This is a genomic window from Variovorax sp. P1_G12 (assembly GCF_056405555.1).
The window spans coordinates 110306-164722 of sequence record NZ_JBFUBW010000004.1; the positions used below are offsets into that span (position 1 = coordinate 110306).

Genomic DNA, 54417 nt, shown 5'->3' on the forward strand with positions numbered 1-54417 from the left:
CCTCGACCGGCTTGCCTTGCCTCATCGGACCGCAGCGCCGAGCCCGACGCCCGCCACCTGGTCGCTTGTCGCGGGCGCCGGCGCTTGTGTCGCCCGGCAGCCCCAAGGGTCACCAGAAGCGCCAGAACGGACGGCGGCGCGCCGGGGCCGGGTCGAGTGGTGCGTTCAGGGTCGTGGCCACTCCGAAACGACGCCGTACCTCGACTTCGTGAGCGCGGGCAGAGCCCCGCGCCTCGGAGTGGCCGCGCAGTGCCAGCAAGCGCAGTTGATGGGCCCGGTTGAGCAGTTCCTCATCCTCGAGGTTTCCTGGTTCCGTCATGCTTCATCGTGTCGTGGGTTGGAGGAAGCGAAGCTTGAATGGCCTCAATGCACTCTCTATGTAGGAAATCGCCGCGTGTACCTGCACTCAATCCCGCATCGCCAGCGGATTCGGCGACGGCTCGCCGACCTTCGTGAGCGTGTTGCGGTCGGTGTGGTGGAAGGGTTCGGCCAGCCCCTGTATCTGCATCACGGTGTCCTGGTCGTAGGACCAGGTTCCGTCGGCATTGAAGGCGACCTCGATACGCCACTCCAGCGTGGTTAAGGCATGCTCGATGAAGGGGTTGGACACGATGCCGTTCACCAGACTTCCGCGCGTGGCCGTGAGTTCGAAGCGGTCCGCCTCTGCGCTCGCCTTGCCGCTGGCCATCGCGATCTGGCCTCGGGGAATGGCCAGCGTGTGCATGACGGTAAGGGTGGCAGGCTCCCACAACCAGTAGCCGACCTGGTCGTGGTACATCTTGGTCTGGCCGGGCTTGTGGATGGAGGTGTGATAGCGAAGGCCATAGAGCACTTGCGGGCCGTTGGTCTGCGGGTCGATCGGCTGCAGCTCATAGTGCTCCACGTAGACCTGCGTCTTCGGGCCTTGCGCCTTGGGTTTGACATCCACGCCTTTCTCGCCCCGCCACAGGCCGGCCATTCTGCGCAATGGACCGAGATTGGCGAGCGTTGCGCCATCCAGGTCGGAAGGCTCGGTGTAGATGTCGTGGGGGAAGTTGGGCATGGAGGGTCCGGAAGAGCGATGTCGAGTTGAGGTAGCCGGTCGTTTGGCCGATCCTGGGCCGACGCCGGCCCGTCGTCGAGCCCAAGTCTACGTCCCGCCCCCACCCGGCGCGCGGGGCACAGGCCATCCCGGGGAGCGGCCGATGTAAAATGCTCGGTTTTCCCAGTATGGTGCAAGTGTCACGGCGCACAGGTCTCACCGGCTCGGCGCTCATTCGCTTGCTCGCTCGACTGGCCGACACCGACGTTCCGGAATCCAAACAGGCTTTCGCGGATCGATTGAGTCATTGGCTCAGTTGGACCGACGCCATCTCGCTGTCCGCGGCGCTGGACGGCAGTCCGGCAACTCCGACCTCCGGCGCACGGGCTTTCGGAAGTGCCGACGAAGCCGAATGCACGCGCGTGCGAACCGCGTTGGTGAAGGCCATCGCCACCCCCATGGACACGTCCACCGACTTCGCGCAATACCGTCGGCGCTATGTCGCCAGGCAACAGGCGATGGAAGCGGGCATCGGCCCCTTGCGCGGCCGTCTGCGTTCGAGGCTGGCGGCCGGATCGCCTGCCATGGCCCGGCTTGCAGCCGTCGATGCGGTCATGGAGCAGGTGCTGGGTGGGCACGAGCAGCGCCTGCTGTCGACCGTGCCCGCGCTGCTCGAAAAGCGCTTCGCGCGCCTGCGCCGGGCCGATCAGGCGACGTCCCCGGACGAGCCCGAGGGTGAGGTCCAGCCCGGCAAGTGGCTGGACGTCTTCGCCAAGGACATGCAAGGCGTGCTGCTCGCCGAACTGGATATTCGATTTCAACCGGTCGAAGGGCTGCTCGAAGCCCTTCGAACGAGCCAACCAAAGTCCCCATGACCAGATTTCTTCATCACGCCGCATTCTTCGTGGGCCTGGCCGCCGTGTGCTGGGTCGGCGTCGGGTACATCGGCACGAACCCGCTGGCACTGGCGATCACGGTGCTGATCGGCGCCTTCTACCTGATGGGCGCGCTGGAACTGCACCGTTTCCACCAGGCCACCTCCACCTTGGCACGCGCCGTGGCGGACATGCCGAATCCCCCCCCGAGCCTGGGCCACTGGCTCGATCAACTGCACCCTTCCCTGCAGAACGCGGTGCGCCTGCGCATCGAGGGCGAGCGCGTCGGCTTGCCCGGCCCGGCCCTGACGCCGTACCTGACAGGGCTGCTGGTGCTGCTGGGGATGCTGGGCACCTTCCTCGGCATGGTGGTGACCCTGAACGGCACCGGCACTGCGCTGGACAGTGCGTCGGACCTGCAGGCCATCCGCTCCTCCCTGGCCGCCCCGGTCAAGGGACTGGGGCTGGCCTTCGGCACCTCGCTCGCGGGCGTGGCCGCATCCGCCATGCTCGGCCTCGTCTCCGCCTTGTGCCGGCGCGACAGACTGCAGACGGCGCAACTGCTCGACACGCGGATCGCGACCACCCTGCGCGTCTTCTCGCTGGCCCATCAGCGCGAGGAGTCCTTCAAGCTGCTACAGCGGCAGGGCCAGGCGTTGCCCGAACTGGTCGATCGGCTGCAGGCCATGATGGCGACGATGGAACGGCAGGGCCAGGCGTTGAACGAGCGCCTGATCTCCGGCCAGGACAGCTTCCACAGCAAGGCCGAGGCCGTGTATGCAGGCCTGGCCTCCTCCGTCGGCCGATCCTTGCAGGACAGCCTGACCGAGAGTGCCCGCGCTGCCGGCGCGACGATCCAACCGGTCGTCGAAGCCACGATGGCCGGGATCGCGCGCGAAGCGGCCTCGCTGCACGACACCGTCGAGCACAGCGTGCAGCGGCAGCTGGACGGACTGTCGACCCGCTTCGAGGCGACCACGACCACCGTGGCGGACCTCTGGAAGACCGCGCTCGTCGGGCACCAGCGCGCGAGCGAGGCGCAGTCCCAGGACTTGCGCACCTCGCTCGACCACTTCGCCGAAACCTTCGAGCAACGCTCGGCATCGCTGATCGGGGACGTCTCCGCCCGGCTGGAAGCCACGGTCGGCAACGTGTCGGACACCTGGCGCAGCGCCCTGGCGCAGCAGGAGCGCGTCAGCGAGAACCTGTCGCGGGACACACAGGGCGCGCTGGCGGCGGCGGCGGCGACCTTCGAGCAGCACTCGGCTTCGCTGCTGCGCACGGTGGACCAGGCGCATGCAGACCTGCAGATCGAGATGGCGTCGCAAGACCAGCAGCGGCTGGCGGCCTGGACCCAGGCACTCGAGACGATGGCCGTGTCGCTCCAGCAGGAATGGCAGCAGGCGGGCGCGCGCACCGAGCGCCAGCAGCAGCAGATCTGCCACACGCTGGCGGAGACCGCCACCGGCATTTCCGCCCAGGCGGCAGCGCACGCCAAGAATACGATCGCCGAGATCGCTCAGCTCATGCAAACCGCCTCGGAAGCCCCCCGCGCCGCAGCCGAAGTGATCGCCGAATTGCGCCAGAAGCTGTCTGACAGCATGGCCCGCGACAACGCGATGCTGGAGGAACGCAGCCGCATCCTGGAAACCCTCGAAACCCTGCTCGGCGCCGTGAACCATGCCTCCACCGAACAGCGCGCCGCGATCGATGCGCTGGTCGCCGCGTCGGCGGATCTGCTGGACCGTGTCGGCACGCGGTTCACGCAGAAGGTCGACGCGGAATCCGGGAAGATGGCCGAGGTCGCCGCACAGATCACCGGCAGCGCCGTCGAAGTGGCGAGCCTGGGCGAAGCGTTCGGCTTCGGCGTGCAGCTGTTCAGTCAGTCGAACGACAAGCTGGTGACCCATCTGCAGCGCATCGAGGGCGCGCTCAGCAAGTCCATCGCACGCAGCGACGAGCAACTGGACTACTACGTGACGCAGGCGAGAGAAGTCATCGACCTGAGCATCATGTCGCAAAAGCAGATCGTCGAGGATCTGCAGCAGCTCGCCAGCAGCCGGGCAGCCGTGGGCAGCGAAGCGTGATGACCGAGGACATGGACGCCGGCCTGGAGCCGACAGTGCCGGTCTGGGCCGTCTTCGGCGACCTGATGTCGGGGCTGCTGGGGGCCTTCGTGCTGATCCTGGTGTGCGTGATCGGCATGCAACTGGAACTCGCGACCCGGTTGGAAGCCGAAGTCAAGCAGCGGCAGGTGGAGGCGCAACGGCTGCAGGCGCTCGAGCAAGCCCTGGCCGGGCCCCTGGCGGCGGGCCGGGTGACGCTGAACAACGGGCGCATCGGCATCAGCGGCAGCGTGCTGTTTTCCGTCAACTCCGCCGAATTGCAGCCCGATGGCCGGCAACTGCTGAAGAGCCTGACCGCACCGCTGGCCGCCTACCTCCAGGCCCGCAACGAGATCCTGATGGTGAGCGGCTTCACCGACGATCGGCAGGTGCGCGACGGCAACCGTCGATTCGCCGACAACTGGGAGCTGTCGGCCCAGCGGGCCTTGACGGTGACCCGGACTTTGATCGAGGAAGGCGTCCCATCGGCCTCGGTCTTTGCCGCAGCCTTCGGTTCCGAGCAGGCGGTGGCGTCGAATGCCGATGCCGACGGACGTTCGAAGAACCGGCGCGTGGAAATGGCGCCGACGCCGCGACCGTCGAACAAGCTTGTCGCCCCGTGAGCAGCGGCGAGGCAGGTGGAAGCGGCGCGGCGCCGACGGTCCTGAACATGGATCCGGGCGCGATGATCGACGCCTGGCGCCAGCGCGGCGATCATCGCTTCGATCCCGTCCGCCTTCGCTTCATCGAGGCGCTGGCCCAACGGGCGGCCACCCACCATGGCGCCGCGCGACGCATCCTGGACGACAAGCTGGCCAGGCTGCTGGCGGCGTATGGCGAGGATCTCGAAAGGGCGAGGTGCACGGAAGACGAGACCACCACGGTGCAAGGCCCGTCGCGTCGCGGGCCGCTCGCGGAGCTCGTCGACCACGTCGGCCGGCATCCGTCGTCCCACGGGGACGGCGCGGCGGCACGCGACGCTGCGCCCGGTCTCTCCTCCCCTGCCGAGCTGAAGACGCTCAGGTACTTCAGAAGCACCTGGTCGAAGCTCAGTGCCGATCGACGGCTGACGCAGTCACTCGCGAAGATGCCGCAGAATGCCGGGCCTCTCAACTCGCACCACCTCGTGCATCGCTCACTCACGTTGATGCGCGACCTGTCGCCGGAGTACCTCAACCGGTTCATGTCCTATGTCGACGCCCTGTTGTGGCTCGACCAGGCGAATGGCGGCAGCGCCCTGGCGGGGACTGACACGGCGCGTGCCGAGAGCCACAGGAAGACCGCTCGCGGCAAATCCCGCTGATAGATCCGGCTGATGCCGGGGCGAGCTTTCAGGCGCGGAGTTCTCCCCTGCCGCTGTGGAAAATGTTGTGGAAAACCGTGCTGGCTTCGAGCGGAATCGTTGCCTGGCGTGGCCTGCAACAGGGTGCCTCCGAAAGCAGCACGGTCTGACTCGCGCCAGCGGCGAAGCGCCCTCCCGCTCGGGCGTCACGGTCCCGTCTTCGCGTGTTGGCTCCGGTACTTCGCGATTTCCGTTTTCAGGTCGGTGTACTGCTCGCACGGAAAAAAGCAGAGCGAATCGAGTACCTTCAACTCCTGCTCGGCCCGCCCGAGATCGCCCATCTGCAGGTAGGCCTCGCCGAGATACTCGTGCGCGCCCTTGTGCTTCGGGTTGATCCTCAGCGCCCTGTCATAGTCGCTCAGCGCGGCCTGCATGTCGCCCAGTTTGCGGTGCGCGTGGCCGAGTTCGTTCCAGGCGTCAGCGTCGCCGGGACTGCGCAGGGTGTAGACGGTCATGTGCGCCAGGACTTGCGGCCAGTCCTCCTTGCTGACTGCTGCCATTCCCGCCCTGAAGTCGGGATCCGGATTGGCCGTTTCGCCCATTCCGGTTCCACCGCCACCGCCACCACCACCGCCACCACCACCACCACCACCACCACCGCCACCGCCACCGGCTGCCAGGGTGGAAAGACTGACGGCCAGTGACATGGCGGAAATGAATACAGCAACTGCGCGCTTCATGGTGATTTTCTCCTTCACGGACAAGGTGTCAGCGGTTATCGATGCGGCCGTAGACACCGTGATTTCCTCCGCCGGGCCCCGCGGCAAAGAACAGCGTGTTTGCAGGTTGGTTGTTGATCCCGTTTCCGAACGCGATGCCGCGCAAGCCATCGATCGCGATCGGATTGCCGTCCATCATCGAGAGCGTACCCATCAGTGCGCCGGTCTCCGGGTTGAACGCGTTGATCTTCCCGTCCCCGGCATTGGCCACCAGCAATGCGTTGCTGAAGGGACCGAAGTTGGCCGGCGCCATGGCCATGCCCCACGGCGCGTTGAGCGCACTGCCGACCGGAACGAGCCGTTTGACGAGGTGCCCGGCGCTGTCGAAGGCGTCGACGGCGCCCAGGCCGGCGCCTGCGACCTCATTGCGCGCCGACGCGTCCTGCCTGGCGTAACTGACGTAGACCAGGCCGCCGATCGCCTGGAGCCCGAATGGCGCGTAGCCGGGTGGCAATGCCGAATCGACGAAGCCTCCTGCGACGCCGACCTTCGCGAAGTTCGAGTCGAACACGTCGACCGCCGCGTGGTGAAAATCCGCCGCGTACAGCACGTCCGATGCGCCTGCGCTGGCGAGCGCCAGGCCCTTGTAAACCGTCCCCGCGCCCCCGCCGTCGAAGACCTTGACGGCATGGGTCATGTCGACCGTGGGCGACCAGCCCGACAACGTGCCTGCTTCGCCAGCGAAGATGAAGGCACTTGCACCGGACTTGCCGTTTTGCGTGACCATGAAGTCCTGATGACCATTGAAGACAATGCCGGTCGGCATCGCGCTGCCGGCGGCGCCGGGCGGAATCGCCACCACCAGCGATTGCGGCGTGCCGTTGCCGTCGTAGAGCGTCGAGGTCGAGGTCCCGTTGCTCGTCACCCAGACGAACCCCGTCGGGTTGAAGGCCACGCCCCATCCCTTGAGCAAATGCGGGTCCGTGCTGGCACTGCCGTACGGATTGTTCGCACCGGAGAGATCGGACACGAGGTTGGTTGCGACATAGCTCATGCCGGTGGCCGCGGCCATACCGGTGCTCATACCGGTGTTCATGCCGGTGCCGGCGCCCGGCACCACCATGCTGCCGTTGGAGTTTCCGCCGCCGCCGCAGGCGGCCAACACAAGCGCACTCGCACAAGCGAGCCCGTACAACTTCAGGCGATAGGTACTCATTTGCGATTCCTTTCGGGCTGGGCTCGGTGTATTCCACGCCGAGGCCAAAAGGTTCATTCGCCGGCGATTCAGAAGGCCAGCGACGCGCTCAGTACCAGCGCGCTACCGGCCGCGCGCCCATAGGCGGTCGGGTAGACCGCGCTGCGGCCGCCGGCGATCCAGTCGAGTCGCACTTCCCACGCGTCGCGCGCGACGGCCAGCCCAAGGCTCCCATCGAGGGTCAGGCGTCCGCCTTCGGTGGAAATCCCGCCGACCCGCATCAGGGCGCCCACGTGGGCCGTCGCGCGCGTCATTGGCGAGAGCGGCAGACCGGCGTTGAATTCGCCATAGGCAGTGCGTGCGCCGCTGCCGAAATAGTCCGGTGCGTAGTGCAGCCGCATGTTCCACCGCTCGCCGCTCAGGCCCGTGAACGCCTCGACGTAGTCGTACCGCGAGTCAGCGCCGAAGTGAACGGCGGTGGCACCCGCTTCCCAGCCGAGGCGATCCGAAAGCCGGCCCGCATACCCGGCGTAGCCGAGCACCTGCAGCTGCCGCCGGAGGTCCGGACCCAGCGTCACGCCCGTGAGCGATGCGCCGCCGAACCAGCCGTTCGGATCGTCGTGGGTGACGCTCAGGCTGAGCGTGGGCCGTTCGTCGCTGAGGGAAACGCCGCGGTAGAGATAGTTCGAAAAGAACGCGACGCTCCCGCCGGTCTGTGCGGACGCGACGCCGCAGGCAAGGAATAGCGAGGTGCAGAGCGCGGCACGCAGACCGGCGGTCAGCATGTCACTGACGAACGTTGAGGGGTGTCGTGGAGCGCGTCACGGTGCGGACGCAGGCACCAGAGCCTGCGACGCGGGTCAGTGTGGCACAAGCGTCGATTCTTCCGCCGGGAAAAGATACGACGCTGGCGATGGAGGGCGGCACCGCGTGCGCAGGCGACCGCTCGCGCATCAAGGCGAACAGCCCCGCCACGTGGGCTGCGGCAAAGGACGAGCCCGATACGAGGTCCCAGCGGGCACCGGGCAGCGTGGTCGGCACATCTCGCCCCGGCGCGACCAGGACACCCAGGAAGGCCGGACCGCCGGAGTCGTCGGCGACGGCCACGACTCCGGCATGTGAGGCCGGAAACCCGCCGTCCGGCAGGCTTCGATCGACGGCGCCGATGACGCTGATGCGGCGCGACAGCGCCACGTCCAGCAGCCGGCCCAGCAGGCGATCGGGCGGGCCGCCGAGGCTCAGGTTGATGATGTCCGCCTCATGCGTGATGGCGAAGTGCAGCGCCATGGCAAGGCTCAGGCTCGTGCACAGGGTCGCTTGGCTGCTCTCTTGCCAGCAGGCGCGCAGCGCCAGCAGGCGGGCGTTCGGAGCCACACCCACGATGCCGATGCCGTTGTCGGCGCGCGCGGCGATGATGCCAGCGACCGCAGTGCCGTGGTGCTCCGGAAGGTCGGGATGGCCGAGGACAAAGTTCTCCTTCAACGCCACCTGACCGACAAGGTCAGGTTGGTCCGCGTCGACGCCGCTGTCGACGACGGCGACGCGCACGTCACGGCCGGTGGAGGTCTCATGCAGATCCGACAGGTGCCAGGCCTGCGCCGCCGGCTGCAGCGCGTACAGCGGGTCGTCGTGGCCGCGCGTCCGGTAGACGTTCATTGTCTGGGCCCAGGCGACGCGCGGGTCGCGCGACAACGCCTGCGCCACGCGTTCGGGCAGTTGGTCATCAGGCACCGCCAACACGAAGCAGTCCACCCCCAGCAGCGGCATCGCCCAGTCGGTGAGCAGCGTCAACCCGTGTTCGCGTGCCAGCGCCGCAGCCACGCGGCGCCGCGCGCCGTGCGCCGGGCCGTCGCCATAGCCGCCCGAATAGGCGCTCTCGGGTCGAAAGTGCTCCGGCGGAAGTCGCAACAACAGCAGCACCTGTTGGCCGGCGGCAGTCGATGCCGCCGTCTGATCGGCCGGCGCGGCGCGGGCGAGCGGCTGGACCGCGGCGAGAGCGAGCAGCCACGCGACCAGAAGGAACTTCATGGCGCAGCCCGACCGTCGAGCGGTTCGACGAGCAACACCGAGCTTTCCTGGCGCAGCCGCTTTGCCGCCGCCGTTTCGAGGCCAGCCGGCACGGCCAGCAGATAGGCATCGGTGGCGGTCGGGCCGTAGACCAGCCGGGCCTCGCTGTCACGCAGCGCACGTCGCATTTCCTGTTCGGTGGCGTCGGGCCGGAACCTCACGATCAGGTTGCCGCTGTCGCCAGGTGTTGCCGCGGAGCCGCCGAGTGCCCGGAAGCCCCGTTCGGGAGCGAGCGGCAGGAGCAGCAAGCCACTCAACGCCCCGACCACAGCGAACTGCGCCGCCAATGCCCAGCGCGTCCACCCCGGGCTTTCGCGCCAGCGATCCTTCAGCCGCGCCAGGAAGCCAACGCGTCGCCGCTGCACCACGGCGCCGGCGATGCGCTCCTGCAAGCGCGCGAATCCCTGGTCGACATCACCGCCCGGGGCGTCGATGTCCGCATAGGCGGCCTGAAACCTTCGTTCCCAAGCCAGCTCGTCCTGGCAGCGCGGGCACTCTGCGATGTGGGCTTCGACGCTGAGGCGGTCTTCGGCGCCGAGACTCTCACCGACATACCACGGCAACAGCGCCTGCACCTTCTGATGCAAGTCCGTGCCGAGGTGCACCACCCGCCCGCTCACAGCCAATCCTCCAGCCGGCCGGACAGCAATGTCTTCAGCCTGCGCCGTGCGTGGAACATGCGCGTCTTCACCGTGTCGACCGGGCAGCCGATGATTTCGCCGATCTCGCGGCAGCCGATGCCGTGGAAGTAGGTGAGATGGACCACCGCACGCTGCTCGAGCGAGAGGCGGTCCAGGGCTTGCGCGAGCACCGCGCGCATTTGCGACTGCGCGGCATGGTACTCGGGACCGGCCTCCAGAGGCGCGGGATGATCGTCGTCGCGCTCGTCCTGCACGGGCTCGTCCAGGCGGCTCAGTGCCTGGATGGCCTTGCGGTAGGCGATGGCGAAGATCCAGGTCGATACCTTGCAGTGGCCGTTGTAGGTTCCGGCCCGGTTCCAGACGACCAGCATCGTGTCGTTCAGCAGTTCTCCGACGAGACCGGGCCGCCTCGTCACGCGGCCCAGGAAACGCGTGAGTCGCGGGTGGTAGGCGCGGTACAGCTGCTCGAACGCTTGCGACTCGCCGTTCGCGGTTCGGCCGACCAGACGGGCCTCGGCGCGTTCGGCCAACGGCGACTCCTCATCCTGCGTCCGAACGGCATCGCGGGGCATGCTCGACATGGAAGGCTCGTGCTGTGAGGTGTTCAGAGACTCTACTCCCTTGCGCTCGAGGTGGGCCGCGGCAACGTCAACGGTCATCACCATCGCGGCCTTCGGACGCGGGCACGGCCGGTTGGACCACCTTTTGGCTCCCGCTCAACACCCAGGCCCTCTGGCTCGGGGCAAAGCGCGGCGCCAGCATCCCGTCATTGATCTCGCGCGTGACCGCGAAGCGGTTGAAGGAGGTCGGCGGAAGGAACAGCCGCGCGTTGTCCGTGAAGCCATCGGAGGCCGTGTCGACGTCGCCTTCCACGGCCGAGATGACACCGTCGCCATTGGCGTCCACCCGCTGGACCTCGATCGCATAGGCGTCGTACAAGCGCTGCGGGAACGGCACACCCGGCTCGAAGGACTTGACCCGTTCGTAGATGTCCAGATAGATCTCGTGCGCCAGGCCGCTCGGAATGAAGCGCATCCGGTACTCGCGTTGTGCATCGGCTTCTCCGTCGAACCTGTCAGGGTCGCGGGGGCCGCTGCCCGTCAGCGCGCCGAGGGTGTTGGGGTTGTCGCCGTAGGTCACGGGATTGTTCTTCACGCCAGCGGGGCCCGACCCCGGCACGATGGACGCCAGTGCACCGAGCTGGCCTGCCTCGAAGCTGCCCGGCAGGCCGCCGGTGAAGGGCAATTCATAGGTCGGGTGGACCCAGTTCGTCGTGTAGTTGAATTCCCAGTAGGCATGGCAGTCGCTTTGCTGCAGGCAGTTGTACGCCCCCATGCTCAATTGGATCGGCACGACGTTGGTCTGCCTGCTCGGAAACCGGTCGTCGGCGCCTGGAAGATGCACATCGCGCCCGTCCATCGTGAAGAACTGGCCCGGCACGTTGTGGCCATCGCCCATCGCCTTCAGCGCGGCGGCGTCCTCCGGCGTGATCGTGCCGAACGCCTGCTTGGCGGCGGCCGCCGGCGCAGCCACGGGCGCGACGCGCAGATCGTGGATCATCCAGCCTTCGTACCAGCCGCTTTCGTTGTTGATGACGAACAGACCCGAGAGGTCGGTGAAGATGTCGATGAACGCGCGTATGTCGGTCGGGTCGGTCGGCAGGTCCGGCTTGGGCTCCACCACCAGCCGCACGGCACCGATCGTGGACAGCCCGCAGTCGAATCCGGTCGCAGTCAGTTGCACCTGGTCGTTCACACCCGGGAACCGCTTCGTGAACGGATTCGGCTCGAAGCCTGTCGTGTCGAGCACGTAGTACTGGAACAGCTGGCTCGGCTGATCGGCTTCGGCGTACGCCTGGATGGGCAGCGCCGAATGCGGGCGCTCGGCCAGCGCCTCCAACCGATCCTTCAATGGATCCGGCAGATGCCGCACATCCCCGCGATGCTCGACGATCTCGCTGTCGGCCTTGGCATGCGGGTTCGGATGGCACGGCGGCGGTGGCTGGTTCGACGCTGCGGCGGCCTCGACGCCCCCGAAGCCGACGCCGCAGGCGACGGCAAGGCAGGCGCCGGCAGCGCGACCGATGCGAAACTGACGGGCGGTCGACAACCGTGGGATGTTCATGGTGACCTCCAAGCGGGTTGAAACACGGACCCGGACGGCGCTTGCCGACCGGACAGGTTCATTCCCGGCAACGGACGATCGGTTCAATACCCATGGAGGCAGGTCGGCAAAGGCGGGGCATTCGATTGGCGCGTGCGGTAGCGACGGAGCCCTCAATGGGCATCCATGGCGCGACGCAGGATGTACCCGAACACGGCGACGCCAGCGAGCGCCGCGACGACCGTGAGGCTCAAGTCCGGGGCCTCGGCCTTCGAGGATGGCGTCGCGGCGGCATGCGGGCTGCTGGATTCGGACCCCTCCACGAAAGGGGTGTAGATCGCCCCTCCAGGGCTGGCCGCAGCGTCGGTCTTCACGCTGCTCGAACCCTCGTCGGAAGACAGCGCGTTGCTCGCGACCGGTGGGCGTGACACGCCACGGTGGGACGGCCCCCCGCCCATGGCTTCGGTGCGGGCATGCGCAGGCATCATCGTGGCAAGCACGACGAGAACCGCTCCGACGAATGCGCCTGGGGTCATGCCATGCCTCGTTCTCCTCGTGGATGGCTCAAAAAAACGACGTCGCCCAATTCCTGTTCGGAGGGCGCTGGTCGACCGGTTCATTCCCGGAAACTCAAGATCGGTTCAAGACCCCATGGCCCTGCGCGATCCAACCCCGCCGCCAAAGTGAAGCGCACTACTCGACGAACAGCAGCGCAGGGTCTTCGATCATCGTGCGCATCGCCTGCACGAACCGCGCAGCGTCCATGCCGTCGACCACCCGGTGGTCGAACGATGACGACAGGTTCATCAACCGCCGCGACACGACGGCACCGCCGCGCCACACCGGGCGCTCGACGATCCGGTTGACGGCGACGATGGCGACCTCGGGACGGTTGATCACCGGCGTCGACACGATGCCGCCGAGCGCGCCGAGGCTGCTGAGGGTGATCGTCGAGCCGCTCAGTTCCGAGCGCGTCGCGCGGCCCCCCCGCGCGGCTTCGGCCAGGCGCCCCATTTCGGCGGCCATGGCCCACAGGTCGCGCGCCTCGGCGTGCCGCACGACCGGCACGACCAGGCCGTGCCGGGTCTGCGTGGCGATGCCGATGTGGACCGCGCCGTGGCGCGTGACGACGCCCGCCTCGTCGTCGAAGAGGGCGTTGACCTGCGGGAACTCGCGCACCGCCAGCACCGTCGCGCGCATGAGCAGGGGCAGCAAGGTCAGGTGCCCCCGCTCGGCGCTCCATTTCGTGTTGAGCGCTGCGCGCAGGGTCTCGATCTCGGTGACGTCGACCTCCTCGACGTAGCTGAAATGCGGAATGCGACGCTTCGATTCCTGCATCTGCAATGCGATGCGGCGGCGCAGGCCGATGACGGGCACCGCCTGCAGGTCGTTGCGTTCGGCGTTGCCCGTGGCGGGCGCACGGTCCGGCGGCCGCGCGCCATGCGCGGCGACGTGCGCTTCGAGGTCGGCGTGCACGATGCGGCCGGCGGTGCCGCTGGCCGCGACGTCCTTCAGGTCGACGCCGAGTTCCCAGGCGCGCCTGCGCACCGCCGGCGAGGCGATCGGGCGGTCCGCAGCGGCTCCCGCGGACGGCGACGCCGGCTGTGGCTGCGCCGTCGCTGGCGCCGGCGGCATTGCAGCGGGCTTCGCTGCGGGCGGAGGTGGCGGGGTGGCTCGCGCAGGCGCAGCCACGGGCGCCCCGGCAGCGCCGGCCCGCTCGATGCGAATCAGCTCGGCGCCGACCGCCAGTGTCTGTCCGACCTCTCCGCCCAGCGCAAGCACCCGGCCCGCGACCGGCGACGGAATCTCGACGATGGCCTTGTCGGTCATCACGTCGGCCAGCCCCTGGTCTTCGACCACCGCGTCGCCGGGCTGCACGTGCCAGGCCACGAGTTCGACCTCTGCGGTGCCCTCGCCCACGTCGGGCACCTTGATCACATGGATGCTGCCGGACACGTCATGCCTCCATCGCGCGCCTGAACGCTGCAGCCACCCGCGCCGGGCCCGGGAAATAGGCCCATTCAAGCGCATGCGGATACGGCGTATCCCAGCCGGTCACGCGTTCGATGGGTGCCTCCAGGTGATAGAAGCAATGCTCTTGCACCAGCGCCACGAGTTCCGCGCCGAAGCCGCTGGTGCGCGTCGCCTCATGGGCCACGACACAACGGCCGGTCTTCCTGACCGAGGCGACGATCGCAGCCAGGTCCAGCGGCCAGAGGCTGCGCAGATCGATGATCTCGGCATCGACGCCGCTTTCGGCCGCAGCCGCTTCCGACACGAACACCATCGTGCCGTAGGCCAGCACCGTCAGATCGGCGCCGCCGCGGAACACCGCGGCCGTGTCCAGAGGCACCGTGTAGTGCCCTTCGGGCACCTCGCCCAAGGCATGCTGCGACCAGGGCACCACCGGTCGGTCGTGGTGGCCGTCGAACGGGCCGTTGTACAGCCGCTTGGGCTCGAGAAAGATCACCGGGTCGTCGTTCTCGATCGATGCGATCAGCAGGCCCTTGGCATCGTAGGGATTGCTGGGCATCACGGTGCGCAGGCCGCAGACATGCGTGAACAGCGCCTCCGGGCTCTGGCTGTGCGTCTGCCCGCCGTAGATGCCGCCGCCGCAGGGCATGCGGATCGTGATCGGTGCGTTGAAGTCGCCGGCCGAGCGGTAGCGCAGCCGCGCCGCCTCCGAGACGATCTGGTCCGAGGCCGGGTAGAAGTAGTCGGCGAACTGCACCTCGACCACCGGACGCAGTCCATAGGCCGCCATGCCGATCGCCGAGCCGACGATGCCACCCTCGGAGATCGGGGCATCGAAGACGCGCGAGCGGCCGTGTTTCGCCTGCAGCCCTTCGGTGCATCGGAACACGCCGCCGAAGTAGCCGACATCCTGGCCATAGATCACGACGTTCGGGTCGCGCTCGAGCATCACGTCCATCGCCGAGCGCAGGGCCTGGACCATCGTCATGCGGGCCATGTCAGTGCCCGCCCGGCCGCCCGAAGGGCACTGAGCGCCCCCTCGGGGGGCAGCGATACACGAAGTGATGAGCGTGGGGGCAGAGCATGTCAGCCGCGCGCCTGCCGCAACTGCGCTTGCAGGTGCGCCGGCATGTCCTTGTAGACGTCCTCGAACATCGACTCGAGCGGCGGGACATGGCCGTCGATCAGCGTACCGCCGTGGCGTTCGGCCTCCTTCAGTGCAGCGGCCACCTCGGCCTCGAGCTGCTCTTGCGCGCGCTCATGCGCTTCGTCGGACCAGGCGCCCAGGCCCACCAGATGCTGCTTCAGCCGCGCGATCGGGTCGCCGAGCGGGAAATGCTGCCAGTCGTCGGCAGGCCGATAGCGCGAAGGGTCGTCCGACGTCGAGTGCGCGCCGGCGCGGTAGGTGACCCATTCGATCAGCGTGGGCCCGAGATTGCTGCGCGCCCGCTCGGCGGCCCAGCGCGACGCGGCGAGCACCGCAAGAAAGTCGTTGCCATCGACGCGCAACGATGCGATGCCGCAGCCGACGCCGCGCGCGGCGAAAGTCGTCGCCTCGCCACCGGCGATGGCCTGGAAGGTCGAGATCGCCCACTGGTTGTTGACGACGTTGAGGATCACGGGCGCGCGATAGACATGCGCGAAGGTCAGCGCCGTGTGGAAGTCGGATTCGGCGGTGGCCCCGTCGCCGATCCACGCCGACGCGATCTTCGTGTCGCCCTTGATCGCCGAAGCCATGCCCCATCCGACCGCCTGGATGAACTGCGTGGCCAGGTTGCCGCTGATCGAGAAGAAGCCGGCGCGCCGGTACGAATACATCACCGGCAGCTGGCGCCCTTTCATCGGATCGCGTTCGTTGCTCATCAACTGGCAGATCAGTTCCGCCAATGGAATGTCGTCACGCGCCAGCAGCAGGCCCTGCTGGCGGTAGGTCGGAAAGCACATGTCGCCCGGCTGGATGGCGAACGCATGGGCGGTCGCTACGGCCTCCTCGCCCAGGCATTGAATGTAGAAAGAGATCTTCTTCTGCCGCTGCGCAATCAGCATCTTCGCGTCGAAGGCTCGGGTCTTCATCATCGCGCGCAGGCCGCGCTGGAACAGCGGCACATCGGGCTGCGGCGCCCACGGGCCGACCGCGCGGCCGTCCTCGTCGAGCACGCGCACCAGCGTGAAAGCCAGGTCGGCCGTGTCGACAGGCGAAGCGTCGAGGGCCGGCTTGCGCACGGCGCCGGCAGGCGACAGGTGCAGGTAGGAGAAGTCGGTCTCGTGACCCGGTCGCCCGGTCGGCTCGGGCACGTACAAGCGCAGAGGTTGCGGCGAGTTCATCCTCGTTCTCTCGACGCGAGCATGTCGCGCCACCGGCACAGTATGCGCCGCAAAGCGCAGCGAAGGAATACGCATCGCGGCGCACCTGTGCGGGGACTGCCTGCGGACAGGCCCCCCTCAGAGGCGGCGCGCCTGCACCGGCTGACGCGACCAGTAGACCCCGTCGAGGCGATCGAGCCGCACCTCGCCGCCGGTCGACGGCGCATGCACGAATCGCCCCTCTCCGACGTAGATGCCCGCGTGCGAAGGCGTGGCAGCGCCGAAGAGCACCAGGTCGCCGGAGCGGATCTCGGACACGGCCACCGGGCGGCCGAAGGCGCCCATTCGCGCCACCGTGCGCGGTGTCGCCTGACCCGCGCTCTTCCGATACACGTAGCCGATGAGCCCGCTGCAATCGAAGCCGCCCTCCGGCGTATTGCCGCCATAGCGGTAGGGGGTGCCGACCAGGCCCAGCGCATGGATCGCGGCGTCGTTCGATTGCTCGGCCGTCAGCGACGCGGCACCGATGGCGGGCCCCGGCGCCGGCGGGCTCGCGCAGCCCAGCGCCAGGAGACAGGCCGCGATCGGAAGCAGGCGCAGCAGCGGGGCGTTGCGGGCACGAGCTGTTGAAACGGTTGCGTCGGGCATCATGAATCGGTGGTTCGGAATGGCGGGTCGAGGTGTGGGGCGTACTGTATTCAAGATCGCCTCCGGGTCCAATGCCCAACTCACCGCGGCGCGCGCCTGGCCGCCAAGCGGGTGTAGAGTAGAACGAGCTCGAAAGGTGATCGTGAAGACCTTGTTTCTGGTGCGGCATGCCAAATCGAGCCGCGACGATCCGTCCTTGCCCGACCGGGAGCGACCCTTGGACGATCGCGGCCGCCAGGACGCGCCCATGATGGGCAAGCGTCTCGGCAAACGCGGGGTGAAGCCCGACCTGCTCGTGTCGAGCCCGGCACTGCGCGCGCTGACGACGGCGCAGCTCATCGCCGCCGAGATCGGCTACCCCCGCAAGGACATCGTCGTCGATGAACGGATGTACGCCAGCAGCCCGGACGACTTGCTCGCCGTCATCGGCGCACTCGACGACAAGCTGGGCCGCGTGATGCTCTTCGGCCACAACCCCGAGTTCACCGAGCTCGCGCACCGGCTGTCGAGCGAGATCATCGACATGCCCACGTGCGCGGTCGCCGAGTTCCACTTCGAGACGAAGACATGGGCCGATGTCAGGCAGACCGCCCCGGCGAAAGTGAAGCTGGACGCGCCGAAAAAGTAGCGCCCGGCGACATCCCGCAGCTGTGCTGCAATCTGCTGCATGCCTGAGCCGACCCTCGACGCCTTGCGCCGCTACGCGGTGGCGCGGACCCTCTTCACGCCCACGACGCTGCCGCGCGCGATCCAGCGCCTGGGCTTCGTGCAGGCCGATCCGATCCGCGCGCCGGCGCGCGCGCAGGACCTCACGCTGCGCCACCGCGTCAAGGACTACCGCGCCGGCGATCTGGAGAATCGCTACACGCGGCTCGCAGTCGAGGAAGACTGCCTCGTCAACTACGGCTTCCTGCCGCGCGAGCACCTGGCGCTGATGCACCCGCGCGAGGCCAGCCGCGACTGGGATGCCGAGACCCGGCGCAAGGCGGCCGAGGTGCTGGCTTTCGTGCGCGAGCGCGGACCGGTGCATCCGCGCGAGGTCGAGCAGCACTTCGCGCACGGCCGCATGAAGAACTACTGGGGCGGTTCGAGCAACGCCAGCACGCACCTGCTCGACGACATGCACTACCGCGGCATGCTGCGCGTGAAGCGGCGCGACAGCGGCACGCGCATCTACGAGGCGGTGACGCATCCGCCGGCCGACGACAGCCCCGCCGGTCGCGCGCAACGCGCCGCCGCGCTGGTCGATCTGGTGGTGCGCAAGTACGCGCCCCTGCCGGCTGCGAGCCTGACCTATCTCGTGCGCCTGCTCGGCTACGGCGCCCCGCATCTCACGGTGCAGACGCAGGCGGCGCTGCGCCTGGCGCGCGATGAGCTCGCCAGCTGCCGCATCGAGGGCACGACCTGGTACTGGCCAGCGGACGACAACCCGGCCTCGCGACGCCACGTGCCCGACGAGCAGCTTCGCCTGCTCGCGCCGTTCGACCCGGTGGTGTGGGACCGCCGCCGGTTCGAGCTGCTATGGGGCTGGACGTACAAGTTCGAGGCCTACACGCCGGCGCCGAAGCGAAAGTTCGGCTACTACGCCCTGCCCATGCTGTGGCACGAGCGCGTGATCGGATGGGCCAATGTCTCGGCGCGCGACGGCCGGCTGCAGCCCGCTTTCGGCTATGCCGGCACTCCGCCGAAGGGCGCCGCGTTTCGCGCCGCGCTCGACGACGAGATGCAGCGCATGACGCAATTCCTGTCCGGCCGCTGAGACCCCGACGCGCCAGCCCCGGCCGATCCGGGGTCTTGGCCCCTGGGCGACAGCGCGGCCGGCCGGACTTGCCTAGAATCCGTCCTTGCTTCGGCGCGAGCCGGAGCAGCGTTCTCAGGGCGGGGTGAGATTCCCCACCGGCGGTGATGGCGGCGCAAGCCGCACGAGCCCGCGAGCGCCCGAGGCTCTCTGCATGAGTCTCGGGGTCAGCAGACCTGGTGAGATCCCGGGGCCGACGGTCACAGTCCGGATGAAAGAGAGCGCGATCCCGTGGTCGGGCAGGCACGTTCTCGTGCCGGCCGGGCGTCGGGTTCGTGCGCCCTGATTCAGGAAATCCTTGCAAAGGCAAACCATGAGTCAGATCAACGACCTTCCCCTCTCCGCCATCACTGCCTCGGACGCCCCGCGCGGCCAGCGCATCGCCTTCGTACAGGCGCAGTGGCACTCGGACATCGTCCACCAGGCACGCGACGCCTTCCTGGCCGAAATGAAGCGCCAGGGCGTGCCGCTCGACACCATCGACCTGTTCGACGTGCCGGGCGCGTTCGAGATCCCGCTGCACGCCAAGCGGCTTGCCACCTCGGGCCGCTACGCCGCCATCGTCGGCTGCGCGCTGGTGGTCGACGGCGGCATCTACCGCCACGACTTCGTCGCCACCACGGTGGTCAATTCGCTGATGACGGTGCAGCTGGAGACCAACGTGCCGGTGCTGTCGGCGGTGCTCACGCCGCATCACTTCCACGAGCACGTGGAACACCGCAAGTACTTCCACCAGCACTTCGCGGTGAAGGGCACCGAGGTGGCCGAAGCCTGCGTCAAGACCATCGAAGGCTTGCGCCGCGTCGATGCGCTGATCGCGGCCTGATCGCAGGCCTCGCTGTCCTCGCAGGCGCTGGAAGATGCGGCGCCTGCGGTGTACGCTTTCGGCGATGAGCACCGCTGCCCGCCCCTACACCCTCTACGGTGCGCCCGGCTCGGGCGCCACGCCCGTTCAGGCCGCGCTCACGCTGATCGGCGCGCCGGTCGACATCGTCGACGTGGCGCCCTGGAAAGGCGAATCCGAGCGCCAAAAGCTGGCGCCGCTCAACCCGCAGCGGCAGGCCCCGGTCCTCGTGCTGCCCTCGGGCGAGGTCATGACCGAGAGCGCCGCGATCCTGCTCTGGCTCGGCGACCGCCACCCCGAAGCCGGCCTCGCGCCCGCCGCCGACCACCCGCTGCGCGCGCAGTACCTGCGCTGGATGATCTACATCCCGGCCGCGATCTATTCGATGTACTGGGTCCGTGACATGCCATCGCGCCTGGCCGCGGACGCGGCGGCCGAGGCGGTGGTGCTCGAACGCAGTGCCGAGCGCATCGCCGAATGCTGGCGCCTGATGGATGCGCAGTTGCCGCGCGGCACCCCCTACCTGCTGGGCGACAGCCTCGGCCTGCTCGACCTGTATGTGACCGTGGTCTCGCGCTGGACCCCGCGCCGTCTGCGCTTCTACCGCGAAGCCCCGCGCATGGCCGAGGTGGTGCGGCGCGTCGATGCCGATCCGCGGCTGCAGGCTTTCTGGGCCGCGCGCTTTCCCTTCACCCCGGGATGGGAAGGCGCCGAGGCCTGAGAATACGGCGGATGCAAACCAGCCAAGTCACCCTCTTCCACAACCCGGGCTGCGGCACCTCGCGCAACACGCTGGCGCTGATCCGCGAACACGGCTTCGAGCCCGAGGTGATCGAATACCTGAAGACGCCGCCCACCCGCGAGCGGCTGCGCGCGCTGGCCGTCGCGATGGGCGTCCCGGTGCGCGATCTGCTGCGCCAGCGCGGCACGCCCTACGACGAGCTCGGACTCGGCGACACGAAGTGGACCGACGACCAGCTGCTCGACTTCATCGTCGCGCATCCGATCCTCTTGAACCGCCCGATCGTGGTCACGCCGCTGGGCACGCGCCTGTGCCGGCCGGCGGAGCAGGTGCTCGACATCCTGCCGAAGCGCTGAGCGCGACGCTCGGGCAGAGCGAGGCAGGCAGGAAGCCTCAGGCCGAAGCGGGCACCAGTGCTTCGCGGCGGACGCGCCGGACGTTGAAGGCGCTGGCGATCAGCACGCCCTGCACCACCGCCAGGCCCACGATCACGCTGGTGTACTGGCCGTGGTCCATCAGCCGGCCGAAAATCAGCGGCGCCACCGCCTGCCCGATGTCCAGCCCGGCGTACACCACGCCGTAGACGCGGCCGGTGGCATTGGCGGGTGTCGAGCGCTTGACCAGCAGGTCGCGCGACGGCCCGGCGATGCCCGAGGCGAAGCCCATCGCCCCGAACATCACCGGCACCAGCGCCGGCGCCAGGTCGGCGAATGCCAGCACCAGCGCCAGCACCGCCGCCACGCCGAAGCTGGCGCCGACGATGCGCTCGCAGCGCGACGGATCGGAGGCCAGGAAGCCGCCCACCACCATGCCGGCCGCGCTGGCGACCATGTAGACCGTCAGGCAGATCGCGATCAGTGCCACCGGCACCTCGTGCAGGCGCCCGGCGGCGGACGGCGCGAAGGTCTGCACCACGCTGAGCGCCATCGCATAGAAGAAGAAGAAACCGAAGCACATCCAGACAGCCGGAATGCGCAGGAAGGCCAACTCGCCGCCGGCCGTGGCATCCGCGCCGACGGCCTTCTGCACCGCCTTCACGTCGAGCGACAGCACGCTGCGGTTGAGCCACAGGATCCCCAGCACGACCACCGCCACGGCACCGCCCGAGGCCAGCGCCACGCGCCAGCCGAAGGCCATTGCCAGCGGCACCACGAAAGCCGGCGCCAGCGCCCATCCGAGGCTGCCGGTGATGCCGTGCACGCTGTAGGCATGGCCCAGGCGCGTGGGCGCCACCTTGCGATTGAACAGCGTGTAGTCGACCGGATGGAACACCCCGTTGCCGATGCCCGCAACGACCGCCGAGCCGAGCAGCATCCAGTAGTTCTGCGCCAGCGCATAGCCGAAGGCCGCGAGGCCCAGCATGCCCAGCCCGACGAACAGCACGGGCCGCGGCCCGAGCTTGTCGACGATGAAACCCGAGGCCGCCTGCACCAGGCAGGAGACGACGAAGAACACGGTCAGCACGGCGCCGAGCTCGGTGTAGCTGACGTGGAACGCGTCCTTCAGCCATGGGAACAGCGGCGCCAGCAACAGCTGGCTGAAATGGCTGACGGCATGCGCCAGGCCGACGAGGCCGATCAGCTTGACGTCGGAGCGCACGGTGGGCGCGGAACTGGCGGGAGAAGCGGAAGACATGGATTGCAACAAGAAACTGGCGTGGAGGTCGATCCTAAGCCGGCCCGGCACGGCAGAATGGCGATACAGAGACAACATTTGTCGAATTCATGCCGCCTACCGTCGCCCCATTCGCGCCCGGTCCCGCCCCCGCCAACAGCGTCGGGCCGCTCACGCCACACCTCTACGCGCCCGACGCCCTGCGGCCGCTGCGGGCCAAGGAACACTTCCTCAACGCCGACACGCTGGTCGAACTGCACCGCCATCCCTGGCCGCAGCTGACCTTCTCGACCCGCGGCGTGATCCGCCTGAGCACCGAGGACGGCAGCTACATCGTGCCGCCCTCGCGCGCGCTCTGGGTCCCGGCCGACATGCCGCACAGCATCTCCCTGATCGAGGATGCCGAACTGCGCACCGTGTACCTGCACAGCTGGCTGGGCCCGGTCTGGGAGCGCTGCGAGGTGCTCGAGATCAGCCCGCTGCTGCGCGCGCTGATGCTGGCGCTGGACACCACGCCCGACGGCCTGCCGCCGGCCGATCCGCACGCGGCGCAGCGCGAGCGCTGGATCGCGCCGCTGCTGGTCGACGAACTCGAGCGCGCCACCCAGATCCGCATCGACGTGCCGCTGCCGGCCGACAAGCGCCTGCGCCAGTTGTGCGAGGCGCTGCTGCGCAATCCGGCCAACCGCGCCACGCTGGCCGAACGCGCCCAGCAGATCGGCGCCAGCGAACGCACGGTGGCCCGCCTGTTTCGCGACCAGCTCGGCATGAGCTGGCAGCAGTGGCGCCAGCAGGCGGTGCTGGCGCATGCGCTGCCGCTGCTCGCACGCGGCATGGCGGTGAGCCTGGTGGCCTCGGCCAGCGGCTACGCGACCGACAGCGCCTTCTGCGCGATGTTCAAGGCCGCGACCGGGCAGTCGCCGACCGCCTTCCAGCACAAGAAGCGCAACTGAGGAAACCGGCTCAACCGAGCCAGCGCAGCAGTTTCATCATCCGGCGGAATCGCTCGCCGTAGGGCGGGTAGATCAGCGCCCCGGCCGACCAGCGCGACTGCACCAGCACCGCCTTTTGCTGCGTGAAGCGCAGGAAGCCCGCCTCCCCGTGGTAGGAGCCCCAGCCGCTTTCGCCGACGCCGCCGAAGGGCAGGTGGTCGTGCGCGACGTGCATCAGCGTGTCGTTGACGGTGACGCCGCCGCTCAGCGTGCGGGCCAGCACCCGGTCGCGTGCCGCGGTGTCGGTGCCGAACCAGTAGAGCGCGAGCGGCCGCGGGCGGCCGTTGATGTAGCGGATCGCTTCCTCGCTGTCGTCGCAGGGCAGCACCGGGAGGATCGGGCCGAAGATCTCTTCCTGCAGCAGGCGCAGGCCCGGGTCCGGGCCGATCACGAGCGCTGGTGCCAGTTGGCGAGCCGCCGGATCGGCGAGGCCGATGGCCTGCTCGATGCGCGCACCGCTGTCCTTCGCCTCCCGCAGCAGCGCGCGCAGCCGCTCCAGGTGCCCTTGCCCCAGGATCGCCGCATAGTCGGGGTTGCCTTCGATGCGCGGAAACAGGCGCGCCACCGCACGCTGCCAGGCCGCCGCGAAGGCATCCTCGCGCCCGCGGGGCAGCAGCACGTAGTCGGGCGCGATGCAGGTCTGGCCCGCGTTCAGCAGCTTGCCGTGCGCGATCCGCAGCGCCGCCTCGTCGAGGTCGGCCGAGGCGTCGACGATGCAGGGCGACTTGCCGCCCAGCTCCAGCGTGGTCGGCGTGAGGTTGGCCGCCGCGGCCTGCGCCACCTTGCGGCCGACCGCGGTCGAGCCGGTGAAGAACAGGTGGTCGAAAGGCAGCGCCGCGAACTGCGACGCGACGCCGGCGTCGCCCTGCACCACCGCGAACTCCTCCGGGGCGAAGGCCTCGGCGACCCGCTCGGCGAGCAGCGCCGAGGTGCGCGGCGTCAGCTCGCTGGGCTTGAGCATCACGCGGTTGCCCGCGGCCAGCGCCGTGGCCGCCGGCCCGAGCGAGAGCTGCAGCGGGTAGTTCCAGGGCGAGATCACGCCCACCACGCCGAGCGGCTGGCGCTGGATCCAGGCCCGCGCGGGCTTCAGCTGCATCGGCGTGTGCACGCGCACCGGCCGGCTCCAGGCCTCGAGGCGGCGCAGGAGCTGGCCCAGCAGGTTGCGCAGCACCAGCAGGTCGGCCACCTCGGTGAGCGCGGCGGAGCGGACGCCGAAGTCGGCCTCGACCGCCGCCGCGATCGCGGAGCCATGCGCATCGAGCAGCCGCTGAATCCGCTGCACCCGATCCCGCCGCTCGGCGACGGGCACCACGGGCGCATCGCGGCTGGCCCGGTGCTGGGCATCGAAGAGAGATCGCAGATCCGTCATGAGGCGAATCTACCCCGGCCCTTCCGTATCATCGGCGGGTGCATTCCCCAACCTCCCGCGACGCGCGCCCATGGCCCTGACCCGCGCCCAGCTCGAACGCTGGCTTCCCTTTCTCGCCTGGCCGCGCCCCGACCGGGCCCTGCTCGTCAACGAGGCCGCGGCCGGCGTCACCGTCGCGCTGATGGTCATCCCCCAGGGCGTGGCCTATGCGGCGCTGGCGGGCATGCCGCTGGTGACCGGCGTCTACGCCGCGCTGCTGCCGGCGCTGGTCGCGCTGCTCTTCAGTTCCTCCGCCCGGCTCTCGGTCGGCCCCACGGCCCTCACCAGCCTGCTGGTCGGTGCCTCGCTGGCGCCACTGGCGATTCCCGGCAGCCGCGAATGGGTGGCCTACGCGGTCTGGCTCACGCTGCTGTCGGGCCTGATGCAGGTGACGCTGGGCGCGGTCCGCTTCGGTTGGCTGCTGCGGATGGTCAATTCACCGGTGCTGATGGGCTTCACGCAGGGCGCTGCGGTGCTGATCACGCTCTCGCAGTTGCCGGCCCTGCTGGGCTATACCGGCCGCTCGGTGACGCAGCTGATGCAGGGCCCGCTGCCCGACCTCGTCGCGATCGCCTTCGGCCTCGGAGGCATGGCGATGCTGTGGCTCGGCAAGCGGCTGGCGCCGCGCTTCCCGACCACCATGGCGCTGGTCGCGGCCGCCGCGGCGATCAGCGCCGCGGTCGGCTATGCGCTGCACGGTGGCGCGGTGATCGGCACGCTGCCTTCGGGCCTGCCGGGCTTCTACTGGCCTGGCGGCCTCTCGATCAATGAACTGGGCAACCTGCTGCTGCCCGCCTTCCTGATCACGCTGGTGAGCTTTCTGGAGACCGCGTCGAGCGCCAAGGTGGACAACGCGCGCGCCGGCAAACTCTGGAACGAGAACCAGGACCTGATCGGCCAGGGCCTGGGCAAGATCGCCTCGGGCCTGACCGGCTCCTTCCCGACCAGTTCCTCCTTCTCACGCTCGGCCATCACGCTGTACGCCGGCGCGAAGACGCAATGGGCGACGCTGTTCAGCGTCGCCGTGGTCGCCGCCGCGCTGCTGTGGGCCATGCCGCTGCTCTACCACGTGCCGCAGGCGGTGCTGGCCGCCATCGTGGCGACCGCCACCATCGGGCTGCTGCGGCCCTCGACCTTCGTCGCGCTGTGGCGCATCTCCCGCATCGAGGCGTCGATCGCGCTCGGCACCTTCGTGCTCACGATCGCGACCGCGCCATCGATCTACTGGGGCGTGCTCGGCGGCCTGCTGGCCGCGCTGGCGCACTACATGTACCGCCACCTGCATCCGCGCATCATCGAGGTCGGCCTGCACCCGGACGGCAGCCTGCGCGACCGCCACCTGTGGCACCTGCCGCCGCTGGCGCCCGACCTCTACGCGCTGCGCATGGACGCCGAGCTTGACTTCGCATCGGCCAGCACGCTGGAACGCGCCATCACGGTGGCGCTGGCCGAGCGGCCCGGGCTGACCGACGTCTGCCTCTTCGCCTACCCGATCAACCGCATCGACATCACGGGCGCCGAAGTGTTCGGCAGCATCCGCCGCCTGCTCGAGTCGCAGGGCGTGCGGCTGCACATCTCGGGCCTGAAGCTGCCGGCGCAGCAGGTGCTCGAGCGCGCCGGGCTGCTGGCGCCGGGGCCGATGCTGTTCGGCTACCGGACCGACAGCGAGGCGCTGGCCGCTCTCGCGCGGCCACCGGCGGCGGCCGAAGCGCTCAGTCCTTGACCCGTCCGCGCAGGTTCTTGATCTCCGCGCGCTGGCTCTTGCCTTCGAGCCGGCGCTGCCTGGAGCCATAAGTCGGCTTGGTGGCGCGGCGGGCGCGCGGCGGCGTGGCGACGCCGTCGACCAGCTCCTGCAGGCGCGCCAGCGCATCGACGCGGTTCATCTCCTGGCTGCGGTGCCGCTGCGCCTTCAGCACCAGCACGCCCTCCTGGGTGATTCGGCTGTCGCGCAAGGCGAGCAGCCGCTCCTTGACGTCGTCGGGCAGCGAACTCGCGGGGATGTCGTAGCGCAGGTGCACCGCGCTGGACACCTTGTTGACGTTCTGGCCGCCCGCACCCTGGGCCCGGATGGCGCTGAATTCGACTTCCAGGGGATCGATGAGAACGGGCGGACGCGGCGTGGACATCCGCTATTTTGACTTGCGCGCCGCCGCCTTCCTCGTCGTCGCCGGCCGCTGCTGCACGCCGGACATCAGCAGCGCGATGCTCTGGTCGGCGATCTGCTCCGGGTCGAGCCCGCCGCCGGGCCGGTACCAGCGGCCGATCCAGCTGAGCGCACCGGCCAGCACGAAGGCCGCCATCTTGGGGTCGCAGGGCGCCAGCGAGCCTTCGGCGATGCCGTCGGCAATGAGCCGGCGGAACTCGCCGTCGATGCCGGCCTTGAGCCGGCGCAGCTCCTTGCGCAGCGGTGCCGGCAACGGATCCTCGCCGATGCGGATGACGCACATGCCGAAGTCCATCATCACGATGCGGGAGTAGATCCGCATGCACGCCATGAGCTGGTCGATCGCGCTGCCGCCGGCGCGCCGGACCTCGTCGATGCCCTCCTGCATCATGCCGAGCGCGGTGCGCACGCATTCGAGCAGGATCTCGTCCTTGCTCTTCACATAGTAGTAGAGCGTGGGCTTGCTGACGTGCAACCGCTGCGCGATGTCGTCGAGCGAGGTCGCGTGGTAGCCGCGCTCGTTGAACAGCTTGGCGGCCGTCTGCAGCACCGCGTTGCGCTTGGCCTCGCGTTGCTGCGCGCGGACGCCGGCCGGCTTCCAGGGCGAGGCGCCTGTGGGCTTGGGGAGTGTCCTGGTGGCCATGGATCGGGGTGCCCGGGAAAGTCCCGATGCCGCCCGGAGGGCGTCGCATCGAACATTACCGGTGAGTAGAAATTCTACGCACGGGTAACCCCACTTCCTTCCGCGCAAACCCTGATCGATGCCTGACGCCCCAGCCCGTCCCGACGCCGCCATGCCGCCCAGCCCCGTGCTGCAGGTCGAGTCGCTCACGCTCGCCTTCGGCGGCGTGCGGGCGCTGAGCGGCGTCGGCTTCGAGGTCGCGGCCGGCTCCATCACGGCCGTGATCGGCCCCAACGGCGCCGGCAAGACCTCGCTCTTCAACACCATCTCGGGCTTCTACCACCCCACCAGCGGCCGGGTGCTGTTCGAAGGCCGCGACATCACGACGCTGCCGGCGCCGCAACGGGCCCGGCTCGGCCTCGCGCGCAGCTTCCAGAACATCGCGCTGTTCCGCGGCATGACGGTGCTCGACAACATCAAGCTCGGCCGCCACTCGCACCTCAAGACCAACGTCTTCGACGCCCTGCTCTATTTCGGCCGCGCCCGGCGCGAGGAAGCCGAGTTGCGGCGCGACGTCGAGGAACGCATCATCGACTTCCTCGAGATCGACCACATCCGCCACGCCCCCGTGTCGGCCCTGCCCTACGGACTGCAGAAGCGCGTCGAGATGGCGCGCGCGCTGGCGATGCAGCCGCGCGTGCTGATGCTCGACGAGCCGGTGGCCGGCATGAACCGCGAGGAGACCGAGGACATGGCGCGCTTCATCCTCGACGTGCGCGACGAATGGGGCGTGACCGTCCTGATGGTCGAGCACGACATGGGCATGGTGATGGACCTCTCGGACCACGTGGTGGTGCTCAACTTCGGCCAGGTCATCGCGCAGGGCGCGCCGGCGACGGTGCAGGCCGACCCCGAGGTGATCCGGGCCTACCTCGGCGCCGGGGACGTCTCCACCCTGCGCGAGAAGCTGCGCGGCGCGGCCGTGGCGGCAACCGCATGATGGACTGGGCCTACCTGTTCGAGATCGCCCTCAACGGGGTCGCCAGCGGTGGCCTCTATGCACTGGCCGCGCTCGCCTTCGTGCTGGTCTACAAGGCCACGCGGGTGGTCAACATCGCGATCGGCGAAATGCTGATGATCGGCGCCTACCTGTTCTTTGCCTTCGCCGCCAGCTTCTCGCTGCCGATCTGGCTGGCGGTGCTCGGTGCGGTGCTGGGCACCGGCCTGCTCGGCGCGCTGGTCGAGCGCACCATGATCCGGCCGCTGCTCGGCGAGCCGCCGATCTCGGTCTTCATGGTCACCGTCGGCCTGGCATCGATCCTGGTCGGCCTGGTCGAGATCGTCTGGACCGCCGACCAGCGCCGGCTGCCCGAGTTCCTGCCGAAGACGCCGGTGATGATCGGCGACGCCTTCCTGGCGCCCAAGGTGGCTTACGGCGCCCTGGTGGCCCTGGTGTTGATCGTGCTGGTGCTGCTGGTGTTCCGCTTCTGGCGCGGCGGCGTCGCATTGCGGGCTACCGCCTCCGACCAGGCCGCCGCCTACTCGATGGGCATCAACGTGCCGCGCGTGTTCTCGCTCGCCTGGGTGGCCTCGGCCATGATCGCGGCGGTCGCCGGCATCATCGTCGGCTCGATCGGCGGCATCTCGTCGTCGATGGGCGTGTTCGGCCTCTCGGTGCTGGTGGTGGTGATCGTCGGCGGCCTCGACAGCGTGCTCGGCGCGCTGGTCGGCGGTGTCTTCATCGGGCTGGTCGAGGCGCTGGCGGGCTCGTACCTCGGCGGCGAATACAAGCTGTTGGCGACCTTCGTGGTGCTGGTCGTCGTGCTGATGATCCGCCCGTACGGCCTGTTCGGCACCCACGAAATCGAAAGACTCTGATGCGGATAGGAACCCTCAAGCAGAGCTACATCGCCGACGCGGCGCTGTTCGATTCGCGCACCCAGAAGACCTGGCTGGGGCTCGGTGCCGCGTTGCTGCTGCTGTTCCCCTTCATGGCCAGCGACTACTGGCTCTATCTGGCCTGCCTGGTCGCGATCAATGTCGCGAGTGCCACCGGCCTCAATATCCTGACCGGCTACACCGGGCTCGTGAGCCTGGGCCAGGCCGCCTTCATGGGGCTGGGCGCCTACACGGTCGCGATCATGCACACCCGGCTGGGCACGCCCTTCCTGCTCAACCTGGTGGCCGGCGGCGTGGTGGCAATGCTCGGCGGCCTGGTGGTCGGCATTCCCTCGCTGCGGGTCAAGGGCCTCTACCTCGCGATCGCGACCATCGCGGCTTCATTCATCGCGCACTTCCTGTTCGCGAATCTCAAGCTCACGGGCGGCACCAGCGGCCTGTCGCTGCCGCCCGCGCAGTTCTTCGGTCTCGCGCTCGACACCTCGTTCCGGCTCTACTGGGTGATCCTGCCGGTGACGCTGCTGATGGTGCTGGGGGCCGCCAACCTGTTCCGCACCCGCATCGGCCGGGCCTTCATCGCGATCCGCGACCGCGACATCTCGGCCGAGGTGCTGGGCATTCCGCTGTTGCGCTACAAGCTGCTGTCCTTCGGGCTGTCGTCGTTCTACGCCGGCGTGGCAGGTGGCTTGTGGGCCTACTTCTTCCGGGTCGTCACGCCCGAGAGTTTTCCGCTCCTGATGTCGATCTTCTTCCTGGCCGCGATCATCGTCGGCGGCATGGGCACCATCCTCGGCGGCATCCTCGGCGCTGTCTTCATGACGATGGTGCCGGAGCTTCTCAAGCTGGTGTTCGACCTGCTGCCCGGAGGCACCGAGATGACGGTGTTCCTCTCGCCGGTGCGCACGGTCGTCTTCGGTCTCCTGATCGTCGGCTTTCTGGTGTTCGAGCCGCACGGGCTCGCAGAAGTGTGGCGGCGCATTCGCCGCTTTTTCCATCTGTGGCCCTTCAAGACCTAGGCCGCATCCAACAAGGAGACATCGTGAAATCGCAATCCGTCTCGGCACGCCGCCGCACCCTCTTGCTGGCCGCCTCGGCCGCCCTCGCCGCACCGCTGGCGGTGCATGCCCAAGCCGCAGACGACATCGTGATCGGCGGCTCGATCCCGATGACCGGCGTCTTCGCCTTCGCCGGCATCGGCATCAACGCCGGCATCGCCGACTACGTGAAGATCGTCAACGACGCCGGCGGCATCAAGGGCCGCAAGCTGCGCTACGTGCCGGAAGACACCGGCTACAAGGTCGATGCCTCGGTCGCCGCCTTCAAGAAGATCACGAGCCAGAACAAGGTCAACCTGTACTACGGCGACTCCACGGGCTTCGCCAAGACCATCAACCCCGAGCTCGACCGCAGCGGCCAGATCATGATGGCCGGCGCCTCCTTCGCGACCGAGCTCAACGACCCGGCCAAGTACCCGAACCAGTTCCTGGTCGGGCCCGACTACACCGAGATGTTCGGCATCCTGCTGAAACACATCGCCAAGGAAAAGCCCGGCGCCAAGGTGGCCTTCGTGTATTCCGACTCCGAATTCGGTCGCGACCCGATCGAGGCCAGCGAGGCGATGGCGAAGAAGCTGGGCCTCTCGGTGCCGGTCAAGCTCATGACCCCGCCCGGCAGCGTCGACGTGTCGACCGAGGTCATCAAGCTGCGCCGCGCCAATCCCGACTACACGATCTTCCACGGCTACATCCTGGCGCCGATCCCCGAGTTCGTGCAGCAGGGCAAACAGATGGGCATGACCAGCAAGTGGATGGGCACCTTCTGGACCATGGACAGCTCGACCGTGATGAAGATGGGCGAGGCCGGTGACGGCTTCATGGGCGTGATGCCCTACCGCTACTACTACGACACCTCGGCCAAGTCGCCGATGCTCGACAAGATCCGCCAGATGCGCCCCGAGTACCAGAGCACGGCCTACACCCAGGGCTTCCTGACCGCGATGCTGTTCACCGAGGCCGCCAAGCGGACGCTCGATGCCGGCAAGCCGCTCGACGGCAAGAACCTCAAGGCGGCACTCAACACCATCAAGGACTTCGACACCGGCGGCCTGATCGGCGTGCCGATCACGATCAAGGGCAACTCGATCCCGGTGGGCCGCGTGTACACGGCCGACATGAAGACGCAGAAGATGGTGCCGTCCTCCGACTGGATCAAGCTGGACTGAAGGATGGACGGCGCGCCGGCGGACCTGGTCCTTGAGATCAACAACATCGAGGTGGTCTACAACAAGGTGGTGCAAGTGCTGCGCGGCCTGTCGATGGCCGTGCCGCGCGGCGAGATCGTGGCGCTGCTCGGCAGCAACGGCGCCGGCAAGTCGACCACGCTGAAGGCGGTGTCCGGCCTGCTGGCGCTCGAAGACGGCGAACTGCAGGCCGGCCGCATCGCATTCAACGGCATTTCGACCGACCGCCTGGCGCCGCAGCAACTGGTACGGCGCGGCCTCTGCCACGTGATGGAAGGCCGGCGCGTGTTCGAGGACCTCACGGTCGAGGAAAACCTCGTGGCCGCCACCTACGCGCACACCGGCCGCGGGCCGGCGCCGCGCAATTTCGATGGCGTCTATGCCTACTTGCCGCGCCTGCACGAGCGCCGCAAGGGCCTGGCCGGCTACCTGTCGGGTGGCGAGCAGCAGATGCTGGCGATCGGCCGCGCGCTAGTCGCCGAGCCCGAGCTGATCCTGCTCGACGAACCCTCGCTCGGCCTGAGTCCCAAGCTGGTCGAGGACATCTTCACGATCATCGCGCGCATCAACGCCGAACGCGGCGTGTCGATGCTGCTGGTCGAGCAGAACGCCAGCGTGGCGCTGGCCGTCGCCCACCGCGGCTACATCATGGAGAACGGAAAGATCGTGATCGACGGCAGTGCCGAGCGGCTCGCGGCCGACCCCGACGTGCGCGAGTTCTATCTCGGCGTGGGCGGCGGCGGCGAGGCGCGCAGCTTCCGCGGCCTCAAGCACTACAAGCGCCGCAAGCGCTGGCTGTCATGACGAACCATGCCCTCCCCGCGCTGACCCTGCCTCAGATGCTGCGCGAGCAGGCGCGCACGCGGCCCGCCGCGATCGCGATCCGCCAGAAGGACTTCGGCATCTGGCATCCGGTGCACTGGGCCGACTACCACCGCCGAGCCAGCCACTTCGGCCTCGGGCTGCGCGCGCTCGGGCTGCCGGCCGGCGGCCACCTGGGCATCCTGTCCGAGAACCGCATCGAGTGGGTGCTGGCGCAGATGGGCGCCGGGCTGGTCGGCGCCGTGACGGTCGGCATCTACCCCACCAGCCCGAGCAGCGAGATCGCCTACGTGGTCGCCCATGCCGACATCGAGGTGATCCTCTGCGAGGACCAGGAGCAGACCGACAAGGTGATCGAGGCGCTGGACCGGCTGCCGCGGCTCGCGAAAATCATCGTCATCGAGACCAAGGGCCTGCGCAGCCTCGACCCCGCGCTGCGCGAACGCGTGCTCAGTTTCGAGGAGGTCGAACGCGCCGGCGCCGCAGCCGCGGCGCAAGGCGGCCAGGCGCAGATCGACGCCGCGCTGCAGGCCCAGACGCTGGACCAGATCGGCCTGATGATCTACACCTCGGGCTCCACCGGCAAGCCCAAGGGCGCCATGATCTCCTGGCGCAACATCCGCGGCGCGGTGCCGGGCATCGTCGATCGGCTCGGGCTGGACCGGGACACCACGCACCTGTCGTACCTGCCGTTGTGCCACGTGGCCGAGCAGATGCTCTCGACCTTCGTGCCGCTCTACCTCGGTTCGCAGGTCAACTTCGGCGAATCGATCCGCACGGTGCAGGAAGATCTGCGCGAGGTCGCGCCGACCATGTTCCTCGGCGTGCCGCGCATCTGGGAGAAGCTGCACGCCGGCATCAGCATCAAGATGCAGGAGGCCGGACGGCTGCAGCGCGCGCTGTACCGGCGCGCGCTGGCGGCGGGCATGCCGCTGGCCGAGAAGCCGCGCAGCACCTGGAGCCTGGGCGAGCGAACCCGCTTCGCACTGGCTTACTGGACCGTGCTGCGCGCGCTGCAGAACTTCATCGGCCTGCGCCACGCGAAGGTCGCGCTGACCGGCGCGGCGCCGATCCCCCCCGACGTGGTGCGCTTCTTCCGCGCGCTCGGCGTGCCGCTGGTGGAGGTCTACGGCCTGACCGAATCGACCGGCATGATCACCGGCCACCGCCGCGACGAGGTCCGGATCGGCACCGTCGGACCGCCGACGCTCGGCACCGCGCATCGCGTCGGCGACGACGGCGAGTTGCTGGTGCAGGGCGAGATGGTGTTCGAGGGCTACTACAAGAACCCCGAAGCCACCGCGGCCTCGATCCGCGACGGCTGGTTGCACACCGGCGACGTGGTGCGCGAGGAAGACGGCCAATTGCGCATCGTCGACCGCCTGAAGGACATCATGATCACCGCCGGCGGCAAGAACCTGACGCCCTCGGAGATCGAGAACACGATGAAGGGCAGCCCTTTCATCAAGGAATGCATCGTGGTGGCGGACGGCCGAAAGTTCGTCGGCGCGCTGGTGCAGATCGACTACGAGACCGTCGGCAAGTGGGCCGAGGCCGAACGCATCCCGTTCACGCACTTCCGCTCATTGGTGGACCAGGCGCGGGTGCGGGGACTGATCGACGCCGAGATCCAGCGCGGCAATGCGCAGCTGGCGCAGGTCTCGCAGGTCCGGCGCTTCCACCTGCTGACCAAGGAACTCGACCACGACGATGGCGAGGTCACCGCAACCATGAAGGTGCGGCGCGCCAGCATCTACCAGCGCTATGCGGACGACATCGAGGCGCTGTACCGCGCCTGATCAGTTGCCGCCGCCGTCGCGCGGCACCGGACGGGCCTGCACGTCGGTGACCACGCCCGGATCGCGCAATCGCACCGGACTGTCGGCCGCCTGTCCCTGGGCACGGGCGCCCGCCACGTCGGACGCGCTCGGCTCGGCCGGACGGCCGGCGGCGCGGAAGCGGTCGAAGCCGCCACGCGGATCGAAGCGCATCACCCAGGGCTGAACCGGCTTGCCGGTGAGACGCGCCCAGCCATAGCGCAGGCCCCAGACCGCCGCCAGCAGCAGCACGGCGACCGCCAGGCTGGCCGCGAACACCAGGCCCAGGAGGAAGAGGATCAGGCGGACGAGAAAATTCACCATCGTTCTTAGTCCACGGCCTCGACGCTTGGTTCCCCGGCCTTGCGGAACGCGAACTGGCCCGGAGCCTGGATCGGGTCGGTGTTGACCACGATCGTGTCCTTGGGCCCGAAGCTGCCGTCGAGCAGCAGCTTCGACAGCGGATTCTCGATCCGCTGCTGGATCGCGCGCTTGAGCGGCCGGGCACCGAAGACCGGGTCGAAGCCGACCTTGGCGATCTCGGCCAGCGCGGCCGGCGACACCTCGAGACCGAGGTCCATCTTCGCCAGGCGGTCCGTCAGCACCTTGAGCTGGATCGCGGCGATCGCCTCGATATTCTTGGCGTCGAGCGCATGGAACACCACGGTCTCGTCGATCCGGTTCAGGAACTCGGGCCTGAAGTAGTTCTTGAGCTCATCCCAGACCGCCTCCTTGATCTCCTCGGTCGGCTGCCCGACCATCGACTGGATGATCGGCGAGCCGATGTTGCTGGTCATCACGATCACCGTGTTCTTGAAGTTCACGGTGCGGCCCTGGCCGTCGGTCAGACGGCCGTCGTCGAGCACCTGCAGCAGCACGTTGAAGACGTCCGGGTGCGCCTTCTCGACCTCGTCGAGCAAGAGCACGCTGTAGGGCTTGCGGCGCACGGCCTCGGTCAGGTAGCCGCCCTCCTCGTAGCCCACGTAGCCGGGCGGCGCGCCGATCAGGCGCGCGACCGAGTGCTTCTCCATGAACTCGCTCATGTCGACGCGGATCAGGTGGTCCTCGCTGTCGAACAGGAAGCCCGCCAATGCCTTGCACAGCTCGGTCTTGCCGACCCCCGTGGGGCCGAGGAACAGGAAGGAGCCAGTCGGGCGGTTCGGGTCCGACAGGCCGGAGCGCGAACGGCGGATCGCGTTGGCGACCGCACCGATGGCCTCGTCCTGGCCGACCACGCGCTCGTGCAGCTTGTCTTCCATCATCAGCAGCTTGTCGCGCTCGCCCTGCATCAGCTTGGACACCGGGATGCCGGTGGCACGCGCCACGACCTCGGCGATCTCCTCGGCGCCGACCTGGGTGCGCAGCAACGTGGGTGCGCTGGACTTGCCCTTGCTGGCCTCGGTGTCCTGCGCTTCCTTGAGCCGCTTCTCGAGCCCCGGCAGCTTGCCGTACTGCAGCTCGGCCACCTTGTTGAAGTCGCCCTTGGCCGTGAACTCGGCGATCTGGAACTTGATCTTGTCGATCTCCTCGCGGATCTGCGCACTGCCCTGGGCCTGCGCCTTCTCGGCCTGCCAGACCTCGTCGAGATCGGCGATTTCCTTCTGCAGGTTGGCGATGTCATGCTCGATCAGTGCGAAGCGCTTCTGCGAGGCCTCGTCCTTTTCGCGGCGCACGGCTTCGCGCTCGATCTGCAGCTGGATCAGGCGGCGGTCGAGCCGGTCCATGACCTCGGGCTTGGAGTCCATCTCGATCTTGATCTTGGCCGCGGCCTCGTCGATCAGGTCGATCGCCTTGTCGGGCAGGAAGCGGTCGGTGATGTAGCGGTCGCTCAGCTCGGCCGCGGCGACGATCGCCGGGTCGGTGATGTCGACGCCATGGTGGACCTCGTACTTTTCCTTCAGGCCGCGCAGGATCGCGACCGTCGCTTCGACGCTCGGCTCGCCCACGAGGATCTTCTGGAAGCGGCGCTCCAATGCGGCATCCTTCTCGATGTACTTGCGGTATTCGTCGAGCGTGGTCGCGCCGACGCAGTGCAGCTCGCCGCGCGCGAGCGCCGGCTTCAACATGTTGCCCGCATCCATCGCGCCCTCGGCCTTGCCGGCGCCGACCATGGTGTGCAGTTCGTCGATGAAGACGATGGTCTGGCCCTCGTCCTTCGCGAGTTCGTTCAGCACGGTCTTCAGACGTTCCTCGAACTCGCCTCGGAACTTGGCACCGGCGAGCAAGGCCGCCATGTCGAGCGACAGCACGCGCTTGCCCTTGAGCGAATCGGGCACCTCGCCGGCGACGATGCGCTGCGCGAGGCCTTCGACGATGGCGGTCTTGCCGACGCCGGGCTCGCCGATCAGCACGGGGTTGTTCTTGGTGCGGCGTTGCAGGACCTGGATGGCGCGGCGGATTTCCTCGTCGCGCCCGATCACCGGGTCGAGCTTGCCCAGCCGGGCGCGCTCGGTGAGGTCCATGCAGTATTTCTTGAGTGCTTCGCGCTGGCCTTCGGCATCGGCGCTGTTCACGCCCTGGCCGCCGCGCACCGCCTCGATGGCGGCTTCGAGCGACTTGCGCGTCACACCGTTGCTGCGCGCCAGATTGCCGATCTCGGCCTTGCTGTCGGCCACCGCGAGCAGATAGAGCTCGCTCGCGATGAACTGGTCGTTGCGCTTGATGGATTCCTTCTCGGTCGCCTGCAGCAGCTTGGCCGTTTCGGGGCCGACCTGGACCTGGTCGTGGCCCTCGACCTGCGGCAGCTTCTTGATCGCCGCCTCGGCGGCCTGCAGCAGACCGGGCACGTTGGCACCGGCGCGCTCGAGCAGCGCGCGTGGGCCGTCGTCCTGGCGCAGCATGGCGACCAGCAGGTGGACGGGTTCGATATAGGCGTTGTCGTTGCCCAGCGCGAGCGACTGAGCGTCGCTCAAGGCTTCTTGAAATTTGGTAGTGAGTTTGTCTTGACGCATGGCTTGATTCCTGCATTCAAAATAGGGCCGTTCCGGATCGATATCAAGACCTTCCGGACATTTTTCCATCCCCATCATTGGAGTCGATAGATGCTGAAGTCAACATGGAGTGGCGCCACGCGCGTCGCGCGCGGTTTTTTCGCGGCCGGCCTGCTGGCCGCCGGGGGATTGGCGCTGGCCCAGCCGGCCGGCACGCCGGTCCGGCTCCTGGTCGGATTCCCGGCCGGCGGCGGCACCGACGTGATTGCCCGCACGCTGGCCGAGAAGCTCAAGGACGAGCTCGGCACCTCCGTGGTGGTGGACAACCGCGCCGGCGCCGGCGGCCAGATCGCGGCGCAGGCGCTCAAGGCGGCGCCGGCCGACGGCCACACCTTCTTCCTCTCGCATGACCACTCGATCTCGATCCTGCCACAGGTGGTCAAGAACCCGGGCTTCGATCCGGCGCGCGACTTCGTGCCGGTGGCGGGCTTCGCCACCTTCGCCAACGCGCTCGCCGTATCGGGCGGCACGCCGGCCAAGTCGGTCAACGAATACGTGGCCTGGGTCAGGAAGGAGCGCGGCGGCAAGGACACGATCGGCGTCCCGGCGCCGGCCTCGATCCCCGAATTCCTCGTCAAGCTGATCGGCGCCAAGTACAAGATCGATGTCCAGGCCGCGCCCTACCGCGGCAGCGCGCCCATGCTCGCCGACATGCTGGGCAACCAGATCTCCTCCGGCATCGGCTCCATTCCCGACTTCATCGAGAACCAGAAGGCCGGCAAGATCCGCGTCGTCGCGGTGATCGGCGACAAGCGCCAGGCCGTGCTGCCGCAGGTGCCGACCTTCGCCGAGCTGGGTCTCGCGGGCCTCGAAGACCTGCCCTACTACGGCATCTTCGCGCCCGTGGGCACACCCCAGCCCGTGATCGACCGCTTCGGTGTCGCGTTGGCCAAGGTGCTGGCGATGCCCGACGTGCGCGATCGCCTGACCGCCATGGGCCTCACGGTCGGCTATATGCCGCAAGGCCAGTTCGCAGGGCGGGTCCGGAGCTACACCCAGACCTGGGCGCAGATCATCAAGGCCAGCGGCTTCCAGCCGCAATGACTGGCTCGCCCCCCAAGGTTGGGCTCACTTCGTGTAGCCCGCCCACCCCCCTGCCGGGGGGCGCTGCCAGCGGCCCGGCGAAGCCGGTTCCGCGGCAGCCCACGAAGGCGGCGCGCTGGGCGCGGCCGGCATGCGGATGGGGCTCGGGGTCAGGCGTTGCTGATGGTGATGCCCCAACGGGCCATGGCCTCGTCGTCGGTGGCGCGGGCATCGACCCAGCGGGCACCCTCGGGTGTTTGCTCTTTCTTCCAGAACGGCGCCTGGGTCTTGAGGTAGTCCATCAGGAACTCGCAGGCCTGGAAGCTCTCGCCACGGTGCGCCGAGGTCACGGCGACCATCATGATCTGGTCCTCCGGCTGCAGCAGCCCGACGCGATGGATCACGCGGGCGCCGAGGATGTCGAAGCGCCGATGGGCCTCGTCGATCATGGCCTCGATGGCCTTCTCGGTCATGCCCGGGTAGTGCTCGAGTTCCATCGAGGCCACGGTGCTGCCGTCATTGCGGTCGCGCACCGTGCCGATGAAGCTGCAGACCGCACCGACCCGGGCGTCGCCGGCGCGCAACGCGGCAACCTCCTCCTGCAGGTCGAAGTCCTCTTTCTGAATCGAAACGCGTGCGGGAGTCATGACCGGATTGTGGCACCGCGATACACTCGCGCGATGCCTTCCAGCGCCCTGCAATCCCGCCTTTCTTCTCGCGAAGAAGCGGCCTGCACACGCCTGCAAGGCAAAGCCAAAAAACCCGAGCTCGTCTGACCGGAGCTTCGGTTCCGTCGTCGGATGAGCGACGGAACTGCAAGGCCTCTGGCCAGAGTGGGTGGCGTGCGCGCATTCGACGGTGGTTTCCTCCATCGGTCGACTCCTGAAAGGACCACTGCGTGCAAGACTCTCATTCACCCTCCCCCGATTTCTCGGGCCTCTGGATTCCGCTCGTGACGCCGTTCCGCGACCACGCGGTCGACCATGCCGCGCTGGCGGCACTGGTCGAGCGGCTGGCGCCCACCGGCATCGCGGGCTTCGTCGTTTGCGGCTCCACTGGCGAGGCGGCCGCGCTCGACGCCGACGAGCAGTTGGCCGTGCTGGCCACGGTGGCCCAGGCGGCCCCCGCGCTGCCGCGCATCATGGGCCTGTCGGGCTACCACCTGGGCAAGACGCTGGGCTGGGTGCGTGAACTCGGCTCGCACGGTCTGGCCGGTCTGCTGGTGCCGGCGCCGAGCTACATCCGCCCCTCGCAAGCCGGCCTTGTCGAATGGTTCGGCGCCATCGCCGACGCCAGCGCGGTGCCGCTGCTGATCTACGACATTCCCTACCGCACCGGCATCGCGATCGAGCGCGAGACGCTGCTGGCGCTCGCGGCCCATCCGCGCGTTCGCGGCATCAAGGACTGCGGCGGCGACCTGCCGAAGACCCGCGCGCTGATCGCCGACGGCCGGCTGCAGGTGCTGGCGGGCGAGGACGCGCAGTTGTTCAGCACCGTGGCCGAAGGCGGCGCCGGCGCGATCGCCGCGAGTGCACACCTGCAGACCGGGCGCTTCGTGGCGGTCTTGCGCCTGCTCGGCGAAGGTCGGCTGGCAGAGGCGCGCGCGCAGTGGCAGCCCCTGCTGCCGCTGATCGAAGCGCTGTTCGCCGACGCCAACCCGGGCCCCTTGAAGGCGGCACTGGCCGCGCAAGGCCTGCTGCAGGACGAGCTGCGTTCGCCGATGACACGCGTCGCGCCCGAGCGGCGCGCGCGCCTGCTCGCCACGCTGGAAGCGCTCAGCCGCCCGTGACCGGCGGGAAGAAGGCGACCTCGCTGCCCTCGCGCAGCAAGGCGGCCTCGCTGCTCATGATCTGGTCGAGCGCCATGCGCACCGCCCGGCCGCGCGCCAGGGCGCTCGCATGCGGCCCGCCGCGCGCGATCAGTTCGTCGCGCAGCGCGCCCAAGTCGGACGCCGCGGTGTCGACCGTTTCGCCGCCGGTTCCGAGCGCCTCGCGCACCGAGGCGAAGTAGCGAACATGGACTTTCATCTTCAACCCAAGAGCGAAGCGAAGGGAATGAACTGCACCGTGTCACCGGCCTTGAACGGCTGGCCCGCGGGCGTGTCGATCACGCCGTCGCCCCACACCATCGAGGTCAGCACGCCGGAGCTCTGGTTGGCGAACAGGTCGAGGCCGCCGGCCGCGTTGCGCCGCGCGCGCAGGAACTCGCGCCGCCGGTCGGCCCGCGGCCAGTCGAAGTCGGCGCGCATCGCGATCGGCTCCGGGGCCACGCGATTCGCCCCCTGCAAGGTCAGCAGGAAGGGCCGCACCAGCAGCAGGAAGGTCAGGAAGCTCGACACCGGATTGCCTGGCAGGCCGGTCAGGTGCGCATCGCCGATGCGGCCGTAGGCGAAGGGCTTGCCCGGCTTCATCGAGAGCGACCAGAGATCGAGCTGTCCGAGGTGCTCGACCGCGCCCTTGATGTGGTCTTCCTCGCCGACCGACACGCCCCCGGTGGTGATGATCAGGTCGTTGCTGAGCGAGGCCGCGCGCAGCGCCTCGATGGTCGAATCGCGCCGGTCCGGCACGATGCCCAGGTCGCTGACCTCGCACCCGAGACGCACGAGCAGCGCCCGCATGAAGAAACGGTTGGAGTTGTAGATCGAACCCGGCTTCATTGCCCCGGGCGCCACCTCGCCGGGCATCACGAGTTCGTCGCCGGTCGACAGCAGCGCGACCCTCGGCCGCTTCGCCACCTGCAGGCGGTCCAGCCCGACGCTCGCGGCCAGGCCCAGGCCTGCGGGCGTGAGCCGTTCGCCGCGGGACAGCACCACGTCGCCGGCCGCGACGTCCTCGCCGGCGCGGCGGATCCACTGGCCCGCAGCCGGTGCGATGTCCATGCGCACGCGGCCCAGGCCGCCTTCTTCCGGCAGCGCGGCCGTGTCTTCCTGCATCACCACCGCGTCCGCGCCCTCGGGGATCTGCGCGCCCGTGAAGATGCGCGCGGCCGTGCCCGCGGCCAGCGGCGTGCCCACGCTGCCGGCCGGGATTCGCTGGGCCACCCGCAGCACGACGCCGGCCGTGGCGCAATCGGCGCTGCGCACCGCGTAACCGTCCATCGAGCTGTTGTCGCGCGGCGGCACGGTGAGCGCCGACACCACATCCTGCGCCAGCACGCGGCCATCGGCCTCGAAGGTCGACACGCTCTCGGTGTCGACGCGCGGCGTGGCGGCCGCCAGCAGCCGCGCAAGCGCCTCGTCGAGCGGCATCAGGGGCGGACGGTTGGAAGTGCTAGCCATGGTGCTCCACCTTGTAGTCGAAACGGTCGGCGTGTCGCAGCAGCCAGTCGCCGATGCCATCGACGTCGTCGAGGTCAAAGATCGGCAGCTCGGTCGGCCGCGGCAGCCCTGCGGGATCGTCGGTCGCGACGCCGACGATGAACGGGTCCTCGATGTAGCGCGCCGGCCGCGCGACCTCGCCGGCCGCGGGCGCGCGCCAGATCTCGATCTTGCGCAGGTCGCTGTGCTTGAAGCCCTCGACCAGCACCCAATCGACGCCGGCATCGAGCTCGGCGATGAGCTCGTGCACGCCGAGCTGGGTCGGCCGCTCGAACTCGCGAATCAGCGCCAGCCGCTTGTCGGATGCCACGACCACCTCGAAGGCGCCGGCCTCGCGATGCCGGAACGTGTCCTTGCCCGGATGATCGATGTCGAACTTGTGGTGCGCATGCTTGACCACCGAGACCCGCTGGCCGTGCAGCTTGAGCACCGGGATCAATCGCTCCACCAGCGTGGTCTTGCCCGCGCCCGAGTAGCCGGCGAAGCCGATGACTTTCATGCGCCCGCCACGTCAGTCGCAGTTCTGTGCAATGTAGGCCTTGACCGCCTCGGCATCGGCCGGCAGCTTGACGACGCGCTTCGGCAGCGCTTCGATGCCTTCGAAGCGCGCGGGTCGATCGGGCTCATGGCCCAGGGCCTCGACGATGGTCTCGGCGAACTTGATCGGCAGCGCGGTCTCCAGCACGATCATCGGCACGCCCGGCACGAGATGCTCGCGCGCGGCCTTCAGGCCGTCGGCGGTGTGGGTGTCGATCAGCGTGGCGAATCGCTTGTCGGTGTCGCGGATGGTCGCCAGCCGGTCGGCGTGGGTGCTGCGGCTGCTGACGAAGCCGAAGCGGGTCGCTGCACCGGCGAAGGCCGGGTCGGCGCTGAGGTCGAAGCGGCCGGCGCTGCCCAGTGCGCCTTCGAACAGCGCGCGCGTCTTGGCGGCGTCGCGGCCGACCAGGTCGAACACGAAGCGCTCGAAATTGCTGGCCTTCGAAATATCCATCGACGGGCTGGAGGTCTCGTGCGTGTCGGCGGCCGAGCGCACGCGGTAGACGCCGGTGCGGAAGAACTCGTCGAGCACGTCGTTCTCGTTGGTCGCCACCACCAGCGTGCGGATCGGCAGGCCCATCATGCGCGCCACGTGGCCGGCGCAGACGTTGCCGAAGTTGCCCGAGGGTACGGTGAAGCTGACCTGCTTGTCGTTGAAGCCTTTCATCGCCGGGCCGCCCCAAGATGAAAGAGCCCCCTCGGGGGGCAGCGAGGACACGCCAGTGCCGAGCGTGGGGGCCGATGTCGCCTGGAAGTAGCCGGCGAAGTAGTAGACGACCTGCGCCAGCAAGCGCGCCCAGTTGATCGAGTTGACCGTGCCGATCTTGTACTTGCGCTTGAAGGCCAGGTCGTTCGACACCGCCTTGACGATGTCCTGGCAGTCGTCGAACACGCCGCTGATCGCGATGTTATGGATGTTCGCATCCTGCAGGCTGAACATCTGGGCCTGCTGGAACGGGCTCATGCGGCCGTCCGGCGAGGTCATGAAGACCCGCACGCCCTTCTTGCCGCGCATCGCGTACTCGGCCGCGCTGCCGGTGTCGCCGCTGGTGGCGCCGAGGATGTTGAGTTGCTCGCCGCGGCGACCCAGTTCGTACTCGAACAGGTTGCCCAGCAGTTGCATCGCCATGTCCTTGAAGGCCAGCGTGGGGCCGTTCGACAGGGCTTCGAGGTAGACGCCGTCCTCGAGCTCGCGCAGCGGGACGATCTCGTCGGTGCCGAACACCTCGGCGGTGTAGGTGCGGGCGCAGATCCCCTTCAGGTCGTGCTGCGGAATGTCGTCGATGTAGAGCGAGAGGATCTCGAAGGCCAGGTCGGCATAGGGCAACCCGCGCCACTTCGCGAGCGTGGCCGCATCGACCTTGGGATACTGCTCGGGCAGATACAGCCCGCCGTCGGGCGCCAGGCCTTCCAGCAGGATGTCGCAGAAGCGGCGGCGGTCCGGATGGCCGCGCGTGGACAGGTAGCGCATCAGGACAGCTCTTCCTTGCGGATGCGCACGATCGGCGCCAGCACGGTCGGCAGCGCCTGCAGGTCCGCCAGCGCGGCGTCGAGCGTGCCTTCACGCGTGTCGTGCGTGAGGATGATCAGGTCGGTCTGGGTCGAGCCTTCGCCGCCCACTTCGTCGGCCTCGCGCTGCAGCACGGCGTCGATGCTGATGCCGGCGCTCGCCAGCAGGCCGGTCACCTTGGCCAGCACGCCGGCCTCGTCGGCCACGCGCAGGCGCAGGTAGTAGCTGGTGACGACCTCGGCCATCGGCAGGATCTTCAGGTCGCTCATCGCGTCCGGATGGAAGGCCAGGTGCGGCACGCGGTGTGCCGCATCGGCGGTGTGCAGGCGCGTGATGTCGACCAGGTCGGCGATCACCGCGCTGGCGGTCGGCTCGCTGCCGGCGCCCTTGCCGTAGTAGAGCGTGGTGCCGACGGCGTCGCCATTGACCACCACCGCGTTCATCGCGCCCTCGACATTGGCGAGCAGGCGCTTGGAGGGCACCAGCGCCGGGTGCACGCGCAGCTCGATGCCCTGCGCCTTGCGCTTGGTGATGCCCAGCAGCTTGATGCGGTAGCCGAGCTGCTCGGCGTACTTGATGTCCTGCGCCGCCAGCTTGGTGATGCCCTCGACGTGGGCGCGGTCGAACTGCACCGGAATGCCGAAGGCGATCGCGCTCATGAGCGTGACCTTGTGCGCGGCGTCGACGCCCTCGATGTCGAAAGTCGGGTCGGCCTCGGCGTAGCCCAGGCGCTGCGCCTCCTTCAGCACGGTGTCGAAGTCCAGGCCCTTGTCGCGCATCTCCGACAGGATGAAGTTGGTGGTGCCGTTGATGATGCCGGCGATCCACTGGATCGAGTTGGCCGTGAGGCCCTCGCGCAGCGCCTTGATGATCGGGATGCCGCCGGCCACCGCGGCCTCGAAGGCCACCATCACGCCCTTGGCATGAGCGGCCGCGAAGATCTCGGTGCCGTGCACCGCGAGCAGCGCCTTGTTGGCCGTGACCACGTGCTTGCCGGCGGCGATCGCCTCCAGCACCAGCGCCTTCGCGATGCCGTAGCCGCCGATCAGCTCGATCACGATGTCGATCTCGGGGTTGGCGATCACGGCACGCGCGTCGCCGACCACCTGTACGCCCTCGCCGACCACCGAGCGGGCACGCGCGGTGTCGAGGTCGGCGACCATGGTGATCTCGATGCCGCGGCCCGCACGGCGCTTGATTTCTTCCTGATTGCGCTGGAGCACCTGGAAGGTGCCGCTACCGACCGTGCCGATGCCGAGCAGGCCAACTTGGATGGGTTTCATTCGATTCGTCTTCTGGAGCAATGGGGCTCAGGCGCCCCGGTTTCGATAGCGTTCGAGGAAGCCGGCGATGCGGCCGACCGCCTCGCGCAGGTCCTCTTCGTGCGGCAGGAACACGATGCGGAAGTGGTCGGGCGCGGTCCAGTTGAAGCCCGTGCCCTGCACCAGCATCACCTTGGTCTCCTTGAGCAGTTCAAGGAAGAACTGCCGGTCGTCCTCGATCGGATAGACCTTCGGATCGAGCTTCGGAAACATGTAGAGCGCCGCGCTGGGCTTGACGCAGCTCACGCCCGGAATCGCCGTGATCAGCTCGTAGGCCAGGTCGCGCTGCCGGCGCAGGCGCCCGCCCGGATGGACCAGGTCGTTGATGCTCTGGTAGCCGCCCAACGCGGTCTGGATCGCCCACTGGCCCGGCACGTTGGCGCACAGCCGCATGTTCGAGAGCATGTTGAGGCCCTCGATGTAGTCGCGCGCCATCTTCTTGTCGCCCGACACCACCATCCAGCCGGAGCGGTAGCCGCAGGAGCGGTAGCTCTTGGAGAGCGAGTTGAAGGTCAGCGTCAGCACGTCCTTCGACAGGCTGGCGATCGCCGTGTGCTTGACGTCGTCGTACAGCACCTTGTCGTAGACCTCGTCCGCGAAGATCGCCAGGCCGTGCTCGCGCGCGATCGTGACGATGCCCTTGAGCAGATCGTCCGAGTACAGCGCGCCGGTGGGATTGTTCGGGTTGATCACCACGATGCCCTTGGTGCGCGGCGTGATCTTGGCGCGGATGTCGTCCAGGTTCGGCATCCAGCCGTTGTCCTCGTCGCACAGGTAGTGCACCGGCCGGCCACCCGAAAGGCTCGCCACCGCGGTCCACAGCGGATAGTCGGGCATCGGAACCAGCAACTCGTCGCCGTCGTTGAGCAGCGCGTTGGTGGCCATCGCGATCAGCTCGCTGGCGCCGTTGCCAAGATAGATGTCATCGAGCGTGACGCCCGCGATGCCCTGCTTCTGGGTCTCGTGCATCACCGCCTTGCGCGCCGCGAAGATGCCCTTGCTGTCCGAGTAGCCCGCCGAGGCCGGCAGGTTGCGGATCATGTCCTGCTGGACCTCCTCGGGCGCATCGAAGCCGAACACCGCCAGATTGCCGATGTTGAGCTTGATAATCTTCTGGCCCTCTTCCTCCATCTGCTTCGCGGCGTCCATGATCGGGCCGCGGATGTCGTAGAGCACATTGGCCAGCTTGGCCGATTTCTTGAGCGGTTTCAAAGTCCCTCCAAGGGGGTCTGCGCAGGGGAAAACCTATAATTTGACCACAGATCACCCCCCCTCCTCGATGAAGCTACAGCCCGACAAATCCGACGTCCAGACCCTCACTGCGCACGGCCCGGGCTGGGTCGCCATCAACAACGAACGGGTCGAATCCAGCGTGGTGGTCGGCTCCCGCGGCGAGCGCTTCGAGTGGGATGCCGGCGAATTCGGCCAGCTCGGTGCGGAGCACTTCGCACAACTGGCCGCGCTCGGCGCCGAACTGATCATTTTCGGCAGCGGCAAGCGCATCCGATTTCCGCAACCCGCCTGGCTCCAGCCGCTGATGGCGCAGCGCATCGGCGTCGAAACCATGGACACGCCGGCGGCCTGCCGCACCTACAACATTCTCGCGAGCGAAGGCCGCCATGTGGTCGCCGCACTCCTGATCGAGAAGCCCCAAGGGCAATAGGAGGCATTTCGGGGTAAAATTGCGGGTTGCGAACCGGTGGCTCGCCCTCCTCAGTTAGCAACGACCAATCCTCCATGGTCTCGACGGGCTTCGACCGGGTCGGACATGGAATCAAACGGAGAAAACAAGATTCATGGCGATCGTTGTCAACAAACCCATCCCCGAATTCGACGCCAATGCGACAGGCGGCCTGAAGGTCTCGAACACTTCGCACCTCGGCCACGTGCTGGTCATGTATTTCTACCCTAAAGACAATACCCCCGGCTGCACCACTGAAGCAATGCAGTTCCGTGACCGCTACAAGGACTTCGAAAAGGCCGGCGCCACGGTATTCGGCGTGTCGCGCGACAACATGAAGTCGCACGACGAATTCAAGGCCAAGCTCGAACTCCCCTTCGAGCTGATCGCGGACACCGAAGAAAAGATGTGCCACATGTTCGGTGTGGTCAAGAACAAGATCATGTACGGCAAGAAGGTCAAGGGCATCGAGCGCAGCACCTTCCTGATCGGCGCCGACGGCGTGCTCAAGGCCGAATGGCGGGGCCTGAAGGTTCCGGGCCACGTCGACGACGTCCTGAAGGCGGTCAAGGCGCTCAAGAAAGCTGCCTGAAGCCTGAATTCGTGTGGTTTTGCGCACTCGCGTTGGCGAAGCGCAACGATCACGGGTTGCGTCACGTGCGATGTGCATAATGGCTTCATGCCGTTGAGCTCCACGACCGCATCCACCGAACAAAGCCGCCCTGGTCTTCAGGCGGCTTTTTCGCTTTCTGGCACCCTTCCTTTTGCGAGCGACACCCCCCATGCCTCTGCCTCCCGCCCCCACGAAACGCGCCGCCCTGCTGTCGCCGGACGCGCACGACGCGCCCGCCCGTTCCTCGCAGGGACGCAACGGTCGCCGCTCGTCCGACCGCAGGACTGAACAAAGCGGCTCGAGCGGGCCCCAGCCGCTCGAATTGTTCGATCGCCACGTCGCGGAGGCCGGCGGCCCTGTCGAGCCGCCACCGCTGCCCGCCAAGGCGAAGGCGCCGGCCCGCCCGGTGCCGGAGCCCGCCGTACAGGTCGAGACGCGCGCCAAGGCCGTCCCTGCCCCTGCGCCCCAAGCGCCGGCGCGTCCCAAGCGCAGCAAATCCAACGGCCCGGCCAAGCTCTTCGTGCTCGACACCAATGTGCTGCTGCACGATCCGATGTGCCTGTTCCGATTCGAGGAGCACGACATCTTCCTGCCGATGATCGTGCTGGAAGAGCTCGACGGCCACAAGAAAGGCACCACCGAGGTCGCGCGCAACGGCCGCCAGACCAGTCGCACGCTCGACGCGCTGGCCGGCGCCCAGGGTGCCGACATCGGCAAGGGGCTGAAGCTCGACACCACCGGCCACCGCGAGGCCGGCGGCAAGCTGTTCTTCCAGACCGCCCCACTCGACTACACGCTGCCGACCAGCCTGCCGCAGGGCAAGGCCGACAACCAGATCCTCGGCGTCGTGCAGGCACTGCGCGATCTCTACGCCCAGGAGGCGCCCGGCCGTCTGAAGCAGGAGGTGGTGTTGGTGTCGAAGGACATCAACATGCGCGTCAAGGCACGCGCGCTCGGCCTCGCGACCGACGACTACCAGAACGACAAGACGCTGGAGGACGGCGACCTGCTCTACGCCGGCTCGCTCGCGCTTCCGGCCGATTTCTGGACCCGCCAGAGCAAGACGATCGAGAGCTGGCAAAGCGGCAGCAGCACCTTCTACCGGATCAGCGGCCCGATCGTGCCCAACCTCTTCATCAACCAGTTCGTCTACTTCGAGGCTCCCGGCGAGCCCAGCATGTATGCGCGCGTGACCGAGATCCGCGACAAGACCGCGGTGCTCAAGACGCTGAAGGACTACGGCTCGGCCAAGAACGCAGTCTGGGGCGTCAATACACGCAATCGCGAGCAGAACTTTGCGATGAACCTGCTGATGGACCCGGAGGTCGACTTCGTCACGCTGACCGGCACCGCCGGCACCGGCAAGACGCTGATGGCGCTGGCCTCGGGCCTGACGCAGGTGCTCGACGACCGCCGCTACACCGAGATCATCATGACCCGCGCGACCGTGAGCGTGGGCGAAGACATCGGCTTCCTGCCCGGCACCGAGGAGGAGAAGATGGGCCCCTGGATGGGCGCGCTCGACGACAACCTCGAGTTCCTGGCCAAGGGTGACGGCGGCGGTGCCGGTGAATGGGGCCGCGCGGCCACCAACGAGCTGATCCGCAGCCGCATCAAGATCAAGAGCATGAACTTCATGCGCGGGCGCACCTTCCTGAACAAGTACGTGATCATCGACGAGGCGCAGAACCTGACGCCCAAGCAGATGAAGACGCTGGTGACGCGCGCGGGCCCGGGCACCAAGATCATCTGCATGGGCAACCTGGCGCAGATCGACACGCCCTACCTCACCGAAGGCTCGTCGGGCCTCACCTTTGCGGTCGACAAGTTCAAGGGCTGGCCGCACAGCGGGCACATCACGCTGGCGCGCGGGGAGCGCTCGCGACTGGCGGATTTCGCGAGCGAAGTGCTGTAGCTCGCCCCCCAGGTTGCCCCGCACTTCGTGTCGGGGCGCCCCCCCCACCGTTTCGCGGTGTTTCACGAACGGGCCTGCGCTGCGCGCAGGCCGTTTTTTTTGGTCTGCTGAAGGCTCCTGACAATACGTTGTCAGGAGGCTCCGCGCAGCATGGAGGCTTCAATCACTGACACAGGAGAGCACCATGACTGCCACCACCATCAACTGGTTCGAGATTCCCGTTGCGAACCTCGACCGCGCGCAAGCCTTCTACGAGAAGGTGCTCGGCCGCACGCTGAAACGCGAGGCCATGGGCGGCGACCCGATGGCGATCTTTCCCTATCAGGAGCCGGCCACCGGCGGATGCCTGATGGCCGGCGGCCCGCGCGCCGCAGCGGCGGGCAGCGGTGTGCGGATCTATCTCGACTGCATGCCGAGCATCGACGCCGCCCTGTCGCGCGTCGCCGCGGCAGGCGGTGGGATCGTGACGCCGAAGACCGCGCTGCCGGAGGGCATGGGCTTCTTTGCCGTTCTGCGCGACACCGAAGGCAACGAAGTGGGCCTGCACGCGCTGGCCTGAAATCGGTGACAGCCATGACCCACAGGAACTGGATCGCCGTCGCCAGCGCGGAGCATGCGCGCCGCGGCCGCGACAATGCCGAAGGCGGCTTCATGCAGGTCGGCCACGGCAAGCTTGCGCCGCTCAAGCGCATCAGGGCCGGCGACCATGTCGCCTACTATTCGCCGACCACGGTACTGGGCGGCGCCGACAGGCTGCAGAGCTTCGTGTCGATCGGCGTCGTGCACGGCGACGAGCCCTACGAGGCCGACATGGGCAACGGCTTCGTGCCGTGGCGGCGAGACGTGCACTACGCCGCCGCCAGCGAAGCGCCCATCCTGCCGCTGATCGAACAGTTCGATTTCGTCGAAGACCCGAAGCGCTGGGGCAGCAAGTTCCGCTTCGGCATGTTCGAAGTCAACGACCACGATTTCCGCCTGATCGCGGCGGCCATGAAGGCCGACCGCAAAGGCCTCAACCTCTGAATGCCATGATGGAGAGAACCATGCAACCCCAACTTCAGCGCCTCGATCCCTTCAAGGTCGCCGGACTCACCGCACGCACCACGAACCGCGACGAGAGCGACCCCGAGGCCGCGCGCATCGGMACGCTCTGGAACCGCTTCTTCGGCGAGCGCGTCTACGAGACGACGCCTCACCGCATCGACGACATGCGGCTCTACGGCGTCTACTCGGCCTACGAGACCGACGCGCACGGAGCCTTCGACATCACGACCGGCGTCGCGGTGGCCGATGGCCCTGCGACGGTGCGGATCGAAGGCGGCGAATACCTGGTGTTCACCGGGCAAGGCGAAATGCCGCAGATGGTGCTCGCGGTCTGGCAGGCGATCTGGCACTATTTCGACGCTCACCCGGAAATCCGGCGCCGCTACCAGAGCGACTTCGAGGCCTACAGCGGGCCCGACCAGGTCGCCATTCACATCGGAGTCCTGACGGACTGAAAAAGCTCGCGCTCCCCGACTTCGAAACCAGACTCCTGGGAAGCTGATCCCGATCCATGCGCCGTGCCGACCGCTTGTTCCAGATCGTCCAGATCATTCGTGGGCGGCGGCTCACCACGGCCGCCTTCCTTGCGCGCCGTCTCGAGGTCTCCGAGCGCACGGTGTACCGCGACGTCGCCGATCTGCAGCGCCAGGGCGTGCCGGTCGAGGGCGAAGCGGGCGTCGGCTATCGCCTGGGCGCGGGCTTCGACCTGCCGCCGCTGATGTTCACGCAGGACGAGGCCGCGGCACTGGTGGCATCGGCGCGCCTGGCGCAAAGCTGGGTCGACGCCGCGATGGCGCGCGACATCGAATCGGCGCTCGGCAAGATCCTGTCGGTGCTGCCGCCGGCGGCGCGGGTATCGGCCGAAAGCCTGGCGCTCTACGCCCCCGCCTACGTGCTCGACGCCGGCACGCGGTCGCGGCTGCAGACGCTGCGCGAGGCCGTGCAGTCGCGCCACAAGCTGCGCATGGACTACCGCGACGTCGCGGGCGCCCCCAGCCAGCGCACGGTGCGCCCGCTGGGCTGTTTCTACTGGGGCAAGGTCTGGACCTTCTCGGCCTGGTGTGAACTGCGCAATGACTTCCGCGGCTTCCGGCTCGACCGCATTGACGCCATCGAAGTGCTGCCGGAGCGCTTCAGGGACGAGTCCGGCAAGACCCTGGCCGACATGCTGCGCCAGCTCAAGGCCGATTCCGGCGGGACCGCCTAGATGGCCCCCACGCTCCTTCACTTCGTGTGGTCGCTGCCCCCCGAGGGGGAGACGGCAGGCCGCCCGTCTGCGCGAAGCGCGGACTTCGCCGCGCTGGCGGCCCGGCGCCGGCCTAGAAGTCGTTGGCGCCGGCGAGGTTCTCGAACTTGGTCAGCGGCTTCAGGAACGCCAGCTTGACGGTGCCCGTCGGGCCGTTCCGGTGCTTGCTGATGATCACTTCGGCGACGCCGGGTTCCTTGCTGTTCTTGTCGTAGTAGTCGTCGCGATAGATGAACATGATGATGTCGGCATCCTGCTCGATCGCGCCGGATTCGCGCAGGTCGCTCATCATCGGACGCTTGTCGGTCCGGCTCTCGACGCCGCGGCTCAGCTGCGACAGCGCGATCACCGGACACTTGAGTTCCTTGGCCAGCATCTTCAGGCCGCGCGAGATTTCACCCACCGCGGTGGCGCGGTTCTCGTCGTTCATGCTGGTCGACACGCTCATGAGCTGCAGGTAGTCGACCACGATCAGGCCGAGCTTGCCGTACTGGCGCGCCAGGCGCCGCGCATTGGCGCGCAGCTCGCTGGTGGTCAGGCCGGGCGTCTCGTCGATGTGCAGCGAGACGTTGCGCAGTTTCTCGATCGCCTCGGTCAGGCGCGGCCATTCCTCGTCGGTCAGCTTGCCGGTGCGCAGGTGGCCCTGGTCGATGCGGCCGATCGAGCCGACGATACGCACCGCCAGCTGGGAGGCCCCCATTTCCATCGAGAACACTGCCACCGGCAGGCCTTCGTTGAGCGCCACGTGCTCTGCGATGTTGATCGCCAGCGAGGTCTTCCCCATCGAAGGGCGCGCGGCCAGCACGATCATGTCGCCCGGCTGCAGGCCGGAGGTCATCTTGTCGAACTCGTAGAAGCCGGTGCGCACGCCCGTGATGTCGTTCGGGTTCTCGGCCATCTCGGTCACGCGGTCCAGCAGTTCGACCACCAGGGAGTCCATGCCCTGGAAGCCCTGCTTCATGCGCGTGCCTTCCTCACCGATGTTGAAGATCTTCTGCTCGGCCTCGTCGAGGATCTTGTCGACCGCCTTGCCCTGGGTGTTGAAGGCGTTGGTCGCGATCTCGTCGCTGGCGCTCACGAGCTTGCGCAGGATCGAACGCTCGCGCACGATTTCGGCATAGCGGCGGATGTTGCTGGCGCTCGGCACGTACTGGGCGAGCGAGTTGAGGTAGCCGAGCCCGCCGATCTCGTCGGCCTTGCCGAGGTTCTGCAGCTGCTCGTAGACCGTGATCACGTCGGCCGGCTTGCTGGCATTGATCAGCGTGCCGATGGCCGCGTAGATCAGCTTGTGCTCGTGGCGGTAGAAATCGCCATCGACCACCACGTCGGCCATGCGATCCCAGGCACCGTTGTCGAGCAGGAGCCCGCCCAGCACGCTCGATTCGGCCTCGATCGAATGCGGTGGGATGCGCAATTGCGCGATCTGGCGGTCGGACGACGGGTCGTTATCGGCGTAGGAAAAAACTGCGGACATGAAGTTCCTTGCAACCATGCATGCTAAGCGGCGGCGGGCGCGGCGTCACGTGGACAAGGCTGTGAATAAGCGGTGATCTTCCGGTGCAGCGTCTGGGACAACCCATCCGCCCGGAAAAAGAAAAGCCGCCCGAAGGCGGCTCTTCCAAGCGCGCGAAGCGCGTCGGGCGATCAGGCGGTTTCGCCGTAGACCGCGACGGTGATGTCGACCACCACGTCGGTGTGCAGCGCGACGCTGACGGTGCTGTCGCCAGCGACCTTGATCGGGCCGTTGGGCATGCGCACCTGCGACTTCGCCACCTTGTAGCCCTGCTTGTTGAGCTCTTCGGCGATGTCGCTGTTGGTCACCGAGCCGAACAGGCGGCCGTCGACGCCGGCCTTCTGGGTCAGCTTGACGGTGGTGCCGGCGAGCTTCTCGCCCTGGGCTTGCGATTCGGCCAGCTTGGCGGCAGCAGCCTTTTCGAGTTCGACGCGCTTGGCTTCGAATTCGGCCTTGTTGGCTTCGGTGGCACGGCGGGCACGGCCCGACGGGATCAGGAAGTTGCGAGCGTAACCGTCCTTGACCTTGACGATTTCGCCGAGCACGCCGAGGTTGACGACCTTGTCCAGAAGAATGACTTGCATGGTATCTGGCTCCTTAGACGCGGTGTTGGTCGCTGTACGGCACCATCGCGAGGAAGCGGGCACGCTTGATCGCGGTGTTGAGCTGGCGCTGGTAGATCGCGCGCGTGCCCGTCAGGCGTGCGGGGATGATCTTGCCGTTTTCGCTGATGAAGTCGCGCAGGGTGTCGATGTCCTTGTAGTCGATTTCTTCGACGCCGGCGACGGTGAAGCGGCAGAAGCGCTTGCGCTTGAACAGCAACGACTGGGTGTTGCGCTTCGGACGCTTGTCCTTGTTGAATTTCTTGAACGTGGCCATTTTTGGACCTCTAGAAAATTAGTTGAATTCTTGAATGTGAAGCACGGGATGCTTGGCCGTACCCGGTGTGGCGAGGAAGCCCTGGAATCGCCAGAGACTGCCCAGCTCCTGCCTTGCGAGCCGCTCGGCCACTGCGCCGAACGCGACGGCCTTGATGGCCGCCTTGACCTGTCGGGGCTGGGCCGCTTCGGTCACTGTCGACTCGTGTTCGAGTCGCAGGTCGATGGCGGGCAATCCGGCAGGCGTGTAACGCATGGCTCCGAGTTCGGCGACGCAGGCAGTCAGCACCAGCTGATTGACCGCGGCAGCGCTCACAACATCAGTTGTTGTTGGCGGCGTATTCGGCCTGCTGGGCCTTGCGGGCCTCTTCGCGCTCGACCGTCTTCATCATCGACGAAGGACCGGTGTCGGCCTTCTTCTTGACCACGGTGAGGTGGCGCAGAACGGCGTCGTTGAACTTGAACGCGTGCTCGAGTTCGGCCATGACGGTCTGCTCGGCTTCGATGTTCACGCACAGGTAGTGCGCCTTGTTGAGCTTGTTGATCTGGTAGGCCAGCTGACGGCGGCCCCAGTCTTCAACGCGGTGGACCTTGCCGCCGCCGGCCGTGATCAGGCCCTTGTAGCGTTCCAGCATGGCCGGAACTTGCTCGCTCTGATCCGGATGGATCAGCAAAATGATTTCATAGTGACGCATTGGCACTCCTTGTGGATTTTTCCCGCGATTGGCAGGAAAGGGGTTGAGCCACCCGCGGCGTCAGACGTGGTGTGGCAAGGCAAAGCCGTAAATTATAGCACTCAGGCCGGCGCCGGGCCGTTCCCGGGTGGCCTGAGGCCCCTTGAGGGGGCGTGCGGGTCAGCCGCGCAGCGCCCGTTCGAGCGCCGAGGCCTTCTCGGGCCCCACCGCGGCCTGGATCTTGGGAAACAGCTCCAGCA

58 protein-coding genes, 1 pseudogene and 1 riboswitch (1 of these 60 running past the window's edge) are annotated in these 54417 nt (G+C 68.0%); of the genes and pseudogenes, 26 read left to right on the forward strand and 33 right to left on the reverse strand.

The window, feature by feature from the left end; genetic code table 11:
* Positions 1 to 109 precede the first annotated feature (109 nt).
* Together AC1D2O_RS06135 and AC1D2O_RS06140 are read right to left on the reverse strand one after the other, a co-directional pair.
* Positions 110 to 319: a hypothetical protein gene (locus AC1D2O_RS06135; RefSeq protein WP_478087032.1), complete on the reverse strand. Its 210-nt coding sequence runs from the start codon at positions 317 to 319 to the stop codon at positions 110 to 112.
* An 87-nt stretch (positions 320 to 406) separates the two neighbouring features.
* Positions 407 to 1042 (reverse strand): FABP family protein, encoded by a 636-nt coding sequence (locus tag AC1D2O_RS06140; protein WP_478087034.1) that lies wholly within the window; start codon positions 1040 to 1042, stop codon positions 407 to 409.
* A gap of 167 nt (positions 1043 to 1209) precedes the next feature.
* Here AC1D2O_RS06140 and AC1D2O_RS06145 point away from each other — a divergent pair, with 167 nt between their 5' ends.
* The 4 genes from AC1D2O_RS06145 to AC1D2O_RS06160 are packed head-to-tail and all read left to right on the forward strand — an operon-like array spanning position 1210 to position 5304.
* Positions 1210 to 1896, forward strand: coding sequence for a DUF3348 domain-containing protein (locus tag AC1D2O_RS06145; RefSeq protein ID WP_478087061.1), 687 nt, complete (start codon positions 1210 to 1212; stop codon positions 1894 to 1896).
* Positions 1893 to 3983 carry a DUF802 domain-containing protein gene (locus AC1D2O_RS06150; protein ID WP_478087036.1) on the forward strand — a complete coding sequence of 697 codons (2091 nt, stop codon included), beginning with the start codon at positions 1893 to 1895 and terminating at the stop codon, positions 3981 to 3983. Before AC1D2O_RS06145 ends, AC1D2O_RS06150 begins: the two co-directional genes overlap by 4 nt.
* Positions 3983 to 4624 carry an OmpA family protein gene (locus AC1D2O_RS06155; protein ID WP_478087037.1) on the forward strand — a complete coding sequence of 214 codons (642 nt, stop codon included), beginning with the start codon at positions 3983 to 3985 and terminating at the stop codon, positions 4622 to 4624. The genes AC1D2O_RS06150 and AC1D2O_RS06155 overlap by 1 nt, the downstream gene beginning before the upstream one ends.
* On the forward strand, positions 4621 to 5304 hold the full coding sequence (locus AC1D2O_RS06160) for a DUF2894 domain-containing protein (protein WP_478087039.1): 684 nt from the start codon (positions 4621 to 4623) through the stop codon (positions 5302 to 5304). Before AC1D2O_RS06155 ends, AC1D2O_RS06160 begins: the two co-directional genes overlap by 4 nt.
* A 185-nt stretch (positions 5305 to 5489) precedes the next feature.
* Here the strand turns inward: AC1D2O_RS06160 and AC1D2O_RS06165 are convergent, their stop codons facing one another.
* The 12 genes from AC1D2O_RS06165 to AC1D2O_RS06220 all read right to left on the reverse strand — a co-directional run bounded on the left by AC1D2O_RS06165 (position 5490) and on the right by AC1D2O_RS06220 (position 16934).
* Complete coding sequence (locus AC1D2O_RS06165; protein WP_478087040.1) at positions 5490 to 6041, reverse strand: tetratricopeptide repeat protein; 552 nt, start codon at positions 6039 to 6041, stop codon at positions 5490 to 5492.
* Between the two features lie 10 nt (positions 6042 to 6051).
* The gene (locus tag AC1D2O_RS06170; protein ID WP_478156509.1) at positions 6052 to 7275 is read right to left on the reverse strand and encodes a TIGR03118 family protein; all 1224 of its coding nucleotides are present in this window, start codon (positions 7273 to 7275) and stop codon (positions 6052 to 6054) included.
* 11 nt (positions 7276 to 7286) lie between these two features.
* Positions 7287 to 7982: a TorF family putative porin gene (locus AC1D2O_RS06175; protein WP_478087043.1), complete on the reverse strand. Its 696-nt coding sequence runs from the start codon at positions 7980 to 7982 to the stop codon at positions 7287 to 7289.
* 1 nt (position 7983) lies between these two features.
* Positions 7984 to 9225 carry a S8 family peptidase gene (locus AC1D2O_RS06180; protein ID WP_478087045.1) on the reverse strand — a complete coding sequence of 414 codons (1242 nt, stop codon included), beginning with the start codon at positions 9223 to 9225 and terminating at the stop codon, positions 7984 to 7986.
* The gene (locus tag AC1D2O_RS06185; protein WP_478087047.1) at positions 9222 to 9851 is read right to left on the reverse strand and encodes a zf-HC2 domain-containing protein; all 630 of its coding nucleotides are present in this window, start codon (positions 9849 to 9851) and stop codon (positions 9222 to 9224) included. The genes AC1D2O_RS06180 and AC1D2O_RS06185 overlap by 4 nt, the downstream gene beginning before the upstream one ends.
* A 29-nt stretch (positions 9852 to 9880) precedes the next feature.
* Positions 9881 to 10486: an RNA polymerase sigma factor gene (locus tag AC1D2O_RS06190; RefSeq protein WP_478087049.1), complete on the reverse strand. Its 606-nt coding sequence runs from the start codon at positions 10484 to 10486 to the stop codon at positions 9881 to 9883.
* A 67-nt stretch (positions 10487 to 10553) separates the two neighbouring features.
* Positions 10554 to 12029, reverse strand: a complete 1476-nt coding sequence (locus AC1D2O_RS06195; RefSeq protein WP_478087051.1) for a hypothetical protein — start codon at positions 12027 to 12029, stop codon at positions 10554 to 10556.
* Positions 12030 to 12181: 152 nt separating this feature from the next.
* On the reverse strand, positions 12182 to 12544 hold the full coding sequence (locus AC1D2O_RS06200; RefSeq protein WP_478087053.1) for a hypothetical protein: 363 nt from the start codon (positions 12542 to 12544) through the stop codon (positions 12182 to 12184).
* A gap of 157 nt (positions 12545 to 12701) precedes the next feature.
* Positions 12702 to 13964: a dihydrolipoamide acetyltransferase family protein gene (locus AC1D2O_RS06205; RefSeq protein ID WP_478156511.1), complete on the reverse strand. Its 1263-nt coding sequence runs from the start codon at positions 13962 to 13964 to the stop codon at positions 12702 to 12704.
* A gap of 1 nt (position 13965) precedes the next feature.
* On the reverse strand, positions 13966 to 14979 hold the full coding sequence (locus AC1D2O_RS06210) for an alpha-ketoacid dehydrogenase subunit beta (protein WP_478094656.1): 1014 nt from the start codon (positions 14977 to 14979) through the stop codon (positions 13966 to 13968).
* An 89-nt stretch (positions 14980 to 15068) separates the two neighbouring features.
* Positions 15069 to 16307 carry a thiamine pyrophosphate-dependent enzyme gene (locus AC1D2O_RS06215; RefSeq protein WP_478156513.1) on the reverse strand — a complete coding sequence of 413 codons (1239 nt, stop codon included), beginning with the start codon at positions 16305 to 16307 and terminating at the stop codon, positions 15069 to 15071.
* A gap of 117 nt (positions 16308 to 16424) precedes the next feature.
* Positions 16425 to 16934 carry a C40 family peptidase gene (locus AC1D2O_RS06220; RefSeq protein WP_478089233.1) on the reverse strand — a complete coding sequence of 170 codons (510 nt, stop codon included), beginning with the start codon at positions 16932 to 16934 and terminating at the stop codon, positions 16425 to 16427.
* 136 nt (positions 16935 to 17070) lie between these two features.
* On the opposite strand from AC1D2O_RS06220, the gene AC1D2O_RS06225 reads away from it, so the two are divergent.
* The 5 genes and pseudogenes from AC1D2O_RS06225 to arsC all read left to right on the forward strand — a co-directional run.
* Positions 17071 to 17562, forward strand: coding sequence for a SixA phosphatase family protein (locus tag AC1D2O_RS06225; protein WP_478089231.1), 492 nt, complete (start codon positions 17071 to 17073; stop codon positions 17560 to 17562).
* A 39-nt stretch (positions 17563 to 17601) separates the two neighbouring features.
* Entirely contained in the window at positions 17602 to 18693 is a 1092-nt protein-coding gene (locus tag AC1D2O_RS06230) for a DNA glycosylase AlkZ-like family protein (protein WP_478089230.1), read from the forward strand.
* Positions 18694 to 18799: 106 nt separating this feature from the next.
* A riboswitch (FMN riboswitch) is annotated at positions 18800 to 18959 on the forward strand.
* An 86-nt stretch (positions 18960 to 19045) separates the two neighbouring features.
* Complete coding sequence (locus tag AC1D2O_RS06235; RefSeq protein ID WP_478089229.1) at positions 19046 to 19558, forward strand: 6,7-dimethyl-8-ribityllumazine synthase; 513 nt, start codon at positions 19046 to 19048, stop codon at positions 19556 to 19558.
* A gap of 64 nt (positions 19559 to 19622) precedes the next feature.
* Positions 19623 to 20297, forward strand: coding sequence for a glutathione S-transferase family protein (locus AC1D2O_RS06240; protein ID WP_478089228.1), 675 nt, complete (start codon positions 19623 to 19625; stop codon positions 20295 to 20297).
* An 11-nt stretch (positions 20298 to 20308) separates the two neighbouring features.
* Positions 20309 to 20668 (forward strand): annotated as a pseudogene (gene arsC / locus AC1D2O_RS06245) (arsenate reductase (glutaredoxin)); the annotation flags it as partial.
* Positions 20669 to 20711: 43 nt separating this feature from the next.
* On the opposite strand, the gene AC1D2O_RS06250 reads toward arsC, so the two are convergent.
* A complete protein-coding gene (locus tag AC1D2O_RS06250; RefSeq protein ID WP_478089227.1) occupies positions 20712 to 21953 on the reverse strand; it encodes an MFS transporter in 1242 nt (413 codons plus the stop codon).
* A gap of 89 nt (positions 21954 to 22042) precedes the next feature.
* Here AC1D2O_RS06250 and AC1D2O_RS06255 point away from each other — a divergent pair, with 89 nt between their 5' ends.
* On the forward strand, positions 22043 to 22885 hold the full coding sequence (locus tag AC1D2O_RS06255) for an AraC family transcriptional regulator (protein WP_478089226.1): 843 nt from the start codon (positions 22043 to 22045) through the stop codon (positions 22883 to 22885).
* A gap of 10 nt (positions 22886 to 22895) precedes the next feature.
* On the opposite strand, the gene AC1D2O_RS06260 is transcribed toward AC1D2O_RS06255, so the two are convergent.
* Positions 22896 to 24293 (reverse strand): coniferyl aldehyde dehydrogenase, encoded by a 1398-nt coding sequence (locus AC1D2O_RS06260; protein ID WP_478089225.1) that lies wholly within the window; start codon positions 24291 to 24293, stop codon positions 22896 to 22898.
* 70 nt (positions 24294 to 24363) lie between these two features.
* Between AC1D2O_RS06260 and AC1D2O_RS06265 the strand changes: the two genes are divergently transcribed.
* Positions 24364 to 26055, forward strand: a complete 1692-nt coding sequence (locus AC1D2O_RS06265) for a SulP family inorganic anion transporter (protein WP_478089224.1) — start codon at positions 24364 to 24366, stop codon at positions 26053 to 26055.
* Here the strand turns inward: AC1D2O_RS06265 and arfB are convergent.
* Both arfB and AC1D2O_RS06275 read right to left on the reverse strand, forming a co-directional pair.
* Positions 26045 to 26458: an alternative ribosome rescue aminoacyl-tRNA hydrolase ArfB gene (gene arfB / locus AC1D2O_RS06270; protein WP_478089223.1), complete on the reverse strand. Its 414-nt coding sequence runs from the start codon at positions 26456 to 26458 to the stop codon at positions 26045 to 26047. The genes AC1D2O_RS06265 and arfB overlap by 11 nt on opposite strands.
* A 3-nt stretch (positions 26459 to 26461) precedes the next feature.
* A complete protein-coding gene (locus AC1D2O_RS06275) occupies positions 26462 to 27139 on the reverse strand; it encodes a TetR/AcrR family transcriptional regulator (RefSeq protein WP_478089222.1) in 678 nt (225 codons plus the stop codon).
* A gap of 118 nt (positions 27140 to 27257) precedes the next feature.
* Here AC1D2O_RS06275 and AC1D2O_RS06280 point away from each other — a divergent pair, with 118 nt between their 5' ends.
* From AC1D2O_RS06280 to AC1D2O_RS06305, 6 genes are read left to right on the forward strand one after another with little or no spacing between them, the layout of a single operon-like run.
* Complete coding sequence (locus tag AC1D2O_RS06280; RefSeq protein ID WP_478089221.1) at positions 27258 to 28118, forward strand: ABC transporter ATP-binding protein; 861 nt, start codon at positions 27258 to 27260, stop codon at positions 28116 to 28118.
* Positions 28115 to 28996, forward strand: coding sequence for a branched-chain amino acid ABC transporter permease (locus tag AC1D2O_RS06285; protein WP_478156514.1), 882 nt, complete (start codon positions 28115 to 28117; stop codon positions 28994 to 28996). Before AC1D2O_RS06280 ends, AC1D2O_RS06285 begins: the two co-directional genes overlap by 4 nt.
* Complete coding sequence (locus tag AC1D2O_RS06290) at positions 28996 to 30033, forward strand: branched-chain amino acid ABC transporter permease (protein WP_478089219.1); 1038 nt, start codon at positions 28996 to 28998, stop codon at positions 30031 to 30033. The genes AC1D2O_RS06285 and AC1D2O_RS06290 overlap by 1 nt, the downstream gene beginning before the upstream one ends.
* Positions 30034 to 30056: 23 nt before the next feature.
* On the forward strand, positions 30057 to 31238 hold the full coding sequence (locus tag AC1D2O_RS06295) for an ABC transporter substrate-binding protein (protein ID WP_478089218.1): 1182 nt from the start codon (positions 30057 to 30059) through the stop codon (positions 31236 to 31238).
* 3 nt (positions 31239 to 31241) lie between these two features.
* The gene (locus AC1D2O_RS06300; RefSeq protein ID WP_478089217.1) at positions 31242 to 32060 is read left to right on the forward strand and encodes an ABC transporter ATP-binding protein; all 819 of its coding nucleotides are present in this window, start codon (positions 31242 to 31244) and stop codon (positions 32058 to 32060) included.
* Positions 32057 to 33877, forward strand: coding sequence for an AMP-dependent synthetase/ligase (locus tag AC1D2O_RS06305; protein ID WP_478156516.1), 1821 nt, complete (start codon positions 32057 to 32059; stop codon positions 33875 to 33877). Before AC1D2O_RS06300 ends, AC1D2O_RS06305 begins: the two co-directional genes overlap by 4 nt.
* Here AC1D2O_RS06305 and AC1D2O_RS06310 read toward each other — a convergent pair whose 3' ends face one another.
* Together AC1D2O_RS06310 and clpB are read right to left on the reverse strand one after the other, a co-directional pair.
* Entirely contained in the window at positions 33878 to 34219 is a 342-nt protein-coding gene (locus tag AC1D2O_RS06310; protein WP_478089926.1) for a hypothetical protein, read from the reverse strand.
* A gap of 5 nt (positions 34220 to 34224) precedes the next feature.
* Complete coding sequence (clpB, locus tag AC1D2O_RS06315) at positions 34225 to 36846, reverse strand: ATP-dependent chaperone ClpB (protein WP_478156517.1); 2622 nt, start codon at positions 36844 to 36846, stop codon at positions 34225 to 34227.
* 90 nt (positions 36847 to 36936) lie between these two features.
* Here clpB and AC1D2O_RS06320 point away from each other — a divergent pair, with 90 nt between their 5' ends.
* Entirely contained in the window at positions 36937 to 37929 is a 993-nt protein-coding gene (locus AC1D2O_RS06320; protein ID WP_478089928.1) for a Bug family tripartite tricarboxylate transporter substrate binding protein, read from the forward strand.
* Positions 37930 to 38078: 149 nt separating this feature from the next.
* Here the strand turns inward: AC1D2O_RS06320 and AC1D2O_RS06325 are convergent, their stop codons facing one another.
* Positions 38079 to 38555: a molybdenum cofactor biosynthesis protein MoaE gene (locus AC1D2O_RS06325; RefSeq protein WP_478089929.1), complete on the reverse strand. Its 477-nt coding sequence runs from the start codon at positions 38553 to 38555 to the stop codon at positions 38079 to 38081.
* 251 nt (positions 38556 to 38806) lie between these two features.
* On the opposite strand from AC1D2O_RS06325, the gene dapA reads away from it, so the two are divergent.
* Positions 38807 to 39697: a 4-hydroxy-tetrahydrodipicolinate synthase gene (gene dapA, locus AC1D2O_RS06330; protein WP_478156519.1), complete on the forward strand. Its 891-nt coding sequence runs from the start codon at positions 38807 to 38809 to the stop codon at positions 39695 to 39697.
* Here the strand turns inward: dapA and AC1D2O_RS06335 are convergent.
* From AC1D2O_RS06335 to AC1D2O_RS06360, 6 genes are read right to left on the reverse strand one after another with little or no spacing between them, the layout of a single operon-like run.
* Entirely contained in the window at positions 39684 to 39935 is a 252-nt protein-coding gene (locus AC1D2O_RS06335) for a MoaD/ThiS family protein (RefSeq protein ID WP_478089931.1), read from the reverse strand. The genes dapA and AC1D2O_RS06335 overlap by 14 nt on opposite strands.
* Positions 39936 to 39937: 2 nt before the next feature.
* Positions 39938 to 41185: a molybdopterin molybdotransferase MoeA gene (locus AC1D2O_RS06340; protein ID WP_478089932.1), complete on the reverse strand. Its 1248-nt coding sequence runs from the start codon at positions 41183 to 41185 to the stop codon at positions 39938 to 39940.
* Complete coding sequence (gene mobB, locus AC1D2O_RS06345) at positions 41178 to 41723, reverse strand: molybdopterin-guanine dinucleotide biosynthesis protein B (protein ID WP_478156521.1); 546 nt, start codon at positions 41721 to 41723, stop codon at positions 41178 to 41180. Before mobB ends, AC1D2O_RS06340 begins: the two co-directional genes overlap by 8 nt.
* A gap of 12 nt (positions 41724 to 41735) precedes the next feature.
* The gene (locus tag AC1D2O_RS06350; protein ID WP_478089934.1) at positions 41736 to 43232 is read right to left on the reverse strand and encodes a threonine synthase; all 1497 of its coding nucleotides are present in this window, start codon (positions 43230 to 43232) and stop codon (positions 41736 to 41738) included.
* A complete protein-coding gene (locus tag AC1D2O_RS06355) occupies positions 43232 to 44554 on the reverse strand; it encodes a homoserine dehydrogenase (protein WP_478089935.1) in 1323 nt (440 codons plus the stop codon). Before AC1D2O_RS06355 ends, AC1D2O_RS06350 begins: the two co-directional genes overlap by 1 nt.
* Before the next feature lie 27 nt (positions 44555 to 44581).
* Complete coding sequence (locus AC1D2O_RS06360) at positions 44582 to 45805, reverse strand: pyridoxal phosphate-dependent aminotransferase (protein WP_478089936.1); 1224 nt, start codon at positions 45803 to 45805, stop codon at positions 44582 to 44584.
* A 67-nt stretch (positions 45806 to 45872) separates the two neighbouring features.
* Between AC1D2O_RS06360 and AC1D2O_RS06365 the strand changes: the two genes are divergently transcribed.
* From AC1D2O_RS06365 to AC1D2O_RS06395, 7 genes are all read left to right on the forward strand, one after another.
* Positions 45873 to 46256 (forward strand): Mth938-like domain-containing protein, encoded by a 384-nt coding sequence (locus tag AC1D2O_RS06365; protein WP_478156523.1) that lies wholly within the window; start codon positions 45873 to 45875, stop codon positions 46254 to 46256.
* Positions 46257 to 46389: 133 nt separating this feature from the next.
* Positions 46390 to 46866: a peroxiredoxin gene (locus AC1D2O_RS06370; RefSeq protein ID WP_021006537.1), complete on the forward strand. Its 477-nt coding sequence runs from the start codon at positions 46390 to 46392 to the stop codon at positions 46864 to 46866.
* A 190-nt stretch (positions 46867 to 47056) separates the two neighbouring features.
* Complete coding sequence (locus AC1D2O_RS06375) at positions 47057 to 48802, forward strand: PhoH family protein (protein WP_478090848.1); 1746 nt, start codon at positions 47057 to 47059, stop codon at positions 48800 to 48802.
* Between the two features lie 184 nt (positions 48803 to 48986).
* Complete coding sequence (locus AC1D2O_RS06380) at positions 48987 to 49361, forward strand: VOC family protein (protein WP_478090847.1); 375 nt, start codon at positions 48987 to 48989, stop codon at positions 49359 to 49361.
* A 14-nt stretch (positions 49362 to 49375) separates the two neighbouring features.
* Entirely contained in the window at positions 49376 to 49825 is a 450-nt protein-coding gene (locus AC1D2O_RS06385) for an EVE domain-containing protein (RefSeq protein ID WP_478090846.1), read from the forward strand.
* A gap of 20 nt (positions 49826 to 49845) precedes the next feature.
* Complete coding sequence (locus tag AC1D2O_RS06390) at positions 49846 to 50301, forward strand: GyrI-like domain-containing protein (protein ID WP_478090845.1); 456 nt, start codon at positions 49846 to 49848, stop codon at positions 50299 to 50301.
* Between the two features lie 56 nt (positions 50302 to 50357).
* Positions 50358 to 51053 (forward strand): helix-turn-helix transcriptional regulator, encoded by a 696-nt coding sequence (locus tag AC1D2O_RS06395; RefSeq protein ID WP_478090844.1) that lies wholly within the window; start codon positions 50358 to 50360, stop codon positions 51051 to 51053.
* Between the two features lie 112 nt (positions 51054 to 51165).
* Here AC1D2O_RS06395 and dnaB read toward each other — a convergent pair whose 3' ends face one another.
* The 6 genes from dnaB to AC1D2O_RS06425 all read right to left on the reverse strand — a co-directional run.
* Entirely contained in the window at positions 51166 to 52566 is a 1401-nt protein-coding gene (dnaB, locus tag AC1D2O_RS06400; RefSeq protein ID WP_478090843.1) for a replicative DNA helicase, read from the reverse strand.
* 170 nt (positions 52567 to 52736) lie between these two features.
* A complete protein-coding gene (rplI, locus tag AC1D2O_RS06405) occupies positions 52737 to 53189 on the reverse strand; it encodes a 50S ribosomal protein L9 (protein ID WP_478090842.1) in 453 nt (150 codons plus the stop codon).
* Between the two features lie 13 nt (positions 53190 to 53202).
* Positions 53203 to 53484 carry a 30S ribosomal protein S18 gene (gene rpsR / locus AC1D2O_RS06410; protein ID WP_007830781.1) on the reverse strand — a complete coding sequence of 94 codons (282 nt, stop codon included), beginning with the start codon at positions 53482 to 53484 and terminating at the stop codon, positions 53203 to 53205.
* An 18-nt stretch (positions 53485 to 53502) separates the two neighbouring features.
* Entirely contained in the window at positions 53503 to 53799 is a 297-nt protein-coding gene (gene priB / locus AC1D2O_RS06415) for a primosomal replication protein N (RefSeq protein WP_478090841.1), read from the reverse strand.
* A 4-nt stretch (positions 53800 to 53803) separates the two neighbouring features.
* The gene (rpsF, locus tag AC1D2O_RS06420; RefSeq protein ID WP_286610166.1) at positions 53804 to 54178 is read right to left on the reverse strand and encodes a 30S ribosomal protein S6; all 375 of its coding nucleotides are present in this window, start codon (positions 54176 to 54178) and stop codon (positions 53804 to 53806) included.
* Between the two features lie 159 nt (positions 54179 to 54337).
* Positions 54338 to 54417, reverse strand: partial view of a hypothetical protein gene (locus AC1D2O_RS06425; protein WP_478090840.1) — the 3' portion only. Its footprint extends 403 nt past the window's final position; 80 of the gene's 483 nt are visible here — the last part of the coding sequence; its start codon lies beyond the right edge, outside the window; its stop codon occupies positions 54338 to 54340.

Bases quoted from the DNA above. Each gene is read 5' to 3' on its own strand.
- AC1D2O_RS06135 (WP_478087032.1), bottom strand. From the start codon at position 319: ATGACGGAACCAGGAAACCTCGAGGATGAGGAACTGCTCAACCGGGCC.
- AC1D2O_RS06140 (WP_478087034.1), bottom strand. From the start codon at position 1,042: ATGCCCAACTTCCCCCACGACATCTACACCGAGCCTTCCGACCTGGAT.
- AC1D2O_RS06145 (WP_478087061.1), top strand. From the start codon at position 1,210: ATGGTGCAAGTGTCACGGCGCACAGGTCTCACCGGCTCGGCGCTCATT.
- AC1D2O_RS06150 (WP_478087036.1), top strand. From the start codon at position 1,893: ATGACCAGATTTCTTCATCACGCCGCATTCTTCGTGGGCCTGGCCGCC.
- AC1D2O_RS06155 (WP_478087037.1), top strand. From the start codon at position 3,983: ATGACCGAGGACATGGACGCCGGCCTGGAGCCGACAGTGCCGGTCTGG.
- AC1D2O_RS06170 (WP_478156509.1), bottom strand. From the start codon at position 7,275: ATGAACCTTTTGGCCTCGGCGTGGAATACACCGAGCCCAGCCCGAAAG.
- AC1D2O_RS06175 (WP_478087043.1), bottom strand. From the start codon at position 7,982: ATGCTGACCGCCGGTCTGCGTGCCGCGCTCTGCACCTCGCTATTCCTT.
- AC1D2O_RS06180 (WP_478087045.1), bottom strand. From the start codon at position 9,225: ATGAAGTTCCTTCTGGTCGCGTGGCTGCTCGCTCTCGCCGCGGTCCAG.
- AC1D2O_RS06190 (WP_478087049.1), bottom strand. From the start codon at position 10,486: ATGTCGAGCATGCCCCGCGATGCCGTTCGGACGCAGGATGAGGAGTCG.
- AC1D2O_RS06195 (WP_478087051.1), bottom strand. From the start codon at position 12,029: ATGAACATCCCACGGTTGTCGACCGCCCGTCAGTTTCGCATCGGTCGC.
- AC1D2O_RS06200 (WP_478087053.1), bottom strand. From the start codon at position 12,544: ATGACCCCAGGCGCATTCGTCGGAGCGGTTCTCGTCGTGCTTGCCACG.
- AC1D2O_RS06210 (WP_478094656.1), bottom strand. From the start codon at position 14,979: ATGGCCCGCATGACGATGGTCCAGGCCCTGCGCTCGGCGATGGACGTG.
- AC1D2O_RS06215 (WP_478156513.1), bottom strand. From the start codon at position 16,307: ATGAACTCGCCGCAACCTCTGCGCTTGTACGTGCCCGAGCCGACCGGG.
- AC1D2O_RS06220 (WP_478089233.1), bottom strand. From the start codon at position 16,934: ATGCCCGACGCAACCGTTTCAACAGCTCGTGCCCGCAACGCCCCGCTG.
- AC1D2O_RS06230 (WP_478089230.1), top strand. From the start codon at position 17,602: ATGCCTGAGCCGACCCTCGACGCCTTGCGCCGCTACGCGGTGGCGCGG.
- AC1D2O_RS06235 (WP_478089229.1), top strand. From the start codon at position 19,046: ATGAGTCAGATCAACGACCTTCCCCTCTCCGCCATCACTGCCTCGGAC.
- AC1D2O_RS06240 (WP_478089228.1), top strand. From the start codon at position 19,623: ATGAGCACCGCTGCCCGCCCCTACACCCTCTACGGTGCGCCCGGCTCG.
- AC1D2O_RS06250 (WP_478089227.1), bottom strand. From the start codon at position 21,953: ATGTCTTCCGCTTCTCCCGCCAGTTCCGCGCCCACCGTGCGCTCCGAC.
- AC1D2O_RS06255 (WP_478089226.1), top strand. From the start codon at position 22,043: ATGCCGCCTACCGTCGCCCCATTCGCGCCCGGTCCCGCCCCCGCCAAC.
- AC1D2O_RS06260 (WP_478089225.1), bottom strand. From the start codon at position 24,293: ATGACGGATCTGCGATCTCTCTTCGATGCCCAGCACCGGGCCAGCCGC.
- AC1D2O_RS06265 (WP_478089224.1), top strand. From the start codon at position 24,364: ATGGCCCTGACCCGCGCCCAGCTCGAACGCTGGCTTCCCTTTCTCGCC.
- arfB (WP_478089223.1), bottom strand. From the start codon at position 26,458: ATGTCCACGCCGCGTCCGCCCGTTCTCATCGATCCCCTGGAAGTCGAA.
- AC1D2O_RS06275 (WP_478089222.1), bottom strand. From the start codon at position 27,139: ATGGCCACCAGGACACTCCCCAAGCCCACAGGCGCCTCGCCCTGGAAG.
- AC1D2O_RS06280 (WP_478089221.1), top strand. From the start codon at position 27,258: ATGCCTGACGCCCCAGCCCGTCCCGACGCCGCCATGCCGCCCAGCCCC.
- AC1D2O_RS06285 (WP_478156514.1), top strand. From the start codon at position 28,115: ATGATGGACTGGGCCTACCTGTTCGAGATCGCCCTCAACGGGGTCGCC.
- AC1D2O_RS06290 (WP_478089219.1), top strand. From the start codon at position 28,996: ATGCGGATAGGAACCCTCAAGCAGAGCTACATCGCCGACGCGGCGCTG.
- AC1D2O_RS06300 (WP_478089217.1), top strand. From the start codon at position 31,242: ATGGACGGCGCGCCGGCGGACCTGGTCCTTGAGATCAACAACATCGAG.
- AC1D2O_RS06305 (WP_478156516.1), top strand. From the start codon at position 32,057: ATGACGAACCATGCCCTCCCCGCGCTGACCCTGCCTCAGATGCTGCGC.
- AC1D2O_RS06310 (WP_478089926.1), bottom strand. From the start codon at position 34,219: ATGGTGAATTTTCTCGTCCGCCTGATCCTCTTCCTCCTGGGCCTGGTG.
- clpB (WP_478156517.1), bottom strand. From the start codon at position 36,846: ATGCGTCAAGACAAACTCACTACCAAATTTCAAGAAGCCTTGAGCGAC.
- AC1D2O_RS06320 (WP_478089928.1), top strand. From the start codon at position 36,937: ATGCTGAAGTCAACATGGAGTGGCGCCACGCGCGTCGCGCGCGGTTTT.
- AC1D2O_RS06325 (WP_478089929.1), bottom strand. From the start codon at position 38,555: ATGACTCCCGCACGCGTTTCGATTCAGAAAGAGGACTTCGACCTGCAG.
- AC1D2O_RS06335 (WP_478089931.1), bottom strand. From the start codon at position 39,935: ATGAAAGTCCATGTTCGCTACTTCGCCTCGGTGCGCGAGGCGCTCGGA.
- AC1D2O_RS06340 (WP_478089932.1), bottom strand. From the start codon at position 41,185: ATGGCTAGCACTTCCAACCGTCCGCCCCTGATGCCGCTCGACGAGGCG.
- mobB (WP_478156521.1), bottom strand. From the start codon at position 41,723: ATGAAAGTCATCGGCTTCGCCGGCTACTCGGGCGCGGGCAAGACCACG.
- AC1D2O_RS06350 (WP_478089934.1), bottom strand. From the start codon at position 43,232: ATGCGCTACCTGTCCACGCGCGGCCATCCGGACCGCCGCCGCTTCTGC.
- AC1D2O_RS06355 (WP_478089935.1), bottom strand. From the start codon at position 44,554: ATGAAACCCATCCAAGTTGGCCTGCTCGGCATCGGCACGGTCGGTAGC.
- AC1D2O_RS06365 (WP_478156523.1), top strand. From the start codon at position 45,873: ATGAAGCTACAGCCCGACAAATCCGACGTCCAGACCCTCACTGCGCAC.
- AC1D2O_RS06370 (WP_021006537.1), top strand. From the start codon at position 46,390: ATGGCGATCGTTGTCAACAAACCCATCCCCGAATTCGACGCCAATGCG.
- AC1D2O_RS06375 (WP_478090848.1), top strand. From the start codon at position 47,057: ATGCCTCTGCCTCCCGCCCCCACGAAACGCGCCGCCCTGCTGTCGCCG.
- AC1D2O_RS06380 (WP_478090847.1), top strand. From the start codon at position 48,987: ATGACTGCCACCACCATCAACTGGTTCGAGATTCCCGTTGCGAACCTC.
- AC1D2O_RS06385 (WP_478090846.1), top strand. From the start codon at position 49,376: ATGACCCACAGGAACTGGATCGCCGTCGCCAGCGCGGAGCATGCGCGC.
- AC1D2O_RS06395 (WP_478090844.1), top strand. From the start codon at position 50,358: ATGCGCCGTGCCGACCGCTTGTTCCAGATCGTCCAGATCATTCGTGGG.
- dnaB (WP_478090843.1), bottom strand. From the start codon at position 52,566: ATGTCCGCAGTTTTTTCCTACGCCGATAACGACCCGTCGTCCGACCGC.
- rplI (WP_478090842.1), bottom strand. From the start codon at position 53,189: ATGCAAGTCATTCTTCTGGACAAGGTCGTCAACCTCGGCGTGCTCGGC.
- rpsR (WP_007830781.1), bottom strand. From the start codon at position 53,484: ATGGCCACGTTCAAGAAATTCAACAAGGACAAGCGTCCGAAGCGCAAC.
- rpsF (WP_286610166.1), bottom strand. From the start codon at position 54,178: ATGCGTCACTATGAAATCATTTTGCTGATCCATCCGGATCAGAGCGAG.